Origin of the sequence: Flavobacterium sp. CLA17, from assembly GCF_013112255.2 — a bacterium.
In the GTDB taxonomy this organism is placed as follows: Bacteria; Bacteroidota; Bacteroidia; order Flavobacteriales; family Flavobacteriaceae; genus Flavobacterium; species Flavobacterium circumlabens.
The window spans coordinates 1,441,784-1,499,454 of the sequence record NZ_CP068294.1; the positions used below are offsets into that span (position 1 = coordinate 1,441,784).

The 57,671-nt window shown below is 35.5% G+C and carries 56 protein-coding genes (1 of these 56 cut by a window edge); 16 read left to right on the forward strand and 40 right to left on the reverse strand.

The features are described from left to right. On the forward strand, nt 1–433 hold the 3' end of the coding sequence (gene typA, locus HAV12_RS06415) for a translational GTPase TypA (RefSeq protein WP_127339470.1). It extends 1,364 nt beyond the left edge of the window; the window shows 433 of its 1,797 coding nt (coding positions 1,365–1,797); its start codon lies off the left edge, out of view; the stop codon is at nt 431–433. A 72-nt stretch (nt 434–505) separates the two neighbouring features. Here the strand turns inward: typA and HAV12_RS06420 are convergent, their stop codons facing one another. The 3 genes from HAV12_RS06420 to HAV12_RS06430 are packed head-to-tail and all read right to left on the reverse strand — an operon-like array spanning nt 506 to nt 4,609. After that, the gene (locus HAV12_RS06420; RefSeq protein ID WP_171568918.1) at nt 506–2,842 is read right to left on the reverse strand and encodes a T9SS type B sorting domain-containing protein; all 2,337 of its coding nucleotides are present in this window, start codon (nt 2,840–2,842) and stop codon (nt 506–508) included. A 15-nt stretch (nt 2,843–2,857) separates the two neighbouring features. Next, nucleotides 2,858–3,694, reverse strand: coding sequence for an ABC transporter permease (locus tag HAV12_RS06425; RefSeq protein ID WP_171568919.1), 837 nt, complete (start codon nt 3,692–3,694; stop codon nt 2,858–2,860). A gap of 3 nt (nt 3,695–3,697) precedes the next feature. Next, a complete protein-coding gene (locus tag HAV12_RS06430; RefSeq protein WP_171568920.1) occupies nt 3,698–4,609 on the reverse strand; it encodes an ABC transporter ATP-binding protein in 912 nt (303 codons plus the stop codon). A gap of 125 nt (nt 4,610–4,734) precedes the next feature. Here HAV12_RS06430 and HAV12_RS06435 point away from each other — a divergent pair, with 125 nt between their 5' ends. Both HAV12_RS06435 and HAV12_RS06440 read left to right on the forward strand, forming a co-directional pair. Beyond that, nucleotides 4,735–5,787 (forward strand): hypothetical protein, encoded by a 1,053-nt coding sequence (locus tag HAV12_RS06435; RefSeq protein WP_171568921.1) that lies wholly within the window; start codon nt 4,735–4,737, stop codon nt 5,785–5,787. 100 nt (nt 5,788–5,887) lie between these two features. Continuing rightward, nucleotides 5,888–6,748: a hypothetical protein gene (locus HAV12_RS06440; protein ID WP_171568922.1), complete on the forward strand. Its 861-nt coding sequence runs from the start codon at nt 5,888–5,890 to the stop codon at nt 6,746–6,748. A 256-nt stretch (nt 6,749–7,004) separates the two neighbouring features. Here HAV12_RS06440 and HAV12_RS06445 read toward each other — a convergent pair whose 3' ends face one another. Next, nucleotides 7,005–10,736, reverse strand: a complete 3,732-nt coding sequence (locus HAV12_RS06445) for a metallophosphoesterase (protein WP_171568923.1) — start codon at nt 10,734–10,736, stop codon at nt 7,005–7,007. 26 nt (nt 10,737–10,762) lie between these two features. Between HAV12_RS06445 and HAV12_RS06450 the strand changes: the two genes are divergently transcribed. Continuing rightward, nucleotides 10,763–11,941: a Pycsar system effector family protein gene (locus HAV12_RS06450; protein WP_171568924.1), complete on the forward strand. Its 1,179-nt coding sequence runs from the start codon at nt 10,763–10,765 to the stop codon at nt 11,939–11,941. Nucleotides 11,942–11,960: 19 nt separating this feature from the next. On the opposite strand, the gene HAV12_RS06455 is transcribed toward HAV12_RS06450, so the two are convergent. The 10 genes from HAV12_RS06455 to HAV12_RS06500 all read right to left on the reverse strand — a co-directional run bounded on the left by HAV12_RS06455 (nt 11,961) and on the right by HAV12_RS06500 (nt 21,402). Continuing rightward, nucleotides 11,961–14,330, reverse strand: a complete 2,370-nt coding sequence (locus tag HAV12_RS06455; protein ID WP_171568925.1) for a GAF domain-containing protein — start codon at nt 14,328–14,330, stop codon at nt 11,961–11,963. Nucleotides 14,331–14,462: 132 nt separating this feature from the next. Next, entirely contained in the window at nt 14,463–15,521 is a 1,059-nt protein-coding gene (locus HAV12_RS06460) for a nucleoid-associated protein (protein WP_132034453.1), read from the reverse strand. Nucleotides 15,522–15,565: 44 nt separating this feature from the next. Beyond that, nucleotides 15,566–15,925, reverse strand: coding sequence for a four helix bundle protein (locus HAV12_RS06465; protein WP_171568926.1), 360 nt, complete (start codon nt 15,923–15,925; stop codon nt 15,566–15,568). A 131-nt stretch (nt 15,926–16,056) separates the two neighbouring features. After that, a complete protein-coding gene (locus tag HAV12_RS06470) occupies nt 16,057–16,596 on the reverse strand; it encodes a hypothetical protein (RefSeq protein WP_132034457.1) in 540 nt (179 codons plus the stop codon). A 223-nt stretch (nt 16,597–16,819) separates the two neighbouring features. Next, the gene (locus tag HAV12_RS06475) at nt 16,820–17,419 is read right to left on the reverse strand and encodes an HPP family protein (protein WP_171568927.1); all 600 of its coding nucleotides are present in this window, start codon (nt 17,417–17,419) and stop codon (nt 16,820–16,822) included. Between the two features lie 100 nt (nt 17,420–17,519). Then, nucleotides 17,520–18,800, reverse strand: coding sequence for a chloride channel protein (locus HAV12_RS06480; protein WP_171568928.1), 1,281 nt, complete (start codon nt 18,798–18,800; stop codon nt 17,520–17,522). A gap of 367 nt (nt 18,801–19,167) precedes the next feature. Beyond that, nucleotides 19,168–19,557: a VOC family protein gene (locus HAV12_RS06485; RefSeq protein WP_171568929.1), complete on the reverse strand. Its 390-nt coding sequence runs from the start codon at nt 19,555–19,557 to the stop codon at nt 19,168–19,170. Then, nucleotides 19,557–20,132, reverse strand: a complete 576-nt coding sequence (locus HAV12_RS06490) for a sugar O-acetyltransferase (RefSeq protein ID WP_171568930.1) — start codon at nt 20,130–20,132, stop codon at nt 19,557–19,559. The genes HAV12_RS06485 and HAV12_RS06490 overlap by 1 nt, the downstream gene beginning before the upstream one ends. 15 nt (nt 20,133–20,147) lie before the next feature. Next, on the reverse strand, nt 20,148–20,606 hold the full coding sequence (locus HAV12_RS06495) for a DinB family protein (protein WP_171568931.1): 459 nt from the start codon (nt 20,604–20,606) through the stop codon (nt 20,148–20,150). A 64-nt stretch (nt 20,607–20,670) separates the two neighbouring features. Next, on the reverse strand, nt 20,671–21,402 hold the full coding sequence (locus HAV12_RS06500) for a carbon-nitrogen hydrolase family protein (protein WP_171568932.1): 732 nt from the start codon (nt 21,400–21,402) through the stop codon (nt 20,671–20,673). A 162-nt stretch (nt 21,403–21,564) separates the two neighbouring features. Between HAV12_RS06500 and HAV12_RS06505 the strand changes: the two genes are divergently transcribed. The 8 genes from HAV12_RS06505 to HAV12_RS06540 all read left to right on the forward strand — a co-directional run bounded on the left by HAV12_RS06505 (nt 21,565) and on the right by HAV12_RS06540 (nt 28,336). Then, nucleotides 21,565–23,730: a TonB-dependent receptor gene (locus tag HAV12_RS06505; protein WP_171568933.1), complete on the forward strand. Its 2,166-nt coding sequence runs from the start codon at nt 21,565–21,567 to the stop codon at nt 23,728–23,730. 318 nt (nt 23,731–24,048) lie between these two features. Then, complete coding sequence (locus HAV12_RS06510; RefSeq protein ID WP_171568934.1) at nt 24,049–24,459, forward strand: DUF2141 domain-containing protein; 411 nt, start codon at nt 24,049–24,051, stop codon at nt 24,457–24,459. Nucleotides 24,460–24,502: 43 nt separating this feature from the next. Then, complete coding sequence (locus HAV12_RS06515) at nt 24,503–25,126, forward strand: hypothetical protein (RefSeq protein ID WP_171568935.1); 624 nt, start codon at nt 24,503–24,505, stop codon at nt 25,124–25,126. Between the two features lie 18 nt (nt 25,127–25,144). Next, nucleotides 25,145–26,503: a 2TM domain-containing protein gene (locus HAV12_RS06520; RefSeq protein WP_171568936.1), complete on the forward strand. Its 1,359-nt coding sequence runs from the start codon at nt 25,145–25,147 to the stop codon at nt 26,501–26,503. A 2-nt stretch (nt 26,504–26,505) separates the two neighbouring features. After that, nucleotides 26,506–26,835, forward strand: coding sequence for a 2TM domain-containing protein (locus tag HAV12_RS06525; RefSeq protein ID WP_171568937.1), 330 nt, complete (start codon nt 26,506–26,508; stop codon nt 26,833–26,835). A gap of 2 nt (nt 26,836–26,837) precedes the next feature. Next, nucleotides 26,838–27,143, forward strand: a complete 306-nt coding sequence (locus HAV12_RS06530; RefSeq protein WP_238698678.1) for a 2TM domain-containing protein — start codon at nt 26,838–26,840, stop codon at nt 27,141–27,143. 18 nt (nt 27,144–27,161) lie between these two features. After that, complete coding sequence (locus tag HAV12_RS06535) at nt 27,162–27,530, forward strand: 2TM domain-containing protein (RefSeq protein WP_171568938.1); 369 nt, start codon at nt 27,162–27,164, stop codon at nt 27,528–27,530. 38 nt (nt 27,531–27,568) lie between these two features. Continuing rightward, nucleotides 27,569–28,336: a LytTR family DNA-binding domain-containing protein gene (locus HAV12_RS06540; RefSeq protein ID WP_171568939.1), complete on the forward strand. Its 768-nt coding sequence runs from the start codon at nt 27,569–27,571 to the stop codon at nt 28,334–28,336. Here the strand turns inward: HAV12_RS06540 and HAV12_RS06545 are convergent. The 3 genes from HAV12_RS06545 to HAV12_RS06555 form a co-directional block, all read right to left on the reverse strand. Beyond that, nucleotides 28,317–29,342 carry a heme A synthase gene (locus HAV12_RS06545; protein WP_171568940.1) on the reverse strand — a complete coding sequence of 342 codons (1,026 nt, stop codon included), beginning with the start codon at nt 29,340–29,342 and terminating at the stop codon, nt 28,317–28,319. The genes HAV12_RS06540 and HAV12_RS06545 overlap by 20 nt on opposite strands. A gap of 334 nt (nt 29,343–29,676) precedes the next feature. Further along, the gene (locus tag HAV12_RS06550; RefSeq protein WP_132034489.1) at nt 29,677–29,976 is read right to left on the reverse strand and encodes a hypothetical protein; all 300 of its coding nucleotides are present in this window, start codon (nt 29,974–29,976) and stop codon (nt 29,677–29,679) included. A gap of 53 nt (nt 29,977–30,029) precedes the next feature. Further along, nucleotides 30,030–31,457 carry a CCA tRNA nucleotidyltransferase gene (locus HAV12_RS06555; RefSeq protein WP_162304646.1) on the reverse strand — a complete coding sequence of 476 codons (1,428 nt, stop codon included), beginning with the start codon at nt 31,455–31,457 and terminating at the stop codon, nt 30,030–30,032. A 330-nt stretch (nt 31,458–31,787) separates the two neighbouring features. On the opposite strand from HAV12_RS06555, the gene yaaA reads away from it, so the two are divergent. Continuing rightward, a complete protein-coding gene (gene yaaA, locus HAV12_RS06560) occupies nt 31,788–32,546 on the forward strand; it encodes a peroxide stress protein YaaA (RefSeq protein WP_171568942.1) in 759 nt (252 codons plus the stop codon). 296 nt (nt 32,547–32,842) lie between these two features. Here yaaA and HAV12_RS06565 read toward each other — a convergent pair whose 3' ends face one another. The 22 genes from HAV12_RS06565 to HAV12_RS06670 form a co-directional block, all read right to left on the reverse strand. Beyond that, a complete protein-coding gene (locus HAV12_RS06565) occupies nt 32,843–34,432 on the reverse strand; it encodes an MDR family MFS transporter (RefSeq protein WP_171568943.1) in 1,590 nt (529 codons plus the stop codon). A gap of 4 nt (nt 34,433–34,436) precedes the next feature. Beyond that, nucleotides 34,437–35,516, reverse strand: a complete 1,080-nt coding sequence (locus HAV12_RS06570) for an HlyD family secretion protein (protein WP_171568944.1) — start codon at nt 35,514–35,516, stop codon at nt 34,437–34,439. A gap of 12 nt (nt 35,517–35,528) precedes the next feature. Then, nucleotides 35,529–36,851 carry a TolC family protein gene (locus HAV12_RS06575; protein WP_171568945.1) on the reverse strand — a complete coding sequence of 441 codons (1,323 nt, stop codon included), beginning with the start codon at nt 36,849–36,851 and terminating at the stop codon, nt 35,529–35,531. After that, complete coding sequence (locus HAV12_RS06580) at nt 36,841–37,470, reverse strand: TetR/AcrR family transcriptional regulator (RefSeq protein WP_171568946.1); 630 nt, start codon at nt 37,468–37,470, stop codon at nt 36,841–36,843. The genes HAV12_RS06575 and HAV12_RS06580 overlap by 11 nt, the downstream gene beginning before the upstream one ends. Nucleotides 37,471–37,760: 290 nt before the next feature. Beyond that, nucleotides 37,761–38,522 carry a tryptophan synthase subunit alpha gene (gene trpA, locus HAV12_RS06585; RefSeq protein ID WP_171568947.1) on the reverse strand — a complete coding sequence of 254 codons (762 nt, stop codon included), beginning with the start codon at nt 38,520–38,522 and terminating at the stop codon, nt 37,761–37,763. A 143-nt stretch (nt 38,523–38,665) separates the two neighbouring features. Further along, entirely contained in the window at nt 38,666–39,403 is a 738-nt protein-coding gene (locus HAV12_RS06590) for a carbon-nitrogen hydrolase family protein (RefSeq protein WP_171568948.1), read from the reverse strand. Between the two features lie 64 nt (nt 39,404–39,467). Beyond that, nucleotides 39,468–39,785 (reverse strand): gamma-glutamylcyclotransferase family protein, encoded by a 318-nt coding sequence (locus HAV12_RS06595; RefSeq protein ID WP_171568949.1) that lies wholly within the window; start codon nt 39,783–39,785, stop codon nt 39,468–39,470. A gap of 58 nt (nt 39,786–39,843) precedes the next feature. Further along, complete coding sequence (gene trpB / locus HAV12_RS06600) at nt 39,844–41,025, reverse strand: tryptophan synthase subunit beta (RefSeq protein ID WP_171568950.1); 1,182 nt, start codon at nt 41,023–41,025, stop codon at nt 39,844–39,846. A 3-nt stretch (nt 41,026–41,028) separates the two neighbouring features. Beyond that, entirely contained in the window at nt 41,029–41,697 is a 669-nt protein-coding gene (locus HAV12_RS06605) for a phosphoribosylanthranilate isomerase (protein WP_171568951.1), read from the reverse strand. A 132-nt stretch (nt 41,698–41,829) separates the two neighbouring features. Continuing rightward, the gene (trpC, locus tag HAV12_RS06610; protein ID WP_171568952.1) at nt 41,830–42,609 is read right to left on the reverse strand and encodes an indole-3-glycerol phosphate synthase TrpC; all 780 of its coding nucleotides are present in this window, start codon (nt 42,607–42,609) and stop codon (nt 41,830–41,832) included. A gap of 55 nt (nt 42,610–42,664) precedes the next feature. Then, nucleotides 42,665–43,657, reverse strand: coding sequence for an anthranilate phosphoribosyltransferase (gene trpD, locus HAV12_RS06615; RefSeq protein WP_171568953.1), 993 nt, complete (start codon nt 43,655–43,657; stop codon nt 42,665–42,667). Nucleotides 43,658–43,742: 85 nt separating this feature from the next. Next, a complete protein-coding gene (locus HAV12_RS06620) occupies nt 43,743–44,150 on the reverse strand; it encodes a GNAT family N-acetyltransferase (RefSeq protein ID WP_171568954.1) in 408 nt (135 codons plus the stop codon). Nucleotides 44,151–44,246: 96 nt separating this feature from the next. Beyond that, on the reverse strand, nt 44,247–44,813 hold the full coding sequence (locus HAV12_RS06625) for an aminodeoxychorismate/anthranilate synthase component II (protein WP_171568955.1): 567 nt from the start codon (nt 44,811–44,813) through the stop codon (nt 44,247–44,249). 88 nt (nt 44,814–44,901) lie between these two features. Further along, nucleotides 44,902–45,345: a hypothetical protein gene (locus HAV12_RS06630; protein ID WP_171568956.1), complete on the reverse strand. Its 444-nt coding sequence runs from the start codon at nt 45,343–45,345 to the stop codon at nt 44,902–44,904. 80 nt (nt 45,346–45,425) lie between these two features. Further along, nucleotides 45,426–46,826 carry an anthranilate synthase component I family protein gene (locus tag HAV12_RS06635; RefSeq protein WP_171568957.1) on the reverse strand — a complete coding sequence of 467 codons (1,401 nt, stop codon included), beginning with the start codon at nt 46,824–46,826 and terminating at the stop codon, nt 45,426–45,428. A 302-nt stretch (nt 46,827–47,128) separates the two neighbouring features. Next, complete coding sequence (locus HAV12_RS06640) at nt 47,129–48,409, reverse strand: hypothetical protein (RefSeq protein WP_171568958.1); 1,281 nt, start codon at nt 48,407–48,409, stop codon at nt 47,129–47,131. Nucleotides 48,410–48,611: 202 nt separating this feature from the next. Further along, on the reverse strand, nt 48,612–49,178 hold the full coding sequence (locus HAV12_RS06645; RefSeq protein WP_171568959.1) for a YceI family protein: 567 nt from the start codon (nt 49,176–49,178) through the stop codon (nt 48,612–48,614). A 33-nt stretch (nt 49,179–49,211) separates the two neighbouring features. Next, complete coding sequence (locus HAV12_RS06650; RefSeq protein WP_171568960.1) at nt 49,212–49,844, reverse strand: NAD(P)H-dependent oxidoreductase; 633 nt, start codon at nt 49,842–49,844, stop codon at nt 49,212–49,214. Between the two features lie 5 nt (nt 49,845–49,849). Continuing rightward, nucleotides 49,850–50,311 (reverse strand): MarR family winged helix-turn-helix transcriptional regulator, encoded by a 462-nt coding sequence (locus tag HAV12_RS06655; RefSeq protein WP_171568961.1) that lies wholly within the window; start codon nt 50,309–50,311, stop codon nt 49,850–49,852. A gap of 270 nt (nt 50,312–50,581) precedes the next feature. Then, entirely contained in the window at nt 50,582–51,061 is a 480-nt protein-coding gene (locus tag HAV12_RS06660; protein WP_171568962.1) for a DUF6691 family protein, read from the reverse strand. A 10-nt stretch (nt 51,062–51,071) separates the two neighbouring features. After that, entirely contained in the window at nt 51,072–51,641 is a 570-nt protein-coding gene (locus tag HAV12_RS06665; RefSeq protein ID WP_171568963.1) for a YeeE/YedE family protein, read from the reverse strand. A 129-nt stretch (nt 51,642–51,770) separates the two neighbouring features. After that, a complete protein-coding gene (locus tag HAV12_RS06670) occupies nt 51,771–53,186 on the reverse strand; it encodes a rhodanese-like domain-containing protein (RefSeq protein WP_171568964.1) in 1,416 nt (471 codons plus the stop codon). A 315-nt stretch (nt 53,187–53,501) separates the two neighbouring features. Here HAV12_RS06670 and HAV12_RS06675 point away from each other — a divergent pair, with 315 nt between their 5' ends. Next, nucleotides 53,502–54,848, forward strand: a complete 1,347-nt coding sequence (locus tag HAV12_RS06675) for a cytochrome ubiquinol oxidase subunit I (protein ID WP_171568965.1) — start codon at nt 53,502–53,504, stop codon at nt 54,846–54,848. A 2-nt stretch (nt 54,849–54,850) separates the two neighbouring features. After that, nucleotides 54,851–55,927 (forward strand): cytochrome d ubiquinol oxidase subunit II, encoded by a 1,077-nt coding sequence (gene cydB, locus HAV12_RS06680; protein ID WP_171568966.1) that lies wholly within the window; start codon nt 54,851–54,853, stop codon nt 55,925–55,927. Between the two features lie 132 nt (nt 55,928–56,059). On the opposite strand, the gene HAV12_RS06685 is transcribed toward cydB, so the two are convergent. Next, nucleotides 56,060–56,554: a hypothetical protein gene (locus HAV12_RS06685; protein ID WP_171568967.1), complete on the reverse strand. Its 495-nt coding sequence runs from the start codon at nt 56,552–56,554 to the stop codon at nt 56,060–56,062. A 461-nt stretch (nt 56,555–57,015) separates the two neighbouring features. On the opposite strand from HAV12_RS06685, the gene HAV12_RS06690 reads away from it, so the two are divergent. Then, nucleotides 57,016–57,435 carry a helix-turn-helix transcriptional regulator gene (locus tag HAV12_RS06690; protein WP_171568968.1) on the forward strand — a complete coding sequence of 140 codons (420 nt, stop codon included), beginning with the start codon at nt 57,016–57,018 and terminating at the stop codon, nt 57,433–57,435. Nucleotides 57,436–57,671 lie beyond the last annotated feature (236 nt).

Here is a 57,671-nt window from a genome sequence, read left to right on the forward strand (position 1 = left end):
TACTGCTGGTGAAGCCATTATGGCACACCGTTTTATAGGATACGAACCTTACAAAGGAGAAATTGCCGGACGTAATAAAGGTTCATTGATTTCTATGGAAAAAGGAAAAGCTATTCCTTATTCTATCGATAAATTGCAAGATCGTGGTAAGTTTTTCGTTGAACCAAATGCCGAAATTTACGAAGGTCAGGTAATTGGGGAAAACTCTCGTGGTGATGATATGTGTGTGAACGTAACTAAAGAGAAAAAACAATCTAACGTTCGTTCTTCTGGAAATGATGAAAAAGCCAGAATTATACCTCCGATTATTTTCTCATTAGAGGAAGCTTTAGAGTACATTCAAAAAGATGAATATGTAGAGGTTACACCAAAATCTATTCGTTTAAGAAAAATCTACTTAACTGAGACAGACAGAAAAAGATTTAAATTCTAATATTTGAATTTTATATATAAAAAAGCCATCCGACGTGTCGGATGGCTTTTTTTATGTTTCATAGTTTTAGTATTATCTTTTTATGCTAAAATGACCTTTGATATCTTTACCATTTGTAAAGATCAAATCAAACCAATAATCGTCAGAGGGAAGTTGCTGACCGTTAAACTGACCGTTCCATCCCGGGCTGTTTTGGGTCATTTGTTTTAATAACTTCCCATAACGATTAAAAATAGAAAGCCTGTAATCCGGAAGCTGATCTAAGTTTTTAATCGCCCATACGTCATTAATACCATCGCCGTTTGGCGTGAAAAATTTAGGATAATCCAGGACATACACCAAATAATAATTAGAGATACCGCAGTTATCTTTACTTTGTACAAGTGCATTGTAAACTCCCGGACTTACATTAGCGAAGAAAGGATCATCCTGAAAATCAATTCCATTTAAGGAGAATTCATAATTTCCGGTTCCTGTATATTGTAAGGTAACGGAATTATCAGTACCGGAAAAATCCTTTATAACTGCTCCGGTAATCACAGCAGGTTCAGATAAAATTACTTGGAACTTTTTAGTTTTTTCACAACCAAATTCATTAGTGACTTTTACGGAGTAATCTCCGGCTTCGGAAACTGTGATAAGAGAATTGGTATTATTAGTAGCGACATTCCATAAATAGCTGCTAAAAGCAGGATCTACTGTCAAATCGATTTGGCTGCCTTTGCATAAACTTTTTGTTTCTTCCTCAAAAGCAGGAGGGTCAAAAGTGTTTACGACAAGTGTAATTGGTGTTATGGCATAACAGTCAGCTCCGTTTACGGCACGGGCATAAATAGTCTGTGAAAAAGCTGTTGTGTTTTTGAAAATATTGGCTAATACATTTGTTTCTGCCAAAGCATCTGCGGCATTTAAATAATAATTTATCGCTAATCCGGCTGGCAGTCCTGTACGGACTTGAGGAGTTACCTGCAAATCAAGATCGAATTGGTAAAAACCGTCCTGATTATCATCTAAATCGCAGGTTCCAATTGGATCCTGATCCTGAATGGTTGTTCCTGAAATTTCCAATGTTATCTGAGGCGTTTTAAAACAACCGTATTTATTTTCAATTCGGGCAAAAATGATCTGATTAGCACTTTTATTGGTGTATTTTTCAGGAGCAGCAATTTCATTGGTTTTTGATTCAGCATCGGCTAACGATTCATAGTACCCTTTATTAATAACCTCTGCAGCATTATTTTTGATCATATCAGCGGCTTTCGTTAAATTAAAAACAGAAGTTCCGTCTGTATCGTCATCGCATTGTATCAATTTTGTATTGTTTGCTATAATTTCAGGAGTAAATTCAAGATTAATTTCGCCTGTTAGCACACAAGATGAAGCTGTTACTGTTGCTTCTACTTTATATGTTCCGGACGCTGTGGCCTTATAGACCGGACTATTTTCCGAATTTATAAGAACTCCATCCTTAAACCATTTATAGGAGTAAGCAGCTGGTAATTTTGTGTCTAAAATTATGGATTCGCCAAAACATACGGGTTTACCGGTTAGCGCTGTCTGATCTGGGCCAAAATCAATTTTTGAAGAAAAACTACCCGATTGCAAAAAGACGGCCGAGTCATAAAGTCTATTGTCATCATCGGCAATTACCAGTTTCACATGGTATTTTTTTCCTGTAATTACCGCTGTTTGTGCATTCATGACAACGGTCTGTCCGGCATAGTTTATAGGGCTTGTATTGGTGTTAAGTCCGTTAAAATAATGTATATTGGATTCCGGACATCCAACATAAGGATCTCCGTTAATGTCATAACCAGGTCCGATTGTAGGGCGAATATTTATAGAGGAAACGGGTGTATCAGTACCAGGCAGCACAGCCAGATTTTTGTACTCATCGTTCGTTCCGGTTTCTTTGATTAAAAAAGCAAATCCGTCTGAATAACGACAAGGGAAGAAAGACTGATATTCATTGGAAGCAAAAATATAATTGAAGCTTAAAAAGTCAGTTAGAGGAACAAAATCGAATTCTAATACGGTTGCATTAATAGAATTAATTCCTAAGATTTGATTTAGCTCAAAATCTCCCTGCCATTTAACATCTCCGCCACCTTGATTGCTTATGTAAGGTCCTCTTGCAGATGAACTTGTTGAAGTGGTCAGGACAACACCTTCTGAAAAAGGAAAATTACTTGTTCCGGCATTAAAATAGGCAAAACTGTTTTTTCCGGGCGTAAAAGTATCCCCGGTTCCGGATACATTTGTAACCGAAACACAGGAACTATTTACTAATGTATTTTCTATTAACTGCTGTGGTGTTCTCTGATCGTTAATAGTTATAAATTGTGCATTTATCTTGGCAGATAAGCAAAATATAATGGAAACAAATAAAATCTTCTTAAAATAACTCATAGTATAGCAAATATACTATAAATCTCTATTTTTTAATAGCTTGTAAGAAAAATGAATAAATAAAAATGTCCACACTAAAACAATCAATATAGAAAGGTAATGTACGCTGTAATCTTTGGTACTTTCAACGCCCATTTGATTTCCGATGGTTTTTATTACGGATAGTCTGGAAATGGGTTCCACGATTAAATTTGACATTGCTTCCAATGGTAGGAATTGCATAATGTAATTTCCTGTATTGCTGTTTGGAAAAATTTTGAAGACTAAAAGGCCTTTAATAATTCCCTCAATGATACTCCATACTAAAAGGAAACCTAATGCAAAAGCGGATCGCTTTACCAAAATTCCTAAAAATAAACAGAAGGAAAAGAAACCGGTCAGTTTTACAAAAAAGGCTAACAGATAGTCTAAATCGGTAAAAATAATTCCAATTTCATTATAAGAGGAAAAAGATAGGCCCAATATTAAAGTCATTATGAAAATAAAAATGGTAGAGCAAAAGGCAAAAAGCACAACGGTTAGAAATTTAGATAATATAAATTCTTTTTTGCTCAGACCGTCAATGAGGTTTTGTTTTAAAGTTCCGTAACTGTATTCATTTGCCATCATGGAAACGATTACAATAGCCAGGAAAAATTTAAGCCAGGCGGCAACATATGTATTAAAATGCCAGATAAAAGGGAAATTAAAAATGCCCATCTCTGCTAAATGAAATTTAAAAACCCCAATGTCAAATTTTATGGAAGCTATTAAAGCAATAAAGGAAAGTAAAATGAAATAGGTTAAAGTAAGGACACGACTGGCTTTGTTTTTCCAGATTTTTTGTAATTCTATAGAGATAAGTCTGTTCATGGCTTAGTTGTTTTTGATAGTGGCGGTTTTGGTTAATTCTAAAAATTGTGCTTCGAGACTATTTTTGCGTTTTACTAAATGGCTTAAGGCAATGTTTTTAGAAAATAAATACTGATTCAGTTCAGCAGCAGACAATTCTGATTTTAAGTACACCAGAATTTTTCCTTCTTCTTCGGTAATTCGGTCTACGCTCGGATGTTCTTTTAAAACATTTTTCAAAGCTTCATTGTCAGTGGCCTGAAGTTCAAAAAAACCTTCATTGGCAGACATACCGTCGACCGAACCGGAATATAATATTTCACCTTTTCTCAAGACAATTACATGCGAACATACTTTTTCGACTTCGTCTAATAAATGTGAGGCTAATAAAATAGTAGTTCCCTGAGCGGCAATTTTTCGGATAATATCTCTGATTTGATGAATTCCCTGAGGGTCTAAACCATTTGTTGGTTCGTCTAAAATTAAAATTTCAGGATCGTTTAATAAGGCTGATGCAATAGCCAGACGCTGTTTCATTCCTAAAGAAAAAGTACTGAACCTACTGTCTTTTCGTTCCGTTAGACCCACTAAATCAAGTTTTTCCTTTATTTTAGAATAGTCAATGCTTTTTATTTTACAAACCAGTTTGAGGTTTTCTTCTGCGGTCATGTACGGGTAAAAGTTGGGTCTTTCAATGATAGCTCCTACTTTTTTTAAGGCTTCATGTGTCTGCATTTGTCCCTTAAACCAGCTGTAATTGCCTGATGTCCGGTTTACTACATTTAAAACGATTCCCAAAGTGGTAGATTTTCCACTTCCGTTTGGGCCTAAGATGCCATAAACACGGCCTTTTTGTATTTCAAAAGATACATTTTTTAAGGCCTGAATGCGCCCGTATCTTTTGTGAAGATTTTCGATAGTAAGAATGGTTTCCAAATTTATTTCGGTTTTAGTTTTTAGTATGACGATTCAATCGGCTTATTGTTACGCCAAATTTTATTTATGTGTTTAAAATTATAATTTACTGTAAATTTGTACTAAGATATTCAAAAGATATTACAATGAGCGAACCTTTAATGGTCTTAAAAAAACCTACTTATCCTTTAACACCATCTCTTTTAAGTTATTTGGAACGATACGAACGAATTTCGAAAGTATCGGTATTCTATGATGACTTATTGCGGTTTTCAGGTTCGGTAAATGTCTATGATAAAAATGAAACGGATACCTTATGGATTCGTGTCTACTACAATGAATTTGAACGAAATGAGATTGACCTGAACCTGAAGAGAATTTATTCGCTCCTGCATTCAGATGGAAACAGCGAGATCATTCACTTCCTGAATATCGATGCTATTGATTACTGTACTTTTGGAAATTCGAAACCGTTCCGGATAAAAGTCCGAAATATTCTTAATGACAATTATGTTCATTTTTATATTAAAAAAGCAGATGCTTCCAGAATTTACGGATTGGAACTGGAAGATATTCTTTCGCCGGATAAAATCAATTTTCTAGTTTATAAGGATACTTTGATAGAAGAACACATTATCGGAATTCCCGGTGATGTTTTTATGGATACTTTGCTGCATAATTGTACCGAAATGGAAAAATCGCAGATCGCAAAAGAGTTTGTAAAGTTCAACGAACGCTGTATGATCCGTCTTTTAGGCGATATGCGGGCTTATAATTACGTTATTGTACCAATTCATGATTTTGATCAGGTCGTTTATAAAATCCGCCCTATTGATTTTGACCAGCAATGTTATGAAGGTAATTTTAAGGTCTATCGTCCGCAGTTTTTCAAGGAAAATTATCCGATGATAAAACTAATTAAAGAAAAATTAGAAGAACGTTCCATTATTCAGTACAAGGATGAAGAAAGGGCTATTTTGGCAAAACGTATTCATTCGGCAGAAAACAGGGTCAAAAAGTTATTGAATATCATGTGTCACGATACTATTTCGACAGAAGAACACCTGAATCAACTAAAAATGGAATTGTACCGTTATACCAATGATATGAAATTTAAAAATGCCAAATCGATGGGACACATTATGTTTGCTGCATTTGAATTTATTACGCGTAATTTTAAAAACACCAATTTAATTTAATTTTTTTGAATTGCAGATTAAACAGATTTTATTTGATTTAATTTTTCGAATTTACTTTAATCTTGTTGAAATCGGTGGTTAATAATTTAAAAATAAAACTATGAAAAAATCTTTTTTGCTTCCCTTTTCAATTGTGTTGCTGGCTTGTCAGCAGCAATCAGATGCCGATTTGAAAACGCTTTTTTCTCTTCCGAAAAAGTTAAAGGAAGTTTCCGGAATCACTTATTTCCCAAAAACAAATCTGATTTATACTCTTGAAGACAGCGGAAATGCGAACGAAATTTACGCTTTAAATGCTGATGGAAAATTAAATAAAACGATTACCATTTCTAATGCAACAAATGTGGACTGGGAGGATATTACAAAAGATCAGGCAGGAAATATTTATATTGGGGATTTTGGAAACAATGACAACGAACGAAAGGATTTGTGTATTTATAAAGTTTCGAAGAATGAGCTGAATAAAGAAAATGCCGTATCCGAATATAAAGTTTCTTTTTCGTATCCGGAACAAACTGAATTTCCACCGAAGAAAAAGGAACTATTTTATGATGTTGAAGGATTTTTTGAACACGGAAACTATTTTTATCTTTTCACAAAAAACAGAAGCAAAGGATTTGACGGAACTGCTTTTATCTATAAAATTCTAAATGCTCCCGGAGTTCAGAAAGCCACTAAGATTGGCACATTCAAAACCTGTGATACTTATAATCATTGTGTCCTGACAAGTGCGGCAATCAGTCCTGATGGAAAAAAAGTGGTTTTGTTAAGCCACGATAAAATTGTTTTGTTTCAGGGTTACAAAGGAGATTCTTTTCATAAAGGTTCACAAACGGAAATAAAACTGAATCATTTCTCCCAAAAAGAAGCTATTGTTTTTAAAGACAACAAAACGTTACTTATCGCTGACGAAAAAACCAACAAAATAGGAGGTAAGGTTTATGAGTTTAAATTGAAATAAATTTAAGGTTTTGAGAGGCTGAGATACTAAGTTGCTAAGGTTTTAGTTATTGTGTGATTCGTGAAATGTAAATAGTGAAAAGTGAAATTTGTTAAAAGTATTTTCATTATAAAATAACTGTCATATAAAATAAAATGTCTGTTTTTAATATATAAAAACAGACATTCAAAAACCTTCATCCCTCTGAACCTTTGCCACTCTGAGCTTTAAAAAAAACCTTAGCACCTTAGCGACTCAGAACCTTAGTGCCTCAAGTTTAAAAGCTATAAGCAGCTCCAAAAATAACTCTTCCGACCTCGTCAGGAGATTTAAAATAAGAGATTCTTGCGGTGATTACGTTAACGGCATTTAGCCAAAGTCCGCCTCCATAGTCCTGATGCCATTTTCTTGAATTTTCTCCATCAAGCCAAATTCTTCCGTAGTCAAAACCACCCAGGATTCCGTAGGTAAAAGGAACTATGGTACGGTTAATTTTGCCGAGACTTAGTCGCAGGTCACTACTTTGTGAGAAATAGGAATTTCCTAAAAATCGTTCGTTTCTATAACCGCGTAAATCGGTATCTCCGCCCAAAGTAGCACCCTGATAAAATTCATAGTTGCTATTTAAGATCGCTTTCCCTTTCACATAAGTAGCCAAAATCAATTTTCCGCTATGATCTATTCTGTGTGTAAAGCCCAAAGCACTTTCTATTGTAGGGAAATTTTGTTTCGTATCATTCAGATTAGTAGTCCAGCTAGCGGCAACCATAAAGGCCATTCCTAAAGTTGGTTTAGCTTTAAAATCAGCGTTTTTAAAAATATATTTAATTTTTGCTCCACCGTAAGACTGTCCTTCAAAAATGTCCGGATTTACAATACCGGGAGTGTTTATGAATCTGCCATCTGTATCTTCCACTTTCATCCTTTCGAAAAAGGGCTGAAAAGTCAATTCGCTTCCGTAACGCCCAACGTGTCTAAGCGCCGGAGCAACTTTAAGCTGCTGAATACGTACTCTGTTATAATCCATTCCGGAATTCTGATCGTTATTTGGCGTTTCATTTCCGTATCCAAAGTAATTCTTAGCAAAGTTCGGAGTGGTGTATTGTGATTCCACATCAATTACCCATTTACCTAATAATCCGGGGAAATGTGCAACATAATTAAATTCAAGACCACCAGTTGCGAAATAATAAAAAGCATTCAATACATGTCTTTGCGTGTAAGGGTTTTGCTTGAAATTATTTACGGTGTAATTAAAATTAATACCGACTTTCACACCATCATCAGGGTTAAAACCAATGTTTGGAAGTCCTGAAACTACATTGTATTTTGGCTTTTCGTAGTTGTATAAATTGACATCATAATCATCTGTCAGCTGCGTCTGGGTCTTTGAATCCAGATTATAGGTGTTTTCTTTTGATTTGAAATCATAGACAATCACTCTTTTTCCGTTTTCAATGTTATAAATATCATTGTTCTGACCACCAATCAAACGAATTTTTATTTTCGATTTCTGATTTCCGTTTACCTCAAAGGTGTCGTTGTCATCTAAACCGTAAATCCATACATTTGAAGTTTTACTATCGGTTACATTTTTCGTGTAAATCAATTCATCTCCTTCTTTCTTGATCCTGTAAACCTTAATTTCCAAGCTCTTTTTTGCATTATGATTAATCACAAATTTGTCTTTTTTATCTGTTCCGGCAATCATTATGGTATGGCTCAGGACATCAAAATATTCCGATGCATATTTCTGAAGTTCTTTTTTCCTGTTTTTTAATTTTTGCTGAATGTCTTTAATCGTGGCATCCTGAGTTTCTTTTGGTAAACTCTTAAAGGCATTATCGATATCATTATCAGATAAATTTTTCTGAATAAACTGAGCCTGTTCTATCCAGTCTTTTTCATCAGCAGTTTTGAGAAAAGCCAGATCTAATGGATAAGGTTCTCTGTTGAGCCATTTTACATTATCAATTTTATTTTTAAAAGTTCGCATATGACGAAGCGCCGGAATATTCATTAAAATCGAAAGCAAAGTTCCGTCATATTTAACAAAAGCCTGATCGCGATCACGCGGAATTGGTCGATAAACTATCTTGTCCCCGATTTTATATTCTCCCCAACGCCATTGATCGCTGTGTCGGTCCCAGTCGCCAATCAGCATGTCAAACAGGCGGGCTTTCATGTATTCTTTTTCGTCAACGGTATACTTTTCATCTTTATGAAGATTTTTCATCATATCATCGGTGCTGATGATATTTCTCGGATGCCCAAAACTTTTGGCATCCAGATGATTGTCCGCCGGTCTTTCTTCCACCATGTATAATTCATCTCCGAAATTTGAATTGAATTCTTTCAGGCCATCTTGTTTCGGAATGTAGTACAGAACAGGATTGGTATGGGCAAGACCTAATTTGTCTGCCATATTTCCAACAGCAAATGGAGTGTAAGGGTGAGATGTAGTGTAGAAATCCAGTAAAAAGCCTTCCGCATAGGTGTCTTCAAAATCATTTACAATGTACTGATCTTTAAAAGCGACAGATTGCAGGAATTGGGTGGCACTTTTTTTCATGGCGCGCAATACATATTCGCGGCCTTTGTCATCAGACATCCTTAACGATTTGGACTGATGGCCTCCGCCTTCCCGAATGGGTTTCAAACCGCCCATCAAAGTATCCAAAGTTGCTGTTTTGGCTTCAATTGGTAAGCTGTAGTAGGCTCTGTAATGATTTCCGAATAAGAATCTGTGAAACAGACTTTTCTTCGTCATTTCTTTAGTGTAGATAGAAGTGGTTATCGTTTTCGGAAAATTAGTGCTATTGGCAGCCCAGTTAATTTCTTTTGCTTTTATGATTTCATGTTCAAAAAGTAATTTTTCTTTTTGGTTTTCTTTCCCAAAGAAATTAACTTTTGCATCTCCACTTTTAAATAATGTCAGTGTTGCGTAACCATTTCCTCCATAAGAAAAATCATTTGGTCCTGTAGCCCTTGCAGCTTCAGATTTTGAACCGGCACCACTAATAATTTGCTTGATATTTTCCCTGCTAACGTATTGCAGGTTATGATCGTGCCCGGAAACTACAATTACATTTTTCTGTCCCTGGAGTAATGTTTTTATTCGCTTGGCGTAAATCGTATACTGTTTGTTCTGTAAATCCTGCGGACTAATACCGGATGTCTTTCGCAATAAATTGATAAAAGAGCCGATGATAGGAAGCGGGATTTTGTTTTCCAAAGGAAATAATTGTTTTTCCAGAGAAAACTGACCACCATGAGTACCGTTACTCATTAACGGATGATGAATAGCAAGAACAACCGTTTTTTCCTGATTTTTATTTAAAAGATTTTCAAGTTCGTCAAAAAAGTCTTCTCTGGTTTTAATGTCGCAATTGTCATTAATGGTAGGGTGGTGATCCCAGTTTTCAAGATACCATTCACTGTCAACCGTAATTAATGTCGATGTACTGTCAATTTTTACATCTTCAATCGGACAGCCTTTGCGGGGCATAAATGCTTTTTTATCATTAAGGTATTTTGTTACAAAATCGGACTGACGTTCCAAACCGCTAATACCGCTGTACCAGTCATGATTTCCCGGAATAAAGATAGTTTTTCCTCTAAAGCCTTCTGTTAGTTTTAACTGATTTTTGAGTTTTGTCTCTGCGGCTGCTTTTTCTGCAGCATTATTACCACCGGGGAAACCTTTCGGATATATATTGTCTCCCAAAAAGACTAAAGTCGATTTTTTATTTGCTTTTTTTAGTTTTTTGTGCAGTAATTCAAGTGTTTGCTGTGCTTGTTCTTCGTCAGCATTTCCCGCATCTCCGACTAAAAAAAGAGTGTGAGCAATTTTTATGGTATCTGTTGCGTTTTCATTTTCGTTGGCGCTGACACTTTTTCCATATTCCGCTTTATGCGTAGCACAGGAATGAAGCATAAACACAGAGGTTATTACCAAAGAATAGTTTTTAATCTTAGTAATAAAATGGTTATCCAAAAACAATTTCATAATTTCGTGGTATAAAAATATTCTTTATGAATCTAATCGAACAGTCCGAACATTTCGTCAGTAATTTACTCAAAGATAAACTTTCTAATTTATATTCTTACCATAATATTAACCATACTTTTAATGTAGTAACTGCGGTTAATAAGCTTTGTACGAGGGAAAATGTGGAGGATGCAGAAAAAGAAATGCTTTTGGTTGCTGCATGGTTCCACGATACCGGTTATATAAATGGAGTAGAAGAGCATGAAAAAGAAAGCGTAAAGATTGCGACCAGTTTTTTGAAAGAGAAAGAGCAATCCGATGCATTTATAGGTGCAGTTTCAAAACTTATTCTGGCCACATCGAAAGTTTATGTTCCGAAAACACACTTGGAAAAGATCATAAAAGATGCTGATTTCGTTCATATTACCGGATTAGAATATGAATCGTCCTGCGAATTATTACGTTTTGAATTGAAAAATACCCTGAATCTTTCTTTTTCCAGCTTAGACTGGGCCAAAGAAAACCTGAGTTTTTTAATAAATACACATCGGTTTTATACGGATTATGCCCTGAAAAAGTGGCAGCCCTTAAAAGAAAAAAATATCGCTGTAATTCAAAAAAGATTGAATAAGGAGGAATTGAAAAAAGCAAAAGAACTTGAAGCCGAGGACAAAAAGAAAGATAAAGTAGAAAAACCGGATCGTGGTGTAGATACTTTATTTCGTGTAACTTTAGGAAATCATACGCGTTTAAGTGGAATTGCAGATAGTAAGGCGAATATTTTGTTGTCTGTAAATGCTATTATTATTTCAATTGCGCTTTCATCAATTATACCAAAATTAGACAGTCCGAAAAATGCACACCTCGTGATTCCAACTTTTATCATGTTGATGTCGAGCGTTATTACCATTATTTTTGCTATTCTTTCTACACGGCCAAAAGTGACTTCGGGTTTCTTTACCCGTGAGGATGTTGAAGCTAAAAAAGTAAATTTGATGTTTTTCGGAAATTTCTACAAAATGCCACTTAAAGATTACGACTGGGCCATGAACGAAATGATGAAAGACCGTGATTATTTGTATTCGACCATGATCAAAGATTTATACTATCTCGGATTGGTATTACAGCGTAAATATAATTTGCTGCGAATTGCTTACAACTTTTTTATGGCTGGCATCATCATCACCGTGATCGCATTTGTAATCGCTTTTAAATCGTTATAGCAAAAAGCTCAACTAATTTTTAGTTGAGCTCATCCAGTAAATCCTGATAAGTGATTTTTTTAGCGTTTGCCCCGGCAATGTTATTAATCACTTTTACGCGTATGGCTCTCAGTCCTGAAACACCCTGCAGATCTTCAACTTCAAATTGCTCTATTGAAGGTTCCAGTATTTTTTTGTGCTGTAAATATTTAATGTATTTTAGGTATTCAGCTTCTTCACTATTCTGAGAATATACGATCGTAATTTTTTCTTTTTCCGTAATTCTCTCTTTTTTGCCTTTGATGTTCGCTTTGTCGATACGTTTTTTAACGACCTCATATCTGGCATTGTATGTCCCATCAACATCAAAACGTTTTTCATCCATTCTGAAACGAATAGAAAGCGCTGAACTGAAGACCAGAATTAATGAAGTCACATCCAGTTCGTACGGTAAAGATTCTTTTAGCTGATGATGTTCCAGTTCCATTTCACATAAAGTCTGCAGCTGCCACAAACGAAGGTTGTGCAGATACATAATGTCAAAAGGTTTTGTCGGGGCTATTGAAGCTCCGATATATAAATTATGCTCAACACCGTCCGTTTTAAAACGTTCGTAATAATGCGGATAGATTTGTTGGGCTTCCAACTGTTTTCTGTCCAGTACCGAAGCTAATTTTTTATTGATAATAGACATAGCATTATCAAATTTCTTTCTTTCCTGATAAAACATCCCTGTTTTTTCATCCAGGCTTTCAAAATACAACTGCTCTAATTTTTCATTTTTAGCCGTGTCTTTTGTGTTTTTTAAAATCGGATGAATTTCCTCTTCAATATAACGCTGAATATGTTGTTCGGTATCTGCTTTCAAAGGCTGATCCAATTCATCCCGAAGTGTTTCTAATTCGAATTTACGTTGTTCCAGAAGCATCAGATTACTGTTGGGTTTCTGATTTCCGAATATTTCTAAAATGGTCGTAAGCTGATTTTTTAAATCTCTTTTAACCGTTTCATTTCGATGTTCCGATGAACCCTTAATATCAATTTGTCCGTATAATGGAAAAACGTTTTTAAACACAATCTCCTTAAAGATATAATCTTTGGTTGGATTGTTGTTTTGAAAATAATTCTGGGATTCTTTTTTGAACTTCCAATATACGCTTGGGTGAATCGTAGTGTACTCACGCTGAATGATCGCTTCAACCTGATGCTGCATATCCGTATTATAACGATCGATAGTGTCGGTTAAATAAGGCAGAACCAATTCAAGTTTGGTTGCATTTACGCTGTTTAAACTTCTTGGATTTTCAGATACTAATTCGACAACACCCAATAAATGGCCGTCTTTTATTACCGGAGCAAAAACACAACTCTGAATGTTTTGTTTTAATAAATGCTCGCCCAGTCTTTTATTTGGGGATTCTTCCATGAACTTTTTGACATTAGAAATGACAAAGGGTTCCTGTTTGTCTAGTAAATTTTCAAAAGAACAGCCAAAAAAAGCATTTTTGCAATCAACTTCATGATCGGTTGAAAGTAAAAAACTTTGAAGTTGATTATCGTATTTGACTGGCCTGATAAATTTTTCTTCCTCCGGATTGTAGATAATAAAACCAACTTTTAAATCCGGAATTTTAAAGATAGATTTAAAAATATTTTCGATAATATCATTTGATGCTACCGTTTTTGTATCTGGTTTTAGCAGATTACTTTTTAAATTGGAGATAGCACTTTCTGTAGTGGCATCGAATAAAGAAACGATTCCGAAACCTTTCAGACTCCAGCTTCCGGGAGGAAATTTCGATTTCCAGAGTTCCGTATCATTATAGTTGTCAATCAGCAGATCAATATCATCTTGCGTAAGCGAAACAGAATGTTCTGTCGGAGTGATTTCCATAAAATCGGCATTATACAGAATCCGATAATGTTTTTCAATTCCGTTTTCATCCGGAATATCGTAAAAAAAGATTTTATTGAAATCTATGTTTTGGCCATAATAGCTGCTCAGAATCAGGCAGCAGTTATTAATATAGAATTGGTGACTGTCAAAATCACGAATCTCCATATAAAACTCATCGCCGGCATTACGTAATATTCTTTTGAAACGCTCTGTATAATTGAAAGAGATGTTCTGAAAGGGAATGGTAACTGCTTTTATTTCATTATAAGTCAAAGCTGTAGGAAATAAATCAGCTAATATGTTTTTAATTAGAGCCTCATTCTTTTTTATAATACTGAAATCTTCAATTCCAGTCTTCAATTGAGGGATAGATTCGATCTGTTTTAAAATAGCTTTCGCATAGTTCGATCGGTAATCTACGTTTGATAAAGCAATTTCTTCAAAAGACTCAATTAGTTTATGAAAGGAGATTATTGTTTTGAAAGGACTTTCTGCGTGCAAAAGAGTATCCATTTGTTTTTGGTTTAGAATGCAAAATTAAGCAAAAATTAAGAATCTTAGTAGAAATATTTCCATTAAAAAACGGCAATTACAAATAGTAGTTGCCGTTTTTTGTTTAAGTAAGTAATAGAAAATGAATGACTTCTAGCTTTTTTCTTCTTTGTTGAAGTAAACTAAATAGTAATACATTTGTTTTTCTTCATCCCAGCCTTTTTCAACGTATTTTTCGGCACTTTCCGGATTGATGAAATCCATTTTAATCTGAATATGCGTATCCAGGTTAATAACGTTTTTAATCGATTTTCTGGCGTCTGAAACTGCTGCGTTGGCAATTGGGAATGAGGTTACATCTTCGATGCTATATTTTTCTCCTTTATCAACTTTATAGTTTTTGAATTCAGGAATTAAGTCAGGGTTGTCTAATACTTCATTTAAGAAATTTTGTTCTTCAAACTGATCATTTTTAGCGAAATAATTCACAGACCGGTTCATAAACATCACTTCTTCTTTTTTGTCTTCTGCCGGTAAAACTACGTCTTTCGCGAAGTTCTGACAGAATTTCAGGTATTTTTTAGTAATGAAGTTTTCATCTTCAAAAGCATCAACAGATAGAAAATGCTCCAGCCAGTAACGAGCGTCATAACGGTTGCTGTCTACGGTAAGGATTTTATACCCTTCTTCTTTTTTATAATTAAAGATCAGGCATCCTTTATCTAATTTGCTCAGGTTGATTCCTTGTTGCAGGATCATTTCAAGATTGCTGTCTTTTTCTTCGAATTGTAAAAAGTCAGCTTGCAGTTCGCTTTTAAAAATTCCGATAGCATCCACAACATTATTGTCGATACTTAAATTAGTCAGGTAGGTTACATAAACCTCTCCGTTTTTAATATGCGGGTGATTGGACTGCTCGAATAAATGTGTCGTGATTTTTTTGGAAATTTCCTGCACATTTGCCGGATTAGCAAAAATCTCCGTAGCATATTTAAACATGTCGTTATAATCCAAATCTACTTCGTGCGCAAACTGATAATAGTTTTCTTCTTTTTCTCTAAAAGGCTTAAAGAAGTACTCTTTTATCAAAGGCACAATTTCATCATTTAAATTAAATGGCTGTTCCGATAAAAAAATCGCTTCGTTTCTGCTTTTGTTTCCTACGCGGTGTATCGAAAGCGTCTCGATGTGGGTGTTGAATAAGTTGATCATGTTTATTTAGGTTCAGAGCGGCAAAGGTTCAGAGGTTGAAAGGTTTAGTTTCTGTCTTTTATTTTTCTGATAAAAGAACTTAACATTCGTTCTATTTCCCTGCTTTCTCCATTTATTTTATTGAATTGATTCTCGTTTATGTATTTTAAATTGAATGAGATTTCAAGTTGTGTCTGCATTTCGAATAATGATGAAATAGAGATATTTAAAAATCTCAAATAATCATTATTACCCTCTCTGCCATAACCTTCAGCTATATTACTTGGTATTGATATTGAACATCTTCTGATTTGTGAAGTTAGTCCATAAATTTCTTGTTTTGGAAATAAATTGGTTAATTGATAAATTTCGGTTACCAAACTCATTGATTTCTGCCAGATTAAAAGGTCTCTAAAAGTTTTCATTTTTATATATTTAAAAAGCAAATATATATAATAAGAAAAAACCTATAATTTAAAATCGTAAGATTTTAAAGAAATCCTCTGAACCTTTGCCTCTCTGAACCTCTGAGCCTCAGAACCTCAAAAAAAAAAAACTAATTCCAATTCTCCTCAAACCCGAAATCCTCAAAGCTGTCGTCTCCTTCGAACATATCCAGATCATCCTCGTCTAAATCGTCTTCAAATTCGCCGTAGATATCGTCGTGCATGTCGGCTTCAAAGTTTTTTTCTATGGCTTCGTCCGGCATTTCCCCATGGGAGAATAAGGTTTCCGGGTAGATTGCAGTGGCAGATTGCTCTTCCACAGCGGCCAATTCTACAAGGAATGTCCACATATTAATGAAATCGTACACATAGATAATTTTAGTATTTTCTTTGTCTAAGATATCAGATAAGGTATAATCACTCATGATTTTTTGTTCGCCTGGAACATCTCCGGTATCAAAAAGCGGAATTTCGTCTTCCTGATTCCAAGTTTCATCGCAGGTATAAAACGAAGCTACTTCCATTCCGTCAAAACCAAAAGCGTTGAAGATCGCATTGTGTAAATCCTCAAGCGTATCGTCTTCAAGAATTGCAATGTCTCTGAAAATGTCTTCTTCGGCGTCTAGAATTACTCTAAATTTATAAACCATAATCTTTGTATTTTTTGAAAAGTCAAAGGTAAAATATAAAAAACGAAATCCGAATTATGAATTACGTTTTGTTGAAAAGATTTTAGTTAAGCAATAATTTGTCTTATTGACGTGTCATTTCGACGTGAGGAGAAATCACATAATAAATTCCGCAAAGAAATGTCGACAATTTTTGCCGATTACCTGTTATGATTTATCTTTTCGTCGAAATGACAAAAGGGGCTTATTTACGAACGAATCGCCTTCTGATTTTATGATACTGTTTGTGATAGGTACTATGACTTGGGTAAGTCCTGCTTGAAGTCATATTATTAAAAATTAAAGCGACCACAAGCAAAATCAAAACTCCTGCCAGTACAGGAGACAGGACATACATATAGCCCAAAGCTTTTATTTTTTCGGATCCAATTACGGCAATAAGTGCCGTTGCACCTCCGGGCGGATGCAGTGTTTTGGTAATTTGCATTACAATAATAGCCAGGGAAACGGCAAGTGGTGCCGCAATCCAGATAATGTCGGGAGCGAGTTTATGAACGGTTACGCCGACCAGTGTAGAAACCACATGTCCGCCAACTAAATTTCGGGGCTGTGAAAAGGGACTTTGAATAATTCCGTAAACCAGAACACTCGAAGCGCCAAACGAACCAATTAAATAAACGGCGTCATTACCGGAAAAATGTATGGATTGTATGTAAGCCAGAATTCCAATTCCAACAAAGGAACCTAAAAACGACCAAAAGTGTTCTTTATAATCAATTAAGGTTTCCTTGTAAAGGATATAACGGGTCTTGCGGTAACTTCTTTTTAATTTTTGAGTGGGCATTTATGTGCATTTTATTTTGACGTACATTAATGTTTTTTGCCAGAGATTTAAGGATTAAAAATCTTAGAATCCGCTTAATCTGTGGCAAAAAAATATCTTTTTATTTTATGAAACCTGGAGCATACGTATAAACCGTATACGGATAAATCATTTTTGCCGTGTATTTAGAAATCAGGCAAGTGGCTAAAATCGGAAAGAATAAAGTATAGTCATTTGTTAAACCGCAAACTAAAAATATAGCAGTAAAAGGCGCATGAATGCTGGCGCTCAGTACTGCGGCCATTCCGATAATCATAAAATTAACCGGGATTACCTGTGTGTTAAAAAATGTATTTAAAATAGAAGCTACCAATAGGCCCAGAAAAGCACCGATAAATAGGCTCGGGGCAAAGACACCTCCATCGCCGCCGGAAGCCAGGGTTACAGAAGTTACGATTGGTTTCAGAATTAAAATCCCGATGAAAGTCAGGGCTAAAGTCAGGGTCAGAGGAAGCTCGCTGGAATTTCCAAAAATCATTTTAATAGAATGATAGCCTTCTCCGTACAATTGTGGAAATACAAATAAAGAAACGCTCAAAACAACTGATCCTATAAGAATTTTGTAATAATGAGTTTGGATTTTACCGAACTGAGATTTAAAAAACAATACGCAGCGTGTCAGGTAAACCGAATTTATTCCGGCCAGAATGCCTAAAAGAATAAAATAAGGAATCGCTTTCAGATGCCAGGTGCTAATCGAAACGGTAAATAAAGGCTCTTCTTTTAAAATCGATAATAAACCAAAAGCAATAGAAACTGCGATTACATTGGTAATGATAAAAGCACGTGTCACTTTTCGGGAGATTACTTCAACAGCAAATAAAATTCCGGCAATAGGACTGCTGAATAAAGCGGTGATTCCGGCGGCAACTCCGGCACAAATTAATTCTGTTTTATACTTACGGAAAACATTTTCTTTTTGCTGTGCAACGGAACCAATTGTTGCAGTAGCTACAACAGTTGAAACTTCAATTCCGGTTGAACCTCCGAAAATAACGGTTAATAATCCGTTTATAAAATGGGATGGAATTTTATACGAAGGAAGATTTTTTGAACTTGAATTAGTACTTTCAAATACTTCCTTAATGCCTTTATTTTCCTTTTTCTTAAAAAGATATTGTCTCAGGAAATAGATGACGGACAATCCGAAAACAGGAAAAAGAACATAGAATATTGGATTTACAGTCACTTGGTGAAAGAAAATTTCTTCGTAATATTCGGTTATTTTTTTTAGTGAAATTCCTAAGAATGCCGAAAGGAAACCAATTAATACAGAAACTACAACTAATTTTCGGAAAACAATGAATTGATGATTTTTTTTGATTTGCGCCGTTTTGTTCATCAGAAGTAAATTTGAGCATCGCAGTATTTTTTATGCGATTCTACAAAATTAGAGAATCAAATTCGGTTTTTAATAAAAAACATTCAGCATATTGTGTTAAAAGTTGTTTTGAAGGATAATTCTAAGTTGTTTTTGTTGTGTAATGTGGAAGAAAAATTTCGAAAAGTTGAGAAGTTTAATTTAAATTAATTACTAAACCTACTAGTTTGTCATTTCGACGAAGGAGAAATCTCCACTAGTAACTCCACATGCAAAATCGCCAATCTTTGTCGAGCTACTTGCGAAGATTTCTCCTTCGTCGAAATGACATAAATGAAAAAAAAACTTTCCGACTTCGCGACTTCTCAAGATTAAATCTTTCTAAAAATTACCTTTCATAAAATTCAATAGGCAATAAATCCGGATCGGCGATGAAAGTAAATCGCTTTTCTGTTGTTTCATCGATTCGAATGGGTTCCGAATCGATATTCTTCGAATTTAAAAAAGCAACGGTTTCCTCCAGATTAATAACTTCAAAAGCCAAATGACGTAAACCCACAGCTTCAGGTCGTGAAGGACGCTTCGGTGGATTCGGAAACGAAAATAATTCGACGATATAGCTTCCGTTTAATGCGAGGTCAAGTTTATACGACTGACGTTCTTCACGGTAGATTTCGCGAATAATAGTCAGTCCTAAAACTTCGGTATAAAAAGCTTTGGATTTTTGATAATCAGAACATAAAATGGCGATATGGTGGACTTTGTTTAAGGTAAGCATTATGATTTTGATTCAGGTTCCTGATTTAATTTTCGAATGATTTTTGCGGGATTTCCAACAGCCAGTGAGTTGTCCGGAATGTTTTTCGTCACTACAGATCCGGCGCCGATGACACAGCCTTTTCCGATGGTTACGCCCGGGCAGATAACAGTATTCCCGCCAATCCAGCAATCGTCTCCAATGGTAATCGGTAAAGCATTTTCTAATGTTTTTCGCAACTCGGCGTCAAGCGGATGGGTTGCCGTATAAATTTGAACGTTCGGGGCAAAGAACACATTCGATCCGATATGTACCGGTGCACAGTCTAAAACCACGCAATTGACATTGAAATAAACGTTGTCTCCACAAAAAATATTGTACCCGTAATCGCAATGAAAAGGGGGCTCAATATAAAAACCTTTGCCTGTATTCGGAATTAATTCAGCTATAATTTCTTTGGCTTTTTTCGTCAGGCGGTATTCGGTTACGTTGAGGCGGTGCAATAAGTTTTTGGCTTTTCGTCGTTCTTTTACTAAAACAGGATCTCCTGCAAGGTAATATTCGCCCGAAATCATTTTTTCTTTTTCAGTCTTCATAAAGTAGGGTTAGGATTACAGTAACTTTTTCAGAATTACAATTTGCCCTAAATGATAAACATCATGCTGAATGATTCCATGAATGTGTTCATAATACGTATGATTGTTATCGACGTATATTTTTTCTAAATCCGAATCATTAAAATCTTCGAAAAAGGCATTCCACAATTCCTGCGATTTCGCCAGACTTTGCAGCGACTGCTCCCAGGCTGCTTCGGAAGAATCTAAAATTGGGACAAAATAATTATGGTCAGGAGTTACAACTGTTTCCCCCTCTACACGCCTTAAAATGTTTCTTCTCCATTGTATAAGGTGATTGACAATTTCCCAAATGGTATTCAAATTAGGGTTTACTTTCCTGTAAGCCTGCTCTGCTGTTACATTTTCTAAAGTATGTGACAGAGTAACCTCCAGCCACGGATTTCCATTATAAATGGATTGGTATAAATTCGAAATTCTTTTGTTTTCTGACATAACGGCTATGGATTTTTTGTTTTTTTCTTAAAGTTTAATTTCAGGTTTTAACTGATTATGAATTTCACCGGATGATATGTTTTGTGATTTCTTCGGTTTGTGTATTAAAAACTATAATACCTTCATGATTAATATCAAGTTGTCCGGCTAATTTCCCTTCTTTTGTCCAGACAGCGCTAAAACCCATACTCACAAAATTATCACATTCCCCAATACAATTTACCATTAAAACCGGCATTGTATATTTTTCGGCAATTTCCGGGTAGTGCATAAATGCTTTTTTTATACCATTTTGGGATTTTGCTACGCTGGCAAGATATATTTCTCCTCCCAGTTTACTTGCTTTTTCTGCATGTGCTATTTGCAGGCTTTCATAACAAATCGCGGGAATAATTTTTTGGTTTTCAATTTCGATTAGTAATTGTTCATGACCTTTCTCAAAATACGGAAATTCATCTTCATGAAGTTGTTGCTTGGAGTAGGTAAGTCTTTCCTGATCGGGTCGAAATACAATCATGCTGATTTGGATTCCTGTATTTGTTTTTGTTGGAATCCCGACTCCAATTGTAATGTTTCTAAGATTCGAAATTTGCTGAAAGTCATCCAGACGATCATCGTCCTGATGAGTTGCAAGTTCTTTTGCAAGCTCCGGTTCATAACCTGTTAAAGAAAGCTCCGGAAAAAATAGGGAAGTTGCTTTTAGTGAAGAAGCAATTTCGATAAATTTGATGTGCTTTTCTATATTGGCTGAAATGTCTCCCTTGCTGGGTTTTATCTGTGCAATTCCTATGTTCATTTGTATTTTATCTTAAAAGTGACGAACTAAAAGCTAAGATACAAATAAGTAATTTACAACTCATCCCCGAATTTCTACAATTGGGTTATTTAATATTTTTTAACTAAAACTGTTAAAATACATTTGCATCATCAAAAATCAATACTATATAAACCAACAGGTATGAAAACCAAATTACTTTTTACAATTACCGTTCTATTTTTTGGAGCTATTGTTTCTGCTCAAAACACCATTTCCGGTAAAGTGCTTGACCAAAAAGGAAAACCAGTTCCCGGAGCCAATATTTATATTGACGGAACGTATGACGGAGCTACAAGTTCTGAAACGGGTGAATTTTCTTTTGAAACGACAACAACGGGAAATCAGTTTTTAATAGTGAGCTTCCTGCTGTATGATACCTTCAAACAAGAAATTGATGTTACCAATTATAAAGACCAAACGGTTAAATTAAGAGAAAATGTAAATGCTCTTGACGCCGTAGTGATCACAGCCGGAACTTTAGAATCGGGAGATAAGGCGAGAGTTTCAGTGCTAAAACCTTTAGATATTGTTACCACTGCGGGCTCTGCCGGAAATATTATTGCCGCTTTGCAGACTTTGCCGGGGACACAGACCGTTGGGGAAGACGGACGTTTATTTGTTCGTGGAGGAGAAGCCAGCGAAACACAGACTTTCGTTGACGGACTTCGCGTCGCGCAGCCTTACGGTGCAAGTACTAATAATTTGCCGACCAGAAGCCGATTTTCTCCTTTTTTGTTTAGTGGAATCGCTTTTTCTACAGGGGGTTACTCTGCGGAATACGGGGAGGCTTTATCGAGTGTTTTACTTTTGAATACTCAGGACGAACCCGATCAGAATAAGACAGATATCGCTTTAATGACGGTTGGTTTAGGAGTAGGGAACACTCAAAAATGGAAAAAAAGCTCGTTCAGTATCAATACCAATTGTATCAATTTAGCGCCTTACCAGGCCGTTATTCCACAAAATGTAGATTGGAATAATCCTTACCAGTCTCTCGGTGGGGAAGCCGTTTATCGTTATCATTTTACGAATGGGATTTTTAAATTGTATGCTGCTTTCGATTCTGAAAAATTCGATTTGAATCAGAAAAATATAAATTTTGCTGAACCGGTCAGAACGGATCTAAACAATAATAATTTTTATCTGAATGCTTCTTACAAAGGAGATTTTGGAACCGGCTGGCAACTGACTTCGGGAATAAGTTACGGGTACAGCAAAAACAAAGTTAAATTTGATATTAACGATATTGATACTAATGAAAATGCGGCACAACTAAAATTGAAATTGAGAAAAAATGTTTCCAATTACTTTAAATTATCTTTTGGAGCCGATTATTTCATTACCAAATTTAATGAAAACTTCAATGATAATATTTCGATTAAAGTAGCAAATGGTTACGATTCCAATATTGCGGCTTTTTATACGGAGGGAGATGTTTTGTTTTCGAAGAACCTGGCTTTGAAAGTAGGTGTAAGGCTTTCGAATAACAGTTTGTTAGATGAAACAAATCTGGCGCCAAGAGCTTCCGTAGCTTACAAAATTTCTAAACATAGCCAGTTCTCTTTTGCTTATGGGGATTTTTCCCAGACACCGGTGGTTGATTATATCAAGTATTCAAAATACCATCAGTTTGAAAGCGAAAAAGCGCAGCATTATATTCTGAATTATCAATTTACGAAACCGGGACAAACCTTCAGAGCCGAGGCTTACTATAAAGATTACAGCAATTTGGTTCAGTATAATACAAGAGATATTCAATATAATTCGGTTTTCAATAATAACGGTTCCGGTTATGCCAAAGGTTTGGATTTGTTTTGGAGAGACAGTAATTTGTATAAAAATTTAGAATATTGGATTTCTTATTCTTATATCGATTCGGAAAGAAAGTATAAAAACTTTCCTAATATGGCGACACCAAATTTTGTTGCGAATCATAGTTTGTCCATCGTAACCAAATATTTTATCACCGATTGGAAATCACAAATTGGTTTCACGAACAGTTACAGTTCCGGAAGACCTTACAACGATCCCAACCAGACACAATTTATGAACGGAAAGACAAAGTCCTACAATAGCTTAAGCTTTAACTGGGCGTACTTATTGACCACCCAAAAAATATTGTATTTCTCGGTTTCAAATATATTGGGAACTCAGAATGTTTTCGGATACGATTATGCCAAATTACCGGATGCCAACGGAGTTTACAACAGACAAGCGGTTATACCAACAGCAGACAGATTCTTTTTTGTTGGTTTCTTCTGGACGATTAGTCAGAATAAAAATGAGAATCAGTTGAAAAACTTGTAGAAAGAAGGTTCAGAGTTGCAAAGGTGCAAAGTTACAAAGGTTTAGAATTGTGATCGTAAAAGCTTTTTTAAAGAAATTATTTGGCAAAATTAGATTTGTAGGATATAAAAAACTTTGAGCCTTTGCACCTTTGTTACTTTGTACCTCAAAGAAAAAACAATTCAGTAACCAAAATCAACAACTCGGTAGCATTTAATTTTAAAAGAGCAAAAACCGATATACTTTTGAAGTATAAATTAATAACAGAGTTTTAATCATCAATAAAAAAAACTTAGAACCTCAGAGCCTTAGTAACTCGGAACCTTAAATAAAGAAATCATGATCAAAATTATTACGTTAATCACTTTTTTTATCTGCAGTTTAATGTCTGCACAAAATGTAAATCTTACTGTTTCTGTTTCAGGATTAAAAAACAACACAGGAGTTGTCAAAGTAGGTTTGTACAATTCTGATGACACATTCCTTAAAACGATTTATAAAAGCATGGTTTCTGAAATTAAAAATAATGAGGCAACCGTTACATTTGTAGGGATTCCAAAAGGAGAATACGGAATTTCAACGTATCATGATGAAAACAGTAATGGAAAGCTGGATAAAAATATGATGGGAATTCCTTCTGAACCGTATGCGTGTTCTAATAATGCTAAAGGATTTATGGGGCCTCCTTCCTACAAAGATGCTAAATTTACGGTTAGCAAAGACTCGAAAATAGATATTGTATTCAAATAAAAAATAATTAATTAATTAATAATAACCATTAAAATACACCAAAATGAAAAAAATAATTACCACAATCGCATTATTTGTAGCCGTAATAAGTTCAGCACAAACACAATTTGAACAAGGAATGGGAAAGGCATTCGGACTTTGGAAAGAAGGAAAAAACACCGAAGCTTCGGCAATGTTTGAAAGAATTGCTTCTGCAGAAAAAAACAGCTGGCTGCCTAATTATTATGTTGCTTTAGTAAATACAACCAGTGCTTTTGCAGAAAAAGATAAATCTAAAGTTGATTTATTACTAACCAAAGCGCAGGATGCACTTGATGTTGAATTTATTAAAGACCAGAACAACGCAGAATTATATGTTTTGCAGGCTTTGCTTTATACCGCCTGGGTGGTACAGGATCCGATGACAAACGCTCAAAAATATTCCGGTAAAGTAATGGAGAATTACGCCAAAGCTAAGGCAATAGATCCTAATAATCCGAGAGCTGTTTTTGGTGAAGCTGATTATCAGTTAGGAGGAGCAAAATGGACAGGCGTTGATACAAAGCCATTGTGTGCTCAGGTTGATAAAGCTGTCGAACTTTTTGCTACATTTAAACCGGAAACTCCTTTTTCACCAAAATGGGGATTAGACAGGGCATTGGAAACTCAAAAAAGTTGTAAAAAATAATATCATATAAGTTCATAAATGAAAGACCATAGAAATACATTCGCAAATTTGAGAACCGGAACAATCATGTGTTTCAAGATCTCTATGGTCTTTACAATCATATTTTCAGCTTTTTTAGGAGCCGATTTAACTGTTAAAAATGTACTGCTGACGTTCTTTTTAAGCTGCCTTTATTCCTTTGGACTCGGTTTCGGAAATGGCTTTCTGAATGTTCTTTTAGATAAAAAATGGGACTGGCTGGAACAAACCAACCTGAGGGTTTATTACGGCATTCTGTGTACTGTTTTATACACGGTTCCGGCCGTTTTAGGAATCAACTATATCATTTTTGTGGTGGTACAGAACCTTTCCTTAGATAAGTTTTTTAGTGAAAGAATGATTTGGGTACACCTTTTTTATATCATTTTATCTTTGGGAGTCTCCACTTTCATGCAGGCCAGGAGCTTTATGGTAAAATGGAAACAGGCTTCGAAATTTGAAGTAACCCAGCAAAAGATTATCGCTGGAACGGCAAATGCAAAATTCGAAAGTTTAAAGAATCAGATAGATCCGCATTTTCTTTTTAATAGTTTAAATGTGCTGAGTTCCCTGATTGAAGAAAACCCGGATAATGCACAGCGTTTCACCACTTCTTTGTCTAAAATCTATCGTTATGTTTTAGAACAGAAAGATAAGGAACTGGTTTCTGTTGAAGAGGAATTGTCTTTTGCCAAAACCTATATGAATTTGTTAAAGATGCGTTTCGAAAACAGTTTGTTTTACGAATTACCTTCAGAAGGTATAAATCCGGATGCAAAAGTAGTTCCGTTGTCACTACAGCTTTTACTCGAAAATACAGTAAAGCACAATGTGGTAAGCGAGCAAAAACCATTGCATATCAGAATTTTTATTGACGGCGACTGTCTCGCCATCCAGAATAATTTTCAGAAGAAAGAAGTATTACAGGATCGTCAGGGAGTTGGTTTGCAAAACATCGTAAACCGATATGGAATTATAACCAACAGGAAAGTTCTGATTGAACAAAACGAAGAAAATTTTACCGTTAAAATTCCAATTTTAACCAAACAAATTTCAGTTATGGAAACAAGTGCAGAATATAGTGATGAGAATAAAGCCTATTTCAGGGCTAAAAAGAGAGTAGAAGAGTTAAAAGGATTTTATGCAAACGTAATTTCATATTGTTGTGTAATTCCGTGTTTAATTTTTGTAAATTTAACCTACTCTCCTGGATTTCAATGGTTTTGGTTTTCGGCTTTAGGCTGGGGATTTGGACTTACCATGCACGCTTTCAAAGTGTTTGGGTATAGCTCTGATTGGGAAGAACGAAAAATCAGGGAAATTTTAGAAAAAGAAAACAACCAAAAAACCTGGAAATAAGTATGGAAACGAATTGTAACAAAGATCATGAAAGATTTGAGTTTCAGCAAATCTTCAGGAAAAAGGCAGTAAAGCTCAGATCTTTTTATATGCATGCGCTTGTTTATGCATTAGGATTAGTAGTTTTTGTGGTAAAGGAATATTATGGAGTTCCACTGAACTTCTTTCCATTCCTATATTTAAATCATGTTGTAATGATAATCTGGACCTCGGTGTTTTTATTTTCTGCAATAGATTTATTTCTTTCTTTTAAAGTTTTTGGAGAGGAATGGGAGGAACGTAAACTGAAACATATTTTAGAGAAAAGACAAAAAAAACAAAAATGGGTGTGATCATGGAAATAAATTATAATGAAGAGGACAGATACTATCTTGCAAAAAAGAAAGTAGAAAATATTAAAGGCTTTTATGGTAATCTTACCGCCTTTATTGGGGTTAATATTATATTGATTATCATTAATTTGTGGACATCTCCACAGTATTTATGGTTTTTCTGGCCACTATTGTGGTGGGGAGTAGGAGTTCTTTTTCATGGGTTAAAAGTTTTTGAAGTATTTCCGGTTTTAGGTAAAGATTGGGAAGAAAGAAAAATCAAGGAATTGATGGAAAAAGAAAAAGAGAGCAAAAACAAATGGCAATAATATAATTCAAATAAAAAAATGGGACGATTTAGAAGACGTATGTACGAAGAATATGCACATGAATTTAGCACAGACGAAAGCTATAACATAGCTTACAGAAAAGTAAAAAAAATAAAAGGATTTTACTCGCATTTGAAGGTTTATGTTATAGTGAATGCTATTATCATTATTTCAAGTTTGAACAGAGACTTTGTTGGAAATCATTTTGAATTGAGAGGGTTTCAGAATTGGGAAATCTATTCGACAGCATTTTACTGGGGGATTGCTTTAGCCATTCATGCCTTTACAGTTTTTGGGCCTGATATCTTTTTCAATAAGGATTGGGAGGATAAAAAAATCAAAAAATATATGGAGAAAGAAGTAGAGAGTAAGAATAAATGGGAGTAACTTTAAAATTTATTTTTTCAAATTTTGCATATCAATAGATGATCACATTAATTATAGAAGACGAAAAACCAGCTGCAAGATTGTTGCAGCGGAAACTTGAAAAGTTAGATATTGCTGTAGAAACGATGTTACACTCTGTAGAAGAATCTATTCATTGGTTCAGCAATAACAAACATCCCGATTTAATTTTTCTGGATATTCAGCTATCAGACGGTTTGTCGTTTGAAATTTTTGAAAAAATAAACATTACAAGCGCCATTATTTTTACCACTGCTTATGATGAATATGCATTAAAAGCTTTTAAGCTTAACAGTATCGATTATCTTCTGAAACCTATTGATGAAGAGGATCTCGATGTTGCGGTTACAAAGTTTAAAACCCGCCTTCCTAAATTGGGAACAGAAACCACAAACCTTCAGCTCGATTTTGAGCAAATCAGGAAAATGCTGTCTAATCCTTTTGAAAAGAACTATAAAAAACGATTTACAGTCAAAATAGGACAACACTTAAAAGTGATTACCACCGATGAGATTGAATGTTTTTTTAGTGAAAATAAAGGAACCTACATTCATACTTTCGAAAACAGAAACTACCTAATCGACTCGACTTTAGAGATTCTCGAACAGGAATTGGATATGAAAGATTTCTTTCGCGTAAGCAGAAAATTTATTGTTCCGCTTACGGCAATAAAGGAAATTCAGGTTTACACCAATTCGCGTCTGAAAGTTATTTTACCGTCTTATAAAGAAGATGAGGTTATTGTAAGCCGCGAAAAAGTTCAGGATTTTAAGAGCTGGCTGGGATAGTTCTCTTCGCTTCCAGAATCACATAAAACTGAATTCCGAATAGGATAGAGGCTAAAACCAAATGTATGGCCTGGCTCCCCAATGGGAAATCAAGATACGCCATAGCCATTCCGGTTAGAATTTCTATTCCGATGATAAACAATACCCAGTTTATTTTTGAAAAACCTAAGTTTAGTTTTCTGTTCTTATTGAATAAATACACATTTACAAGTAAAACGATAATCGAAAAGGAACGATGGATGTAAAAAGTAACGGAAGGATTTTGCAGCCAAAGAATACTTTCCGTCAGACCGTTTTTTACCTGTTCATCAATAAACTGACGTACTTGTGTACCAATAGCAACTTGAATTAGAGTCAGCAAAAGCGAAAACAAAAGTATTTTTTTAAATCCGGAATTGTATGTTACGGCAGTCAATTTTGGTCTTGCTAATTGAATAATGTATAAAATTACCGCAACAATTACCAATGCCATTACCATATGCACGGTTATCTTTATCGGGTTTAATACAGAATAAACCACTTTGGCTCCTAACCAGGCCTGAAAGCCCATCATGAAAACAACCAGCCAGGAAAGAAGTGTAATTCTTTTCTTTTTCCTCCAGAATTTAAAGGAAGCAACAGCCATAAAAAAACAAGCCATACCGGCCAATGCCCCGAATAAACGGTTAATGTATTCTATCCAGGTATGCAACGGATTGAAAATAGCATAATCGTGTTTGGTATATTTTTCCCAATGCGAAGCATCAAAATTGGTCTCAGTTGTAAAATTATCTTTCGCAACTAATAAAGTTTCCTCCTTAATAATGACCTGACCTTTTTCGAAAACACGGTTTGGTGCCCAGGTCAGTTCTTTTAAATCCGTTGGCGGAATATAATATCCAAAACACTTCGGCCAGTCCGGACAGCCCATTCCGGAACCTGTCATTCGAACTAAGGCTCCTGCGACAATTACTAAATAAACTAAAACTAATGCTGTTTTTGCGATTGCAGGGAAGTGTTTTTTCATTTTTTTTGAGTGCCTGAGATTCTTAGTTGTTGAGGTTCTATGTTTTTTTAAATTTATTTAATTGGAAAATTTTCAGGATTTTGTCTCGTATCCCAAATGTCAAGAACAACAATTTGAGTATTTGTAATTTGGTAAATCAATTCAAAATGACTCAAAATTTTAAGTCTGACATTTGAATTATTTGATTCAATAGCGCTTTCCGGAAATTTTACAATTTGTTTTAATGATTCCTGAAGTAAAACGTTTAATTTTCTACTGTACGATGTTGATTTATTTCTTTGATTCCAATACAAAAAAATAGCGTATTTTGATTCTTTTGCAAATGAAGTCCAAACTATTTTTCTTGTTCTTTGAACCATTGTTCTAATTCAATTTGAGCTTCTTCATTCGAGACAAAATCTCCGTTTTCGTATTGTTGTAACGCAATGTTTATTTTCTTTTGTTCAGCCTCAGAAAAAATTCTGATATTCTTAGTTTTTAATTTTTCATATGCTGCAACAGGTTCATTGACTGAAGATAAATCCTCTCCTGATTCACCAGAATCTAATAAAGATTTTATTTTTAGTAATAAATCAAGATCATTGGTTTCCATTATTTTTTTTATCAGATCTAATTTTAGTTCGGCGATATCCATAACTTTTAATTTTTATAAAATTAAATAAAATCCGTTATAATCCCGGGAATGAATTACAATTTAACTAATCCCATTTTATGCGCTTTCTTCTGCATAAACTCAAAAGCAGCATCATACTCATTAGGGATTTCACCTTCTAAAATAGCTTCTTTAATAGCTTCTTTTAACATTCCGATTTCGCGTGAAGGTTTTAAATTATAAAACTCCATAATTTCTTCTCCCGAAATGGGCGGTTGAAATTTACGTACATGATCGCGTTCTTCGACTTCAACAATTTTCTTGCGTACGATTTCGAAGTTTTTATGGTACTTTTTAAACTTTGAAGGATTTTTGGTTGTAATATCGGCCTCGCATAATGTCATTAAATTCTCTACATCTTCTCCTGCATCAAAAACCAAACGGCGAACAGCACTGTCCGTTACAATATCCTGAGCCAGAACAATGGGACGCGAACTCATTATGACCATTTTTTGCACAAATTTCATTTTGTGATTTAAGGGCATGTGCAGGCGTTCGAATATTTTTTTAGCCATTTTTCCACCCAGAAATTCATGTCCGTGAAAAGTCCAGCCTTGTTTTTTATTGAAACGCTTTGTCGGAGCTTTTCCAATATCATGCAATAAAGCCGACCAGCGTAACCATACATCATCTGTATTTGGACAAATATTATCGACAACTTCCAACGTGTGATAGAAGTTGTTTTTATGGGTATGGCCTTCAATTTCTTCAACCTGGTTCAACGCGGTTAATTCAGGTAAAATAAGATCTAAAAGTCCGGTTTGATATAAAAGTAAAAATCCAACAGAAGGTTTTTCAGTCGAAAGGATTTTATTCAGTTCATCAACAATTCTTTCTCCGGAAATGATATTTATTCTTTCGGCATTTTTGGTAATCGCGTCTAATGAATTCTTTTCGATCTCAAAACCCAACTGAGTAGCAAAACGAATGGCACGAAGCATACGCAACGGATCATCAGAATACGTAATGCTTGGATCCAGAGGAGTTTTAATGATTTTATTTTCTAAATCAGCCAGACCATCAAACGGATCAGAGAGATCTCCAAACGTTTTTTCGTTTAAGGATAAGGCCAGCGCATTTATGGTAAAATCACGACGATTCTGGTCATCTTCCAAAGTTCCGTTTTCAACAAGCGGATTTCTGCTGTCAAAATTATAAGATTCTTTTCGGGCACCAACAAATTCAATATCAGTATCTTCAAAACGCAACATAGCAGTTCCGTACGTTTTAAAAACCTGAACTTTTGGTTTTTTAGGAAGTAATTCAGATACTTTTAAGGCCAGTTCGATTCCGCTGCCCACCGCTACAACGTCTATGTCTTTTTTAGAACCACGGTTTAAAAGTAAATCCCGGACAAAACCACCAATCACGTAAGTGTCAACGTTGAGTTCCTGAGAGGCCTGCGAAATGATTCCGAAGATTTTATGTTGTAAAGCTGTTTTATAATTTGTCTGTATAGCCACGTATTCACGAATTTTAAATAGTAACGTTGAGTTCTGAAGAGAATCGAACGTCTGCAAATTTACAACATAGAAAATGCCTATTATAATCTATTGCTCACTTTTTTGAAGAAATTCACAGTTTGAAGTGCTGAATTTTATCAAATAAAAAAGGTTGCCACGAATTTCACGAATTTTCATGAATCCGTTTTAATTTTTTGACCCGATACGATTAGCGAAAATTCGTGAAATTCGTGGCCAAAAAAAGCCTTATACGGCTATCAAACAAATCAATTGCAATACTGTTTTTTTAGCAATTCAATTTGTATTTTTGAATCACTTAAAAATGCACACATGAAAATTGTTATATCGCCTGCCAAGTCCTTAAATTTTGAAAAAGAATTACCAACTGCACACTATACAGAACCGTCTTTCCTAAAAGAAGCACGTCAGGTTCATAAAGTTTTAAAACCTAAAAAACCGTCTGATTTAGCGGAACTAATGTCGATTTCAGAAAAACTGGCGGATTTAAACTGGCAGAGAAACCAACAATGGAAAACACCTTTTACACCCGAAAATGCGCGTCCTGCAGTTTATACTTTTGATGGTGATGTTTATACCGGCTTAGATGCGTATACAATTCCATTAGAAAAATTAGACGTTTTGCAAGACAAACTCAGAATCCTATCCGGGCTTTACGGCGTTTTAAAACCACTGGACCTTATGCAGGCCTATCGCTTGGAAATGGGAACAAAACTCCCTGTTGGAGAACATAAAAATTTGCATGATTTCTGGAAAGCGCCCGTTACCAACGCTTTGAATAATGAGTTGTCAAAAGGGGAGTTGTTTGTGAATTTGGCCAGTAACGAATATTTTTCTGCTGTCGATGTGAAAGCTTTAAAGGTACCTGTAATTACGCCTGATTTTAAAGATTATAAAGATGGAAAACTTAAGATAATCAGTTTCTTCGCTAAAAAGGCAAGGGGAATGATGGTGCGTTATATTATCGATACCAATGCTGAAACGGTTGATGATTTAAAAGGTTTCAATTATGAAGGGTATCAGTTTGATGCCAATCTTTCAGAAGGGAATCATTTGGTGTTTACGAGATAGTTTTTTGGAAGGTTCAAAGGGGCAAAGATGCAAAGGTTCAGAGGTTTTTTTAGGGTCTGAATTGCTGAGGGTCTCACTTACTAGATCTTTTATTATTGCCTCAATTAAGATTTACGTTTCCGGTTTGGAATTTCAATAGCCTCCAGCTTTAGCTGGAGATACTTATATGAATTCATAAAGGGCTTTAGCCAAACTTCTTATTTAAATACTATTTCATTCTGAAAATTAAAATAAAAAAGCCGGGTTCAATTAAGATCCCGGCTTTCCGTATTATAAATCAATTATTATAATTATTATTAATGCATCGCATCGGCGGGATTAATCTTGTTTTTTCCTTTCTTGATGAAAAGAATAATCGGTATACAAAATAAGAACATTATTCCTAAGTACATGAAAATATCTATGTATGACATTACGGTACTTTGTTTTAAAACGGCGTAATCTATGGCCTGATAGGCTTTTTTAAGGGCAACATCGGCACTGTAGCCTTTAGCTTCAAAAGCTTTTTGCATTCCTATGATACGTTGTTGAACCTGATAGTTTGCAGGATCTAAATTCGTGAGTAAATTTACTCTGTGTTCCTGACTGAAACGGGTAATAAAAGTGGTAATGATGGCAATACCAAATGAACCTCCCAACTGTCGCATCATTCCGGTAAAAGCGGCTCCTTCACCAATATGTTTTCCTTTTAAAGTGGAAAGGGAAAGCGTCGTAATAGGCACAAAAAGTAATCCTAAACCAATTCCTCTCAAAATTAAAGGCCAGTACATATGTTCTACACCGGTATCAGGTGTAATTCGGGTTTGCATCATAAAGGTAAAGAAGAAGAAAACTAAAAATCCTACTCCAACCATATAGGCTTGCGGTACTCCTTTCTGAATCATGTTTCCAACAAATGGCATCATGATCGCTGTTGTAATCGATCCCGGAATTAATAATAATCCGGCATCAGTTGCTGTCCATCCTAAAATGGACTGCGTATAAATCGGGATAATCAATGTTGATCCGTATAAACCGAAACCAAGTATAAAACACATGATGGTTCCAATTCTTAAGTTTCCGTCTTTTAAAACACTTAAGTTTACAATCGGATGTTTATACGTAAGCTCTCTCCATATAAATAATACTAATCCCAAAACGGTAATAACACTTAGGGTTACAATAAGCGAATCGTTAAACCAGTCGTCTTGTTGCCCGTGTTCTAAAACGAATTGTAAAGAACCAATAAAAGAGGCTAATAATATAATTCCCCACCAGTCGACCTGATTTGCTTTTAATTTTTCTCCATATTTCGGGCTTCTTACAAAAGTAATGGCCAGAATGGTAGCAATAATTCCCAACGGGATATTAATATAAAAAATATACGGCCAGGAATAATTATCTACTAAATATCCTCCTAAAGGCGGACCTAAAGTCGGACCAACAATTACGCCCATTCCGTAAATAGCCTGCGCCATACCACGTTTTGCCACGGGGTAACTTTCGGTAATAATAGTTTGTGCTGTTACAAGAAGGGCTCCTCCACCCATACCCTGAACAAACCTAAAAGCTACTAGTTCCCAGATATTACTGGCATTTCCACACAAAAAGGAACAGACTGTAAATAGTATGATAGAGGCCACAAAATAATTACGTCTTCCAAATTGTTGTGATAGCCAGCTCGTCATCGGTATTACAATAACATTCGCAATTGCATATGCTGTAATCACCCAGGCCACATCAGTCAAAGTAGCACCAAGACTACCCCGCATGTCTGTTAGTGCCACGTTTACAATGGTCGTATCAACGATTTCAAGCAAAGCACAAAGTACTGCTGTAATCGTGATAATAACACGTCTGTAACCGTATTCTACTAAATCATCATCTCCTTGTACTGCTGCTGTCATTATATTATTTTAAATGTACGTCTACATCAACATTCATTCCCGGACGTAATAATTTTACTTTCTCAGGATCGTTTGATTCATCTAAACTGATTTTTACGGGTAATCTCTGAATCGTTTTTACGAAGTTTCCAGTTGCATTATCAGGAGGTAATAAAGAAAAACGGGAACCTGTAGCTGGTGAGAACGAAGTTAAAGTTCCTTTGAATTCGTAGTTTGGATAAGCATCAACTTTTAAACTCACTTTCTGACCCACAACCATTTTGTTTAATTGTGTTTCCTTGAAGTTAGCCACAACCCAGGCTTCAGTATTGTTGATGATATAAAATAAAGATTGTCCCGGCTGAACCAGTTGTCCCGGCTGAATATCAACTTTAGAAACCTGACCATCAATAGCAGCAGTTACAACTGTGTACGTAAGGTTTAGTTTCGCTACATCCAGCATTGTTTTTGCTTTTTTGATGTTGGCAGCCGCAACTTCAGTTTGTTTATCAGAAACTTTAGATTTAGACTGAATTACTGATTTTTGAAAAGAACTTGCTCTTTGTTGTTGTTCTAAAACACGTACCTGGTTTTCAGCTTCGTCTTTTGCAGTCTGAGCCTGCTCAAATTGCTGTTTTGTAATGGTATGTGTTTTGTACAAATTATTATAACGGTTGAAATCATTTGTAAGCTGTCGCAGTCTGATTTTTGCACTTTCGATAGAACCACCTGCAGATTTCATATTGGCATCTGAAACAGAAATGCTGGCGTATGCACTTCCAATATCAGCTTTTGCAGCTTCGTATTGACCTTCAGCTCCTAAAAGAGCAGCGTTTGCCTCATCGATTTTTAATTGATAATCTCTTTTGTCAATGGTAAATAAAGTATCTCCTTTTTTTACAAAATCATTATCTTTCACATACACTTTGCTAATATAACCGGATACTCTTGGGATAATCGGGTTCATTTTTTTCTCGATCTGAGCATCATCTGTTTCTTCATGAGACAAGGAGTGCATGTATTTTGTTATTCCGTAAGTTCCCCCCACTAAAACCAAAACGGTTAGTATAATGATGAATTTAGTATTTGTTTTTTTCTTTTCCATGAGAGCTATCGATTATATTTTAGAAAGATTGAATGATTGTGATAATTGTCCTGATACTGAAAGTAATTCGTAATATTTTTGAATAATGGCCGCTTTAGATAAAGCAGTGTTTATTTTGGCATTAAGCTGTTCTACATCAGCTTCAACTAAATCATTAGTATCAGATAAACCATTATCAAATTTGTCTTTTACAAGTCTGTAATTTTCCTCGGCCTGCTTCAGCGCTTCGTCATAAACGACACTTTGATTAATTGCCAGACTGTAATCTTCAATAGATTTCTGAACTTCTACTTTAATTCGGTCTGTCATAACAGCTTCCGTATTTTTTACTTCTAAAGCCCTACTTTCAGCTTCGCGTACATGAGCGCTGTTTTTTAGAATTCCGGATAAATCATACGTTAAACCAAGCCCAAAATTCATCGCATATTTTACCGTAATAAAATCTTTAAGGTCGAATGCGGTATAACCACCCAATAAGGCAAGAGAAGGATAATATCCTGATTTGGCCACTTTGATATTGGCCTCACTTGCTTTCTGCTGAAAACGAATAGCTTCTAAATCTTTTCTGCTTTCAAGCGCCAGAGCATCTGAAGTTGGTGCATTGTTTGTTTTTAAATTAAAGAAATCAGCTTCGTTAACCTGAAGTTTTACTGTCGGATCTAATTTTAATAAAGTAGTCAGGTAAAAATTGATGTTATTGATGTTGTTATTTGCTTCATCAATCGATAATTTCGTTTTAGAAACCAATAACTGCGCTTTCAATAAATCATTTCTTGGAATGATTCCGTTTTTTTCGAGTTCCGTAAAATCAGTTACACGCTGTTGCGCCTGTTTTTGATTTTCGTTTAGAAGATCCAGTGTTTTTTGTGCTTTGTATAAAGCAGTGTAATAGGTAATTACACGTAAAGCAACATCCTCTTTAGTTTTAGCTGCGTTTGCACTTTCAGCCTCATAAAGATTGTCGTAAGCTTCAATACTGCTCTGGATTTTAAATCCCGAAAAAATAGGGAGACTCAAATTCGCCATACCAAACATTGCGCGGTCCGGGGAAGCCATTGGTTCTGCACTCGCTTCGTCATTGTGCATATCGATAGAAGCTTTTGTTAACCTTTGGTACTGTCCTGAAATTTTTAAATCAGGATATTGGTTGTTTTTAACCGTTTGTAACTCATACTTTTTTGAGTTTACCTTAGTGTTGGCAAGAGTAACTTCGTTACTTTTTTCCCAAGCCAGTTTAACGGCTTCGTCTAAGGTTAAACTTGTTTTTTCTTGTGCTTCTATTGATGAAATTCCGATAAAGAAAATCCCAAAGAGCATTAATTGACTAATTTTCATAAACAAGTAGTGCTTTTATAGTTTGTTGAATGTGCTTTGTAAGACTGGTTTTAATATAATCGTTGTATAACTTTTCTGTATTTAAATTTAAAAGTTCTTCAAAGAAAGGTTTGTTCATGTGGAAATGAAAAAAGGTTCCAATTATAGTTGGTGTAATAAGCGGAATGATAACATCTTTCCTGAAAACACCTTTTAACTGACCTTGTGTAATAATACTTTCAACAGATTTTAAGTTTCCTTTTTTTAATTCCGTAAAGGCCGCCATGCTTTTTTCTCGGTTCTTTGAGTTTAGTTCAAAATGTAAAACCCTGAAAATTCCTTTGTTACAGCTAATTCTGTTAATGTAAATTTCAATTAATTTATTGACTTTTTCAATAGGTTCGAGATTTTCCTGTAATAAATTTTCAAGTTGTAATTTTAAATCAGAAGTTTTATAGATAATTAAAGCTTCAAGTAACCTCTCTTTGGAACCAAAATAATACGAAACCATGGCAATATTTATTTTTGCATGTTTTGAGATATCCCGTATCGAAGTTCCCTCAAATCCTTTATCTGAAAATAACTTTTCAGCAACCTCAAGAATCTGAATTTTTTTATCATTAAATTCGAAGTTTGACATAGTAGTGTTTCTAATCGGGTACAAAATTAAACAAGCGTTTAAATTAAACAGTTGTTTAATTTTATTTTAACACAATATTAACAGAAAACCTTGTAGTTGATTTGACGATCAAAAAGAGGAAACATTTAGCATTACAGCCTTAGCAGTCTGTATTGTCATTTCGACGAAGGAGAAATCTTCGTCACATTATTGACAAAGATTGAAATATTTGATTGTAGAGTTTCTTGCGAAGATTTCTCCTTCGTCGAAATGACAAACATGAGGTTGGTATTTTTTTATCAGGAATATAATTATCGGATCTCTCCAACAAATTCTAAAATTTTCGCTGAACCTTTTTCGCTTAAATGTTTAATAAAAGCACTTCCAATAATAGCACCTTTTGCAAATTTAGTAGCCTGATTAAAAGTCTCTCTATTCGAAATTCCAAAACCAACAATTTGTGGATTCTTCAGATTCATATTTGCAATTCTTTCGAAATAACTTTCCTGCGTATTTCCAAAGCCTGCCTGAGAACCGGTAACACTTGCAGAACTTACCATATAAATAAAGCCGTTTGAAACACTGTCAATAAAACGAATGCGTTCGTCTGAAGTTTGCGGTGTAATCAAAAACACGTTTATTAAACCGTATTTTTCGAAAATGGCTTTGTATTCCTCAGCATAAACGTCAACCGGAAGATCCGGAATAATCAATCCGTCAATGCCGATTTCCGCACATTTTTTGCAGAATGCTTCAACGCCGTATTGTAACATCGGATTGAAATATCCCATGATAATTAACGGTATTTTTACACTTTCGCGAATGTTTTTCAACTGATCGAAAAGAATCTGTGTTGTCATTCCGTTATGCAGGGCCTGTGTTGAACTTGCCTGAATCGTTGGTCCGTCTGCCAAAGGATCGCTGAATGGCAAACCAATTTCAATTAAATCCACTCCGTTTTTTTCCAAATCCTGAATGATTTGAACCGTATCGTTTAAATTCGGATATCCGGCCGAAAAATAAATAGAAAGGATCTTTTTATCTTCTTGTAATTTTTGCGTTATTCTGTTCATTTTATATTTTTTTATTTGCTCCCGACGGGTTTTATAACCTTACAGGGTAATTATTTTTTTCCACAGGTTAAAAAGATTTTAATGATTTTTTTGAGAATTTAATCTGTGAGAATCTGTGTAATCTGTGGTATTCTTTATCTGTTTTACGTGGTAATAACCTGGCTGATCCAGTTATCATTTTGATTTTCTACAATTAAAAGTCCGGAATCTGAATCGTTCATTTGTGCGACAAGTTCTCCTTTGTTATTCCAGAAAGCACTTTTTCCGCCTGAAGGAGATCCCCAGGATTCACCGCTGAAATTAGACATCAGGACATTCATTTTATGTTTTCGGGCATAACTTTGTAAATCACGGTACGCATTCGGAATCCCGTTTGGCGAAAAGAAAATACTGGCGATATAAATCGAAGTTTCTTTTTGAGCGGCATTTTCAGCATGCAGCGGATGGTCAATATCGGCACAAATCGCAAATGAAATTGTCTGGTCTTCAATTGTAATCATTGGATTATAATCGAAGGAAGGCTGGAAAAACTCATCTTCACCTTCATGCAAAAATTGTTTGGTGTACATCGAAACCGAATTATCGGGAAAAATAATAAATTCACCGATATACAATTCTGATTCATTCTGAATGGGAGCACCCGCAACAATGGTAATATTATGATCGACCGCCAGTTCTTTTAAATGGTCTATTCTGTAATCGTCTTTTGTAAAGGCTAGTTCGGCCGCATTTCCTCTTTCGTAACCTGTAATAGACAATTCCGGAAACACAATTAAACTGGCCCCTTTTTCTGCAGCCAGTGCGATCAAACGATAATGATCCAATAAATTAGACGCTATATCTCCTCGTTTTGGTTTGGTTTGTGCTGCTGCTAAAATCATTATTAGGTATTATTTTTAGTATTTATGGGTTGAGGTTCTTAAAGGATCTTTCTTTTTTCGATTTTTAACTTTCAATATAAATCCATGCCGTTACGCCTGATTTCAGTTTGATCTGAACTCTTTTATAGGCATTAGATTCGAATAAATCTGCTTTTGCCAGATCTTTGGCGGATATTTTATAAACGATTCCTTTTATAAAATCGGAAGTATTTTCGCTGGGCATGGCTACAAAATAATCTGTCATTCCAAATTCTTCCTCTATTTTTAAATCCTTTAGTTTATAACCTGTCAGCTGGTCCGGTGTTCCGGGCAAGATCTTATTAAAAACCTGCATCTGAATTTCTTTTGACTGTAATGTTCCGTAAGAAAATAGCTGTTCCATAAATAGTGTTTTGTGTTGTTATTGGTCTGCGGCGATAACGCCCAAATTACAACTTTTATTATAATTTAAAATATTCGATATAATTGTCTAAATCTTTGTCACCGCGACCGGAAAGACTAATGACCACAACATCGGTTGGTTTGAATTTTTTCTGGTCTAAAACGGCAAAGGCATGCGCACTTTCTATCGCCGGAATAATACCTTCCAGTTTTGTAAGTTCCAAACCGGCATTCATCGCTTCATCATCGGTTACGGAGAAGAATTCGCCACGGCCCGTTTGTGCCAAATGGGCGTGCATCGGGCCAACTCCCGGATAATCCAGACCGGCGGAAATAGAGTAGGGCTCTGTGATTTGTCCGTCAGGAGTCTGCATCAAAAGTGTTTTGCAACCATGAATAACGCCCACTTTTCCTAACTTGCTTGTTGCGGCACTGTGACCACTGTTGACTCCTTTTCCGGCGGCTTCAACAGCAATAATACCCACTTCAGGCTCGTGTAAAAAGTGATAATAAGTTCCGGCAGCGTTGCTTCCGCCACCAATACAGGCTACTACATAATCAGGGTTTTCGCGTCCTTCTTTTTCTTTCAGCTGCCATTTGATTTCTTCTGAGATAATGCTCTGAAAACGGGTTACCATATCCGGATAAGGATGCGGCCCGATAGCAGATCCGATAATATAATGCGTGTCAACGGGATTGTTAATCCAGTCCCGGATGGCTTCGTTAGTTGCATCTTTTAAGGTTCTTGACCCTGAAAGCGCCGGACGCACTTCTGCACCCAACATTTTCATTCTCGCCACATTCGGAGCCTGACGGGCAATGTCAATTTCGCCCATATAAACAATGCAATCCAGTCCCATTAAGGCACAAACGGTTGCGGTTGCCACACCATGCTGACCTGCGCCGGTTTCTGCAATAATTCGTTTTTTACCCAAACGTTTGGCCACCAGTATTTGTCCGATAGTGTTGTTGACTTTATGCGCTCCCGTATGGTTTAAGTCTTCTCTTTTCAGGTAGACTTTAGTATTGTATTTTTCAGAAAGACGTTTGGCGAAATAAAGCGGGCTTGGACGGCCAACGTAATCTTTTAGCAATTGGTTAAACTCGGCTTTGAAATCCGGTTCAGCGATGATTTTTAAATATTGCTGGCGTAATTCTTCTACATTCGGATACAGCATTTCGGGAATGTAAGCTCCTCCAAATTCGCCGTAATATCCTTTTTCGTTAACATTATAATTCATAATCTATTTGTTTTTTATTTCATGAAGACGGGCGCGTACAGCTGCACTGCTGTGCGTTTCGATACATGCTTCTCTGCACAATTTTACGTTTTTTAATCCGGGTTCAATCTCAAATTTACTGTTTATATCTATCGCGTAAATCGGCAATTTAAGATTTTTTATAAGGGGTATGTCATCAATTCCGATACCGCCACTTAAGAAAAAGGGTTTTTCGGATTTGTAATTTTCTAATATCTTCCAGTCGAAAGCGGTTCCGTTTCCGCCGGGTAATTTTCCTTTTGTATCGAATAAAAAATAATCACACAGTTTTTCAAAAGGGTTTAAAAGATCAAAATCAAAATCTTCTCCAACGGAAAAAACTTTTATCATTTCGACTTTCGCATCGATTTTCGCATCAATTTTCTTTTTTAATTCCTGGCAGAATTCAACCGATTCATTTCCGTGCAGCTGAACCGCCTGTAAATGATATTTGTTGACTTTTGACATGATATAATCGACAGTTGCATCTACAAAAACGCCTGTTTTTTTTATTGTTTTGATCAGTTCGGGAATCGTTCCGTCAAAATAGCGAGCGGATTTTTCATAGAAAATAAATCCCATATAATCGGGCAGGACAGCTCCCACTTCGAGAATATTATCGGGATATTTCATTCCGCATATTTTTAGTTTCATTTTTTTTATGCTTTAAGCTTTAAGCTGTAGGCTTTAGGCTAATTATAGTAATGTTGAGAAAAGACTTTATGCTTTAAGCTGTATGCTAATTTTAATAATGTTGAGAAAAGCGTATTACTTAAAGCCTATAGCCTAAAGCTTCCTGATAAATTCTGTTGCAGCTTTTCCGGCATTATCGGTTTTCATAAAATTTTCTCCGATTAAAAAACCACTGTAACCATAAGGTCTTAATTCTGAAATGGCTTCAACCGATGAAATTCCGCTTTCGGAAACTTTTACAAATTCATCCGGAATTTTGGAGGCCAACTGTTTGCTGAAATCCAGACTTACTTCGAACGTTTTCAGGTTTCGGTTGTTTACACCAATCATATCCAGCGTTGGCATAATCGATTTTTCTAATTCTTCCTGATTGTGAACTTCCAGTAAAACTTCTAAACCTAATTTTTTAGCGAATTCAGACAATGATTTGATTTCTTCACGGGTTAAAACCGCAGCGATCAGTAAAATCAGATCGGCTCCAAATGCTTTGGCTTCCAGAATCTGATATTCGTCTACAATAAATTCTTTTCGCAAAAGCGGAATATTTACAGAAGCTCTCGCTAAAAGAAGATCGTCCAGCGAACCGCCAAAATACTTTCCGTCGGTTAAAACGGAAATTCCGCAAGCACCTGCATTTTCATATCCTCTTACGACTTCTTCCACCGTAAAATTATGATTTATAACTGATTTTGAAGGCGAACGGCGTTTGTGTTCAGCAATAATTCCGGTTGAGCTTTGTTTTAATTTCTGACTTAAAGAGATCGTCTGCCTTTCAAAAAACACCGAACTTTCCAGTTGTGAAACCGGAATGATTGATTTTTTAAGAACAACTTCCCGTTGTTTATCGAAGATTATTTTATCGAGTATATTCATCGCTATTTGTTTCGTGTTTCACGTTCTGACAATTTGACAACCTGAAACTATTTTTTTACTTGCTTAATTCTTTCAGTTTGTTTAATACTTTCAATCCTTTTCCGGAGAATAAGCTTTCTTTGGCCTGTTTGAAACCTTCCTGAGGAGAACATTTATTCACGGTTGCAATTGCCATTGCCGCATTCGCACAAACCACGTTGTTTTGCGCTTCACTTCCTTTTCCGGAAATGATACTGGTAAACATTTCTGCTGATTCTTCGATTGTTCTTCCGCCTTCGATTTCGCTTTGCGCTAAAAGGCGAACGCCAAAATCATCCGGTTTTATCATACCTTCCATAGTACTGGTGATGATTTTTGTCGGACCGGTTAACGAAATTTCGTCATAACCGTCAAGCGAATGCAGGATTGTAAAATTCACATTAGTATTCTGGTATAAATACGCATACATTCGGGCTAATTCTAAATTGAAAACACCCACCAGCTGATTTTTAGGAAATGACGGATTTACCATTGGGCCTAACATATTGAAGAATGTTTTTACAGCCAGTTCTTTTCTGATAGGACCCACATTTTTCATTGCAGGGTGAAATAAGGGAGCATGTAAAACACAAATTCCGGCCTGATCGATACATTTTTCTAAAAATTCGGGATCATTGCTAAATTTGATTCCCATTTTTTCCATGACGTTACTGGATCCGGAAATAGAGGAAACTCCGTAGTTTCCGTGTTTTGCTACTTTTATTCCGGCTCCCGCAGCGATAAATGAAGCTAAGGTAGAAATGTTGAACGTATCTTTTCCGTCACCACCCGTCCCGCACAAATCAATGGTATTGTAGGCCGATAAGTCAACACGAATGCATAATTCCAACAGTGCTTCACGAAAACCGGAAAGCTCGTCAATCGTAATACTGCGCATCATGAATACGGTTAAAAAAGCCGAAATCTGACTCGGATTATAAGCTCCGCTTGAAATATTAATCAATACCGTTTTTGCTTCTTCTTTGGTAAGCACTTCGTGGTTGATTAATTTATTTAATATATTTTTCATTTTTTTAAGGTTCTAAGTTACTGAGAGGATAAGGTTCTGAGTTTTTCTGCTAAGACTGTAAACTGAGACTGGGACTGTCTGCTTTTCAATGTTCATTTCCCTGATAAATCCACATGGGCTCTGTTTTTCCTGCACGTTCGAATCCGTTCTTTTTATAAAAGTCAACAGCTCTTCCGTCGGCGGTTAGCATCTGCATGTGGAAATGGCGGTACTTTTCCTGTAGTTTATCTAAAATCAGTTTCCCGATTCCTTTTCCCTGATATTCGGGAAGTACCAATAAATGAGGATAATAAACCGTTAAGTATCCATCTGAAATGGCGTTGCCAAGGCCAACTAGTTTTTCTCCTTCCCAGGCGGTTACTAAAGTTTCGGAATTCAAAAGACCGTTATATAATTCGTTAGGTTTACTGGCCGAACTCCATTCGTTTTCTTTGTAGAGTACCAATATGTCTTCGAGATTAATTTCTTTGGTTTCTAAAATTTTTATGTTCATTTTTTTTGAGGTTCTAAGTTGCTGAGAGGCTAAGGTTCTAAGTTTTTAAACTGTGACTGATCCCGATAGCTATCGGGAGTGACTGTGCACTTAAAACTAGCTCTTTACCCAATTCTCTAAAATCTTTTTTCCATTAGGTGTTAAAACGCTTTCCGGATGAAACTGAACACCTCTGACATCAAAAGTTTTGTGTCTTAGCGACATAATTTGTCCGTTTTCGTCTATTGAAGTGGCTTCTAAAACATCCGGTAAATTGCTGTCTACTACCCAGGAATGGTAGCGTCCTACTTCAAATTCATTTCCTAAACCTTCAAACAGGATTTCATCAGAAACTACTGTTTTTACGTTGGTTGCAACTCCGTGATATACCTTGTCAAGGTTCGAAAGTGTTCCTCCAAAAACTTCTCCGATTGCCTGTTGCCCTAAACAAACGCCTAAAATACTTTTTGTTGGTGCGTATTTCTGAATTACGGCTTTTAGTAATCCCGCTTCATCCGGAATTCCGGGTCCCGGCGAAAGCAATATTTTATCAAAAGAAGCGATTTCGTCGATGTCAAACTCATCATTTCTGTAAACGGTAACTTCGCAATTTAAATCTTCCAGATAGTGTACTAAGTTGTAAGTGAAACTATCGTAATTGTCTATAACTAATATTTTTTTCATCTTTATTTTTTTGTTTCAGGTTTCAGGTTTCAAGTTTCACGTTCCAATAACTTGAAACCTGAAACAAAGAAAACTTGAAACTAAATTTTTATTTTTCTCTAATGTATTTTTCAGTGATAATGCGATTGATTCCTAATTTTTCTATCTTTTCAATTCCTTTTTGAATCAGCGTATCATTTTTAACTTTTACTGTAAATTCAAACTTGTTGTTTTCCCACTGACGATTATTAAAATATTCCAGATTTTCGGTATAAATACTGTCTTTCAAGGTATATTTTCCACCTCCGCCAAAAAATACAGCGGCTGTCGAATCTTTTCCATTATTTAAATCATGGTTAAAAAAAGCAAAGTGTGAATCATTTATAATTTTAATCATTTTTGTTTTGGAATTGAAAGTCGAAAAAGTCGAATCTTTCTCTGTTGTTTCTGCCGCTACCAAACGCCAGGTTCCTTCAATAGGATTTTGTTTTTTCTCTGAAGTACAAGCCGAAATGGCCAGTATTAAAATTAAAATTGATATTATTTTTTTCATGATTTTTAAGGTTGGTTTGTTTTTGTTTCAGTTTTCAGGTTTTCTTAGTTTCATGTTGCAACTGCAACTGCGAATGAATACTAAATCTTCTCTGCCATTTCCAGTGCCGTATTCAACGCTCTCAATTTATTGTAAACCTCCTGCATCTCGCTTTCCTCATCTGAACTTGCCACGATTCCGGCGCCGGCCTGACAATGCAATTGATGGTTTTTACTAAGAAAAGTTCGTATCATAATGGCGTGATTAAAATTTCCTTCAAAATCCATAAAGCCGATAGCACCGCCATAGAAATTACGATTGGTTTTTTCGTAATCTTCAATTAATTGCATCGCTCTGTGTTTCGGTGCACCGCTTAAAGTTCCTGCCGGAAAAGTATCGGCAACAACCTGCATTGTAGTTGCTTTTTCATGCAAATGACCTGTGACTTTTGAGACTAAGTGAATTACATGCGAGAAGAACTGAACCTCTCTGTATTTTTCCACATTGACATCATGGCCATTTCTGCTCAAATCATTTCTGGCTAAATCGACTAACATCACATGTTCACTGTTTTCTTTTTTATCTTCAGAAAGTTCTTTTGCCAGAAGCGCATCACGTTCATCATTTCCGGTTCTTTTGAATGTTCCGGCGATGGGGTGAATTTCTGCTTTTCTGTTTTTTACGATAATCTGTGCTTCAGGTGAAGACCCGAATATTTTGAAATCTCCATAATCAAAAAAGAACAAATAGGGAGAAGGGTTAATACTTCTTAAGGCACGATAAACATTAAATTCATCACCTTTAAAACCTTGTGTAAAACGACGGGATAAAACCAATTGGAATACGTCTCCACGGAAACAGTGTTTTTTGGCTAAAGCCACGTTGTGTTTGAATTCGGCATCCGTCAGGTTCGAAAAACCTTCACCTTCTTTAGTAAATTTGTAAGAGGCAATATTTCTGGACTGCAGTAATTGTTCTATTTCTGAAATGTTATTTCTTCCATCTACACTATGGCAGAAGATATAAGCTTCGTTTTTGAAATGATTAATGGCAATAATGTTTTGATAAACAGCGTAAAAAACATCCGGAATTGAAGTGGCGTTGTCTTTTTTGACAATGTTTACTTTTTCAAAATAACGAACGGCATCGTAAGAAATGTATCCGAATAAGCCATTATTAATGAATTTAAAATCATTTTTCTCCGATTTGAACTGACTTGAAAATTCCTGAATGACCTCCGGAATATTAGTGGATGCATTTATTGAAATGGTTTCTGTTGTTCCGTCAGGGAAAGTTTTTGAGATGATCTCGTTTTCGATTTTTATCGTAGCAATCGGATTACAGCATACATAAGAGAAACTATTGTCATTTCCATGATAATCACTACTTTCCAATAATAGACTGTTTGGGAATTTATCTCGGATTTTAAAATAAATGCTTACCGGAGTAATCGTATCTGCCAGAATTTGTTTGTAGTGTGTGTTGAGTATAAAAGGTTTCAATGTATTTCGTTTTTATAGTTTTTAATATTTTTTTTTTACTTCGATTTTTACCAAAAAAAAAGGCTTGTCGTGATGACAAGCCTTTTGTATTTATAGTTTTAAAGTACCATAGGAAGCTTTGTTCACGACGTTTGACGTAAATTCTTCCACCACCAAGTATTGTTTAAAATTGTTCTCATTTCTTTTTTTGTTGTGACAAAGATATAAATGTAATTTGGATTAAAAGACATAAAATTTCAAAAAAATCTTTTCTAAATTTAGAAATTTGTTAAATTCTAAAATAGCAAAGGACTTTCAAGTGTTTAATTTCCAATAGCAATCGTGTTGTTTTGGTTGGCTTTGAAGTCTGGATTTCCTTTGATATTTGGCATTGTAAACAACTCATTGTTTTTCATTTTTGTGTATCCAATTCCAAATTCAGGTTTAGAATACCAATTTTGGATAGCTGTAGTCGTACCACTTGCTTCGCTTGTAATTCCTCCGTTACAATTGTTTACAATTATGTTTTTGAATGTGATTTTAGATAAATTGGCATCGCTGTTTCCAATATTCTCTTCCATTACAGCAAAAGGAGTAAAGCCCGAAGCAATGCTGTTGGTTAAGTTGAAAAAAGTATTTTCCCGCACATAAAGGGATTCTCTCACCAATCCCTGATTATTTTCTTCAAGATTTACCAGTGTGATGTTGCTGGCGTTTATACGGGTCATCTTTTTACTCATATCTGTGTTTTGAATTTTATCATAAGAATCGACCTCAAAACATCTTGATCCTGAAGCATCTGAAGAGAAAGGATGACGGATAGCAATACTGTTACTGATATTGATTTGAGCACCTTGTGTAAAATCAAAATCATCATCGGTAGTACGGTAAGAAATCAGGTTACTCATATTCAAATCTCCTCCATAACATTCGAAAGAATCATCATTTGAAAAACTAATCTGGATATTATTTAAAACCGTTTTTCTTCCCACTCCGGCTAAAGAAAGGCCGTTAAGTTCTTTTAGCGCGCTTAATTTTCTTCCTGCATATTCAATACGTACATATTTCAGAATTCCCGAATTGTCTTCTGCATCGGGACCGCCATAATGATTTAGCAAAGGATCTAAGTCAAAAGGCAAGGTGTGTAAACCTCCAAGAGTATTTATTGGTGCTTTCCCTAAAATAATGATGCCACCCCAGTCGCCCGGTTTTCTTTCCGTTTTTTCTTTGTTTGTAGTAAAAACAATCGGATCTGTTTCTAAACCTTCGGCCATAATTTTGGAGCCATTTGTGATAACCAGCGTTCCGCAGGTTTTATCGTCCCCGCGAATAACAGTTCCCGGCTCGATTGTCAAAGTAGCGTTATTGGTAACATATACTACACCAACTAATTGGTACGTATTACGTTTTAAAAGTTTAGTGTCTTTATCGATTGTTCCGGCGATGATATTGGTGGCTTCGCTATATTCATTAGCGACAGGTTTAAAATTGGTCCAGTTATTCATCCAGTTATTTGTTCCAATTATTCCTTTTGTTTGTTGTTGGGCGTGTAGAGAAAAACTGCTGATAAGGGTAATCAGGGCAATTTGTATTTTTGATTTCATAACTATTTGATTTCTAGTTTTTGATTTTTTTTTAATTACCCAAAATTAAGGGCCTCATGTTAATCAAAACCGCAATCAGCATTACCAAAGCGTTATGTAAATATTAAGAACGTTATTTTTTTGAATATATGGCAAAAAAGAAACCCCAATAGCGTAAACTATTGGGGTTTTCTGAATATTATGAACTAGTAAGCCTGAAATATTAGAATTTTAAAGCTACAGTCAATTCGAAATCGTCATTGATAGTTTTGTCTCCTAAGTTTTCAAAGAAGTTACCAGAATTATATTTAATGTCGTATTTAGTTCTGTCAACTTTGAATGCAGTAGTTGCAGTGTTTCCAGCTACAGTAATGTCAAAAGTTACTGGTTTAGTAATTCCTTTGATTGTTAAATCAGCAGTTACAGTATAAACATCAGTTGATTTAGCACCGATAGTTTTGAAAACTAATTTAGCAGTTGGGAATTTATCAGTTCCGAAGAAATCGTCAGCTTTAAGGTGACCGTTTAATTTTCCTTGGTATTCTCCAGTTAAGTCAGTAGCAGTTAAAGAAGTCATGTCAACTGTAAAGCTACCACCAACTAATTTTTTTCCTTTGAAAACTACAGCACCATCTTTGAAGTTTACTGTTCCGGAGTGTTCTCCTGTTACTTTTTTACCCACCCATTTGATAGTAGATGCTTTTACATCGATTTTTTTTGTTTGTGCGTTTACTGAAACGCTAGCCACTGCTACGAATAATGCTATTGCAATTGTTTTTAAATTTTTCATGTTGTTAAAATTGATTTTGATTGTTATTAATAATTATAGTGTGATAAATAATTCTTCGTTTGATTTTCTAACTTTTTTGTAATGCTGAGCGTCGTCCGCATCATGTCTGTACCCTACAGCTGCAATAACAGAAGCGTTTAAGCCTAATTTATCGAAACCTAAGATTTCATTGAATGCAGCAGCATTAAAACCTTCCATTGGAGTTGCATCGATTTTTAATTCAGAAGCGGCACTTAGTAAGTTTCCTAAAGCGATATAGGTTTGTTTTGCTGTCCAGACATTTTTTGATTCAGCAGGTAAGCTCGAAATCATACCTTTCATCATGTCACTGAATCCTGCAAGCGCATGAGCAGGAACTCCTCTTGTTTCGCTAATATTACTAATGTATTTATCTACAGATTCTGCTCCTGTATTTATATCATTTGCAAAAATAAATAGCTGAGAAGCGTCAGTAATCTGAGTTTGACCGTAAGCTGCAGCTTTTAATTGCTCTCTTAATTCAGGATTTTCTACAATTACAACTTTATAAGGCTGTAATCCGTATGAAGAAGCACTTAATCTAACAGCTTCCTTTATTGTTTTTAGATCTGCATCAGAGATTTTTTTTGTTGCATCATATTGTTTTGTTGCATATCTCCAATTTTGATTTTCTAAGAATGTACTCATAAATATTAATTTTCTTGGGTTCTGTATTTTTCTAATAACTGATTTAATAATTCTAATTCTTCAGGGCTAATATTCTCCGCAAAAATGCGTTCGTGCTCATCTACCTTCGGATCTAATTCTTTTAATACATCCAATCCCTTTTGGGTAATGAGAACTTCGATTTTACGTCGATTGCCCGGGCAAACATTTCTGGTAACAAAGTCCTTCAGTAATAATTTGTCTACTAATCGGGTTGTATTGCTTGTTTTGGCCAGCATACGTTCTTGTATCACACACATATTAGCAGGATTCCCTTTTTGTCCTCTTAATATACGTAACACATTATATTGTTCTCCGGACAGATCATACGGTTTTATCAACTCGTTGAAATGATCCTGAATCACATTTTGCGTGTACATGATATTCAGAATAACTTTTTTCGCATTATCCATCTTAACTGTACTTTTAATAACCTCTTCAATTGTCATAGTCGTAAGTGTCTAATTTGTATATACAAATGTATAACTTTTAATAGTTGTATATACAAATGTTGTGTTAATTTTTTGTTAATTGAATTAATAAGAGGTATTTACCTATGCAAACGCTATATAATTAGTATAAATATATTCTAAATTTTTAATTTAAAATACTGATTATTTGATATTTAACGATTGTTTAAAACTAAAGTTGAATTCAAAAAGAAACCCGAGACGTTTTAAAAACGTCTCGGGTGTGATTATTATTATCAGGTTCGATATTTAATGGGGTAGCTTATCTTTAAAGAAACCATAAACCCAGGTTCCAAAAATAGCACTTATCAAAGTAATAACAATTACAGTAACTCCAGTTCCGATCTGAGCAAATAAAGGCCCGGGACAAGCGCCGGTCAATGCCCATCCAAACCCAAACAGTAAACCGCCATAGATTTGCCCTTTGCTGAAAGTCTTTGGCTGAATTTCAATTTTTTCACCCTGAAGGGTTTTAATATTAAATTTTTTAATCAACTGAACCGATATAATTCCAACTACAACTGCGCTTCCAATTACACCATACATAAAGAAGGATTGCAATTGAAACATTTCCTGAATGCGAAACCAGCTAATGATTTCGGCTTTTACGAATATGATTCCAAATAGAATTCCAACGAAAAGATACTTAAGATTTGAGAATCCGGAATCTTTTAACTGACTTCCGTTAATTCCTTCGGTATCGGTATTTTTATTTTCTAAATTATTCATTTTTAAAATTTTAAAGTGAAAGAATGTACGGCAAGATCAAATTAGCCATAATAAAACCGCCAATCATAAAAAAGATGGTGGCTACCAGTGAAGGCCATTGTAAGTTTGAAATTCCCATAATTGCATGACCACTCGTACATCCTCCAGCATAACGTGTTCCGAAACCCACTAGAAATCCACCAACAACAATCATGATAAAGCCACGAAGCGTGAATAAACTTTCCCAGGAAAAAAGTTCTTTTGGCAGTAAACCGGAACGATCAGTGATTCCGTAACTGGCTAATTGTTCTGAAAGTTTGGCCGTAATTTCAACCGGATTCGGATTGGCTAAAAAATAAGCAGCAATAATACCACCAAGGAAAATTCCGAAAACGAAAAATAAATTCCAGCTTTCTTTTTTCCAGTCGTATTTAAAAAAGGAGATGTTTGCCGGAATACAAGCCGCACAAATATGACGCAATGAAGAACTGATTCCGAAAGATTTATTTCCGATAATTAACAAAATAGGGACTGTTAGCCCAATCAACGGACCCGAAACGTACCAGGGCCAAGGTTCTTTTAAAATTTCCAGTAAACTCATATGCTAGTTTTTTTGCCACAGATTTCACAGATTAAAGGATTTTTTTCTTTTTAATCTATGAAATCTGCGTGCTAATTTTTATTATTTTAATAATCCGTGTTAATCATTTTAATCTGTGGCAAAAAGATTTTATTTCAGCACCTTACTCTGGCAAACAAAATCAGATTTTGGGATTTCAGTTTTCGAGATCGCCCCAAAACCACCTTCCACTTCTGAAAAATTTCTAAATCCACGTGCCTGCAATATAGAAGCTGCAATCATACTGCGGTAACCTCCGGCACAATGCAGGTAAAAATGTTCGTTTGGATTAATATCTTTTACCCAGTCATTGATAAAAGCCAACGGTTTGTTGTAAGCTTCATCAATATGTTCTGCAGCGTATTCAGTTTCTTTACGAATGTCGATTACTTTGTCTTTTTCAGGTTTAAATTCAGTTGCAAATTGAGCAGCGGTTATTCGGTTAACGGTATCGATTTCAAAGCCGGCTTGCTGCCAGGCTTCAAAACCACCTTCCAAATGCCCGATTATCGCATCAAAACCCACACGGCTTAAACGTGTTACGGTTTCCTCTTCAAGACCAGTTTCAGTAACCAATATAATAGGTTGTTTTACATTGGCAATTAAAGTGCCGACCCAGGGCGCAAAATCACCATTGATTCCGATATTAACAGATTGCGGAATAAATCCTTTGCTAAAATCTGCAGCACTTCTGGTATCCAGAATCAAAGCACCGGTTTCTTCGACCACAGCCTCAAATTCTTTTGCTTTTATCGTTTTCATTCCATTATGCAAAACCGATTCAAAGCTTTCGTAACCCTTTTTATTCATGGCCACATTCATACTGAAATAGGCTGGAGGAGGCAATAATCCGTCAGTTACTTCGGTAATAAATTCGGCTTCGGTCATATTGGCGCGCAAAGCGTAATTGGTTGCTTTTTGATTTCCGATTGTCGAAACGGTTTCTTTGCTCATGTTTTTTCCACAGGCACTTCCGGCTCCGTGTGCAGGATAGACGATGACATCATCGGCCAAAGTCATGATTTTATCCCTTAGCGAATGAAATAAAATTCCGGCCAGTTGGTCTTGTGTCATTCCGGCTGCTTTTTGTGCCAAATCCGGTCGTCCGACATCACCAATAAATAAAGTATCACCGGAGAAAATCGCATGATCCTTACCGTTTTCATCAATTAGTAAATAAGTGGTGCTTTCCATGGTATGCCCGGGAGTGTGCAGAACTTTAATCGTAATTTTCCCAATTTTAAATTCCTGTTCGTCTTTCGCTGAAATGCAGTCAAATTCACAGGCCGCATTAGGTCCGTAAACAATTGGCGCCTGAGTTTCTTTGCTTAAATCGATATGGCCCGAAACAAAATCAGCGTGGAAATGTGTTTCAAAAATATATTTCAATTGTACCTCGTCACGCTCTAAACGCTCTAAGTAAGGCTGAATTTCTCTTAAAGGGTCAATAATCGCCGCTTCTCCGTCTGAAGTTATATAATAAGCACCCTGCGCAAGGCAGCCGGTGTAAATTTGTTCTATTTTCATGATTTGGGAATCTAAATAATGGTTTACAAAGATAACTTGGTTTTTCTAAAGAATAAGTGACTAATGTTACAGAAATTCATTTTTGAAATAAAAAAAGGGAATTTTACTATGTAAGTGATGTAAGTTCATTTAAGGGGCCTCTTACTGTACGTTATGCTAAAATGAACTTAAATAACTTATATGGTAGAAAAAAAATAAATGTTGTAAAAACACTAAAAAGTTTAACAAATATCGGGAGATAAACTTTTTTTTAAGGTCATTAATTTGGGTTTTAATGGGTAAATTTGTGGGACTTCATAAATAAAAATACCACTCATGGAAGAAATGCTTTTTTATGACCGAATGCAATTCGCCTTCACGATTACCTTTCACTATCTTTTTCCGCAACTTACAATGGGTCTTTCGCTGATCATTGTTTATTTTAAATGGAAATATTTAAAAACCCAAAACGAACAATACAATCACGCCACGCATTTCTGGATGAAAATCTTCGCCTTAAATTTTGCAATGGGTGTCGTGACCGGGATTCCAATGGAATTTCAGTTCGGAACCAACTGGGCCAAATTCTCTGAATTGACGGGAGGAATTATCGGTCAGACACTGGCGATGGAAGGTATGTTTTCGTTTTTTCTGGAATCTTCTTTTCTGGGAATATTTTTATTTGGAGAAAAAATACTGGGACATAAATGGCACTTTGTAACCGGAGTGTTAATCATGATTGGCTCCTGGGCCAGCGGTTATTTAATTATAGCCACGCACTCCTGGATGCAGAATCCGGTTGGTTATGAAATTCTCGAAAACGGAAAATTTGTATTGACCAATTTTAAAGCTTTATTTTTTAATCCATGGTTATGGCCTTCTTATCTGCACAATCAGGCCGCCTCTTTGGTAACGAGTTCGTTTGTTGTGGCCGGAATTGGTGCTTTTTATATCCTGAGTCAGAAAAATGTTTCTTTTGGAAGATTGTTCCTCAAAACAGGAGTAATTTTCGGATTGATTTCGAGTATTATTGTGGCAGTTCCCACCGGAGATTTACTGGCCAAAAATGTAGTGAAATACCAACCGGTTACTTTTGCCGCGATGGAAGGAATTTTTCATACCGAGAAAAAAGGTTCTGAAATTGTTTTAATCGGTCAGCCCGATGTAAAAGACAAAAAACTGGATAATAAAATTGCCGTTCCAAATATTTTGAGTTTCCTGACTTATGGAAACTGGGAACAGGAAATAAAAGGACTGGATCAGTTCGAAGAAGATCTTCATCCGACCAATATTTCCGGATTGTATTATGCGTATCATATTATGGTGGGTCTTGGGACCTTATTTATAGGTTTAATGGTTTTAGCGCTTTTTCAGTTAATTCGGGGGAAATTATATCAGACTAAATGGATTTTATGGTCACTGATGTTTATGATGCCGTTTCCGTATATTGCCAATACTACAGGCTGGTACACGGCTGAATTAGGGAGACAACCCTGGCTGGTTTATAATTTACTACGCACTTCAGCCGGAGCTTCGCCAACAGTTTCGTCTGGAAATACCTTGTTTACCTTATTAGGTTTTATCGGATTGTATCTTTTACTCGGAATGCTGTTTTTGCTTTTGATTGGAAAAATTATCAATAAAGGGCCTCATCATGTGGAACTTTCAACAGAAAAAATATAAATATGGAATTTTTTTGGTACGTCGTTTTAATGGGAATTCTGGCCGTGTACATTGTTTTGGACGGTTATGATTTTGGAGCAGGAATTATTCATTTATTTCTAGCTAAAACAGAGAAAGATAAAAAAGCAATTACAAGTGCTATTGGTCCCTTTTGGGATGCCAACGAAGTTTGGATTATTGCTGCCGGAGGTGTTTTGTTTTTCGCTTTCCCGACTTTATATGCTTCTTCTTTCAGCGGATTTTATCTGCCTCTGATTATGATTTTATGGTTGTTGATTTTCCGTGCGATCGGTTTGGAAATGCGTGGACAGGTGCATCACCCCATGTGGGAAACAATCTGGGACAAGGCTTTCGGAATCGCGAGTTTGCTTCTGGCTTTGTTCTTCGGGATTGCTTTGGGAAATATCGTTCGGGGGGTTAATCTCGGAATGGTAACCAACGGTGTTTCGACACAGGAAGCACATTATTTCTTTTTGCCTTTGTGGAATCCGACTTTCAGTCCGCAAGCCAGTGAATTGGGAATTATCGATTGGTTTACCTTGTTTCTTGGCATTGTGAGCGTGGTAGCTTTAACGATTCACGGTGCCAACTGGATTATTTTTAAAACCAATTCGTCTCTGAATCCGCAGCTTAAAAATCTGGTTTTTAAACTGAATATCGTTTTGTTGGTTTTGGTTTGTATTTCGTTGCAGATCTGGCATTTTATTGAGCCGGAACCTTTTCATAATTTTGTCGAAAATCCAATTCTTTGGTTTTTCCCCCTAATGACTTTTGTCGGGATTTTAGGTTTATTCAAAGTACGTTCGTACAAAAAAGACGGACACGGTTTTATATTCTCGACTTTATTTCTCGTTGGCGGATTTGCATCTACAGCCGTTTCGATTTTCCCGAATGTTTTGCCTTCAACGAATAAAGTAAATCCTTCTTTAACCATTTACAATACTGCCGCCGGAGCTTACGGATTAAACGCCGGACTGAGCTGGTTTTTTGTCGCGCTGTTTCTGGTCATTATTTATTTTATTATTCAGTACCGTGTTTTTAATGGGAAAATGGATGATGTGGGGTATGGGGAGCATTAAGTTGTTTTTTAGCCACAAATTGCACAAATTTTCGCGAATTAATTATATCAATAGCCGTGGGTTTTAACCAACGGTTTTTTTGTTTGGTCGTGAGATTGAGATGGCTTTAGCCAAAAACAATACATTTTGTGACTATTTAACTGCAAAAGATTTTAAAATTTCCTGACCTTCTTTTATTTTATCTTTTGGTGTAGCTTGTTCTGAATAAACAAAAGATAAATAATAAACATTACTGTGATCAACATAATAAATTTGTTCACAGATACCAGGTCTTCCGTGGGTTTCATATTTTACTTTATAGTACTTTTTATTCTGTTTCTCAAATGTTTCAAATTTTAGAATATTTTCCCAAGATTTAATATCATTAATAAATTTTTCTCCTCCTAATGAATCAGGAACTATGTTTAGATGAAATTCAACATTTGCATAAGCATGAGATTGAATGTCAATATAATTAGGTATCCTTGAAGGCTTTTTCTCCCAGCTGTTCGGATATTTAAAATTATATTCGGGTTCATCAATATTGATAAGATGTGTGGTTTTAGGTAATTTTAATTCTGTATTATTGTTTTTAGAATTACAAGCAAAAATTAGAATAAATAAGGGAAGGATAATTAGGTCTTTCATTATGTTTTTCAGTTTTAGTGAGGTATGTAAAATTAGATTAAATGAGCTTTGTCTTATAAATAAGAATTTTATTAAGCTAATATAGAATAATTTCAATCATTTTTTTTAGCTAATAATTACTTAAATTTTCACGAATTAATTATATGAATAGCCGTTGGTTTTAACCAACGGTTTTTAATTTTTGAGTGAAGTTGGCTTTAGCCGAAATGAGCTGTATATTTGGCTAAAGCCAGGAAGATTTATTCGATATTCCGTGGGTTAAAACCCACGACTATTCAATTTTATAAATTCGAAATTTATAGTTTACCAAGTTTGCTTTAGCGAATATCCCGGCCGATGGAAACGCCAATATAAAATGGTATCTTTGTTCGGTTTTTAATATGCAAAATATATCTTACAAAAAAGAACCTGTATTTTACCAAGCCTATAATTTTTTAAAGAATTTTAAATATATTTGAACTATGAGCACAACAATAAAACCAAAACATATCGGTAGAAACATTAGCCGAATCAGAGAGCTTAGAGGAATGAAACAGGAAGCGCTTGCAGAAGCAATTGGCGTAAGCCAGCAAACTGTTTCCGGAATTGAAGGAAATGAAGAGGTTGATAATAAAAGACTTGTAGAAATTGCAAAAGTTCTTGGAGTTACAGTAGAAGCGATTGAAAACTTTTCGGAAGAATCAGTTTTTAATTTTTTTAATAACTTTTACGACAATAGTGTCAGTAATAGCAATGGTCAGGGTGCATCTGGTCCTATTTTTAATTTCAATCCTTTAGATAAAATGGTTGAACTTTACGAACGTTTGGTTCTGGCCGAGAAAGAATTAGTTCAAGCCGAAAAAGCAAAAGTTGAATATCTGGAAAAACTTTTGAATAAATAGAAATATAAAAGACTTAAGTTCACGTGAATTTGCGTTAGGGATAGGAGCGATATCCTTTTTCTTGCTTCTTTAGCAAGGAAAAGATTTAGCGAATAGCCCGACCGAAGGGAGCGCCCAAAAAATACAAATCCGTTTACTCTCATGAATAAACGGATTTTTTTAGTTTTGATCTTTTAATCGCATTTTTGTCATTCCGAGGAACGAGGAATCTCATGTGCTGAATCGACAAAGATTGT

What these genes read in the sequence shown, in the direction of transcription:
- trpA (WP_171568947.1), bottom strand. Translation starts at nt 38,522, where the DNA reads ATGAACAGAATAACGCAAAAATTACAAGAAGATAAAAAGATCCTTTCT.
- HAV12_RS06550 (WP_132034489.1), bottom strand. Translation starts at nt 29,976, where the DNA reads ATGGATATCGCCGAACTAAAATTAGATCTGATAAAAAAAATAATGGAA.
- HAV12_RS06450 (WP_171568924.1), top strand. Translation starts at nt 10,763, where the DNA reads ATGAATCTAATCGAACAGTCCGAACATTTCGTCAGTAATTTACTCAAA.
- HAV12_RS06580 (WP_171568946.1), bottom strand. Translation starts at nt 37,470, where the DNA reads ATGTCAAACTTCGAATTTAATGATAAAAAAATTCAGATTCTTGAGGTT.
- HAV12_RS06420 (WP_171568918.1), bottom strand. Translation starts at nt 2,842, where the DNA reads ATGAGTTATTTTAAGAAGATTTTATTTGTTTCCATTATATTTTGCTTA.
- HAV12_RS06530 (WP_238698678.1), top strand. Translation starts at nt 26,838, where the DNA reads ATGGAAATAAATTATAATGAAGAGGACAGATACTATCTTGCAAAAAAG.
- HAV12_RS06535 (WP_171568938.1), top strand. Translation starts at nt 27,162, where the DNA reads ATGGGACGATTTAGAAGACGTATGTACGAAGAATATGCACATGAATTT.
- HAV12_RS06475 (WP_171568927.1), bottom strand. Translation starts at nt 17,419, where the DNA reads ATGCCCACTCAAAAATTAAAAAGAAGTTACCGCAAGACCCGTTATATC.
- yaaA (WP_171568942.1), top strand. Translation starts at nt 31,788, where the DNA reads ATGAAAATTGTTATATCGCCTGCCAAGTCCTTAAATTTTGAAAAAGAA.
- HAV12_RS06425 (WP_171568919.1), bottom strand. Translation starts at nt 3,694, where the DNA reads ATGAACAGACTTATCTCTATAGAATTACAAAAAATCTGGAAAAACAAA.
- HAV12_RS06505 (WP_171568933.1), top strand. Translation starts at nt 21,565, where the DNA reads ATGAAAACCAAATTACTTTTTACAATTACCGTTCTATTTTTTGGAGCT.
- cydB (WP_171568966.1), top strand. Translation starts at nt 54,851, where the DNA reads ATGGAATTTTTTTGGTACGTCGTTTTAATGGGAATTCTGGCCGTGTAC.
- HAV12_RS06445 (WP_171568923.1), bottom strand. Translation starts at nt 10,736, where the DNA reads ATGAAATTGTTTTTGGATAACCATTTTATTACTAAGATTAAAAACTAT.
- HAV12_RS06650 (WP_171568960.1), bottom strand. Translation starts at nt 49,844, where the DNA reads ATGAGTACATTCTTAGAAAATCAAAATTGGAGATATGCAACAAAACAA.
- HAV12_RS06470 (WP_132034457.1), bottom strand. Translation starts at nt 16,596, where the DNA reads ATGGTTTATAAATTTAGAGTAATTCTAGACGCCGAAGAAGACATTTTC.
- HAV12_RS06620 (WP_171568954.1), bottom strand. Translation starts at nt 44,150, where the DNA reads ATGAACATAAAAATTTTAGAAACCAAAGAAATTAATCTCGAAGACATA.
- HAV12_RS06440 (WP_171568922.1), top strand. Translation starts at nt 5,888, where the DNA reads ATGAAAAAATCTTTTTTGCTTCCCTTTTCAATTGTGTTGCTGGCTTGT.
- trpB (WP_171568950.1), bottom strand. Translation starts at nt 41,025, where the DNA reads ATGAATTATAATGTTAACGAAAAAGGATATTACGGCGAATTTGGAGGA.
- HAV12_RS06520 (WP_171568936.1), top strand. Translation starts at nt 25,145, where the DNA reads ATGAAAGACCATAGAAATACATTCGCAAATTTGAGAACCGGAACAATC.
- HAV12_RS06625 (WP_171568955.1), bottom strand. Translation starts at nt 44,813, where the DNA reads ATGAAAAAAATATTAGTTATAGACAATTACGATAGTTTCACTTACAAC.
- HAV12_RS06640 (WP_171568958.1), bottom strand. Translation starts at nt 48,409, where the DNA reads ATGAAATCAAAAATACAAATTGCCCTGATTACCCTTATCAGCAGTTTT.
- HAV12_RS06590 (WP_171568948.1), bottom strand. Translation starts at nt 39,403, where the DNA reads ATGATTTTAGCAGCAGCACAAACCAAACCAAAACGAGGAGATATAGCG.
- HAV12_RS06630 (WP_171568956.1), bottom strand. Translation starts at nt 45,345, where the DNA reads ATGAAAAAAATAATATCAATTTTAATTTTAATACTGGCCATTTCGGCT.
- HAV12_RS06465 (WP_171568926.1), bottom strand. Translation starts at nt 15,925, where the DNA reads ATGAAAACTTTTAGAGACCTTTTAATCTGGCAGAAATCAATGAGTTTG.
- HAV12_RS06645 (WP_171568959.1), bottom strand. Translation starts at nt 49,178, where the DNA reads ATGAAAAATTTAAAAACAATTGCAATAGCATTATTCGTAGCAGTGGCT.
- HAV12_RS06595 (WP_171568949.1), bottom strand. Translation starts at nt 39,785, where the DNA reads ATGGAACAGCTATTTTCTTACGGAACATTACAGTCAAAAGAAATTCAG.
- HAV12_RS06540 (WP_171568939.1), top strand. Translation starts at nt 27,569, where the DNA reads ATGATCACATTAATTATAGAAGACGAAAAACCAGCTGCAAGATTGTTG.
- trpD (WP_171568953.1), bottom strand. Translation starts at nt 43,657, where the DNA reads ATGAAAAATATATTAAATAAATTAATCAACCACGAAGTGCTTACCAAA.
- HAV12_RS06435 (WP_171568921.1), top strand. Translation starts at nt 4,735, where the DNA reads ATGAGCGAACCTTTAATGGTCTTAAAAAAACCTACTTATCCTTTAACA.
- HAV12_RS06525 (WP_171568937.1), top strand. Translation starts at nt 26,506, where the DNA reads ATGGAAACGAATTGTAACAAAGATCATGAAAGATTTGAGTTTCAGCAA.
- HAV12_RS06665 (WP_171568963.1), bottom strand. Translation starts at nt 51,641, where the DNA reads ATGAGTTTACTGGAAATTTTAAAAGAACCTTGGCCCTGGTACGTTTCG.
- HAV12_RS06575 (WP_171568945.1), bottom strand. Translation starts at nt 36,851, where the DNA reads ATGAAAATTAGTCAATTAATGCTCTTTGGGATTTTCTTTATCGGAATT.
- HAV12_RS06460 (WP_132034453.1), bottom strand. Translation starts at nt 15,521, where the DNA reads ATGATCAACTTATTCAACACCCACATCGAGACGCTTTCGATACACCGC.
- HAV12_RS06495 (WP_171568931.1), bottom strand. Translation starts at nt 20,606, where the DNA reads ATGTCAGAAAACAAAAGAATTTCGAATTTATACCAATCCATTTATAAT.
- HAV12_RS06510 (WP_171568934.1), top strand. Translation starts at nt 24,049, where the DNA reads ATGATCAAAATTATTACGTTAATCACTTTTTTTATCTGCAGTTTAATG.
- HAV12_RS06570 (WP_171568944.1), bottom strand. Translation starts at nt 35,516, where the DNA reads ATGGAAAAGAAAAAAACAAATACTAAATTCATCATTATACTAACCGTT.
- HAV12_RS06490 (WP_171568930.1), bottom strand. Translation starts at nt 20,132, where the DNA reads ATGAAGACTGAAAAAGAAAAAATGATTTCGGGCGAATATTACCTTGCA.
- HAV12_RS06515 (WP_171568935.1), top strand. Translation starts at nt 24,503, where the DNA reads ATGAAAAAAATAATTACCACAATCGCATTATTTGTAGCCGTAATAAGT.
- HAV12_RS06675 (WP_171568965.1), top strand. Translation starts at nt 53,502, where the DNA reads ATGGAAGAAATGCTTTTTTATGACCGAATGCAATTCGCCTTCACGATT.
- HAV12_RS06500 (WP_171568932.1), bottom strand. Translation starts at nt 21,402, where the DNA reads ATGAACATAGGAATTGCACAGATAAAACCCAGCAAGGGAGACATTTCA.
- HAV12_RS06485 (WP_171568929.1), bottom strand. Translation starts at nt 19,557, where the DNA reads ATGCTTACCTTAAACAAAGTCCACCATATCGCCATTTTATGTTCTGAT.
- HAV12_RS06455 (WP_171568925.1), bottom strand. Translation starts at nt 14,330, where the DNA reads ATGGATACTCTTTTGCACGCAGAAAGTCCTTTCAAAACAATAATCTCC.
- trpC (WP_171568952.1), bottom strand. Translation starts at nt 42,609, where the DNA reads ATGAATATACTCGATAAAATAATCTTCGATAAACAACGGGAAGTTGTT.
- HAV12_RS06660 (WP_171568962.1), bottom strand. Translation starts at nt 51,061, where the DNA reads ATGAATAATTTAGAAAATAAAAATACCGATACCGAAGGAATTAACGGA.
- HAV12_RS06690 (WP_171568968.1), top strand. Translation starts at nt 57,016, where the DNA reads ATGAGCACAACAATAAAACCAAAACATATCGGTAGAAACATTAGCCGA.
- HAV12_RS06685 (WP_171568967.1), bottom strand. Translation starts at nt 56,554, where the DNA reads ATGAAAGACCTAATTATCCTTCCCTTATTTATTCTAATTTTTGCTTGT.
- HAV12_RS06655 (WP_171568961.1), bottom strand. Translation starts at nt 50,311, where the DNA reads ATGACAATTGAAGAGGTTATTAAAAGTACAGTTAAGATGGATAATGCG.
- HAV12_RS06480 (WP_171568928.1), bottom strand. Translation starts at nt 18,800, where the DNA reads ATGAACAAAACGGCGCAAATCAAAAAAAATCATCAATTCATTGTTTTC.
- HAV12_RS06605 (WP_171568951.1), bottom strand. Translation starts at nt 41,697, where the DNA reads ATGAAACTAAAAATATGCGGAATGAAATATCCCGATAATATTCTCGAA.
- HAV12_RS06545 (WP_171568940.1), bottom strand. Translation starts at nt 29,342, where the DNA reads ATGAAAAAACACTTCCCTGCAATCGCAAAAACAGCATTAGTTTTAGTT.
- HAV12_RS06670 (WP_171568964.1), bottom strand. Translation starts at nt 53,186, where the DNA reads ATGAAAATAGAACAAATTTACACCGGCTGCCTTGCGCAGGGTGCTTAT.
- HAV12_RS06565 (WP_171568943.1), bottom strand. Translation starts at nt 34,432, where the DNA reads ATGACAGCAGCAGTACAAGGAGATGATGATTTAGTAGAATACGGTTAC.